We start from the raw sequence: 42,431 nt of genomic DNA, 5'->3' as shown, positions 1-42,431 counted from the left end.
GGGGAGCGGCGCAGCCGGCCCGCCCCTCCCGGCTTGACCCGGCCATCGCGGCCCGGCTGCGCCGCTCCCCGGACGGCCTGGTGGCCGCGGTGGTCCGCGCGCACGACTCGGGTGAGGTGCTGATGGTCGCCTGGATGGACGACGAGGCGCTGCACCGCACCCTGACCACCGGCCGCGCCACCTACTGGTCGCGCAGCCGCCAGGAGTACTGGGTCAAGGGCGCCACCTCCGGCCACCACCAGTACGTCCGCTCGGTCGCCCTGGACTGCGACGGCGACGCGCTGCTGGTCAGCGTCGAGCAGGTCGGGGCGGCCTGCCACACCGGGCACCGCACCTGCTTCTTCACCGAGCTCCCGGTCAGCGCCCCGGAGGCCACCTCATGACCGACGGCACGGTCAGTCCGGACCAGGCCGCCTTCGCCGGCCTGGCGGCCCGCTGGCGGGTCGTGCCGGTCACCCGGCGGTTGCTCGCCGACGCGGAGACCCCGGTCGGCGTCTACCGCAAGCTGGCCGGCGGCCCCGGCACGTTCCTGCTGGAGTCCGCCGAGCAGGGCGTCGGCTCGGCCGGCATGGCCTGGTCGCGCTACTCCTTCATCGGGGTGCGCAGCAGCGCCACGCTGACCGAGCGGGACGGTGCGGCGGTCTGGGCCGGCGAGCCACCCGCCGGGGTGCCGGCCACCGGCGACCCGGTGGCCGCGCTCCGGGAGACCGTCGCCGCGCTGGCCGGCCCGGCCTGGGACCCGTCCAGCGGCATGCCGCCGCTCACCGGCGGCATGGTCGGCTATCTCGGGTACGACCTGGTCCGCCGCTTCGAGCGGCTGCCCGAGCTGACCGAGGACGAACTCGACGTGCCCGAGCTGGGCATGATGCTCGCCACCGACCTCGTGGTGCTCGACCACTACGACGGCTCGGCGATCCTGGTCGCCAACGCGGTGCTGCCCCCGCTCGACGCGCCGGACCGGGAGTCGCTGGTCGCCGCCGCGTACCACCACGCGGTGGGCCGGCTGGACGCCATGACCACCGCGCTGTCCCGACCGATCCCGCCCATGATCTCGACGGTCGCCCGACCCGGTGTCGGCGAGGTGGTCAGCCGCACCCCGGAGGGCGGCTACCCGAAGGCGGTGGAGGCGGCCAAGGAGGCGATCCGGGCCGGCGAGTGCTTCCAGATCGTGCTCAGCCAGCGCTTCGAGCGCCCCACCCACGCCGACCCGCTCGACGTCTACCGGGTGCTGCGCACCACGAACCCCAGCCCGTACATGTACCTGCTGCGCTTCGACGGCTTCGACATCGTCGGCTCCTCGCCGGAGGCCCATCTCAAGGTGAGCACCGGCGCGGACGGGGAGCGCCGGGCGCTGCTGCACCCGATCGCCGGCACCCGGCCGCGCGGCGGCTCACCCGAGGCGGACGCCCGGCTCGCCGCCGAGCTGCTCGCCGACCCGAAGGAGCGGGCCGAGCACGTCATGCTCGTCGACCTGGGCCGCAACGACCTGGGCCGGGTCTGCCGGCCGGGCACGGTCGAGGTGCCGGAGTTCGCCACCATCGAGCGGTACAGCCACGTCATGCACATCGTCTCCACGGTCGTCGGTGAGCTGCGCGACGACCGCACCGCCTTCGACGCGCTCGCCGCGACCTTCCCGGCCGGCACCCTCTCCGGCGCGCCCAAGGTCCGGGCCATGGAGATCATCGAGGAGCTGGAGCCGGTCCGGCGCGGCCTCTACGGCGGCACGGTCGGCTACTTCGGCTTCGGCGGCGACCTGGACATGGCCATCGCCATCCGCACCGCGCTGATCCGCGAGGGCCGCGCCTACGTGCAGGCGGGGGCGGGTGTCGTGGCGGATTCCGATCCCGCCGCCGAGGACCAGGAGACCCGCAGCAAGGCCGCGGCCGTGCTCGCCGCGATCGCCGCCGCCGAGACGCTGCGGCCCGCCCGATGAGCGGGTCGACGGGCGCGCCCGCCGCGCGGGGCCGGCGCGAGCTGACGTACGCCGTGCTGCTCTGCCTGGCCGGCGCGGGCCTGGCGTTCTGGGCGGTGACCCGGACCTGGTCGGTCGAGCTGACCGCCCGCGGCTCGCTGCCGCCCAGCCGGCATGCCCGCACCGGCGCGGAGCTGCTGCCCTGGGTGTCGGCGCTGGCCCTCGTCGGGCTGGCTGGCGGCGGCGCGGTGCTGGCCACCCGGGGGCGGGTCCGGCGGCTGCTGGGCGGCCTGCTGGCCCTGCTGGGGCTGGGTGTGGCTGCCGGTGGCGGCTACGGGCTGACCGAGTCCGGGGTGAGCCGGCAGTGGCCGGCGCTGGTGCTGGTGGGCGGGCTGGTCCTGCTGGCCGGCGGGCTGCTCACGGCGCTGCGCGGCGGCGACTGGCCCGCGATGGGCGCCCGCTACGAGCGGCGGCCGGGGCGGCCGGCGGAACCCGCGGGTGAGGACCGGCCGGCGGTCGAGCGTGGCACCCGGGACGCCTGGGAGGCGCTGGACCGGGGCGAGGACCCAACGGTCCGCTGACCGTCCGGCGCCCGTCCCGGCGCCGCCGCTCACCGGCTGCGGGTCGCGGCGCCCGCCGGGTCAGCTCACCGGCTGGGCGTCGCGCGCGTCCCGGCGCTCGCGGGCCGCGGCGCGGGCGGCGGCCAGCTCGGCCACCAGGCGGTCCAGCTCGCGGCGCTGCGCGGCGCGCGCCCGGTCGGCGCAGACCGCCTCCCAGGCGTTGCCCCGGGCGGTGCGCATCCGGCCGTCGCCGGCCATGGCGCGTTCCAGCGTGTGCACCACGCCGACGGCGAGCGACGCGACGCTCCGGGAGATGGTGGTGAAATCGAGGCTCTGGTTCGGCCCGTTGGCGCTCATGGTCACCCCGCACGAGATCGTTGGCGACGGTCGGCAGCCGCCTCATCGAGTCTGCCCGAGGAAGATGCTGCCGGGCTCACGTTTCGCCGCCGTGAAACGCCTGTCAACTCTGCGGCAACCGGCCCGACCTGGGCAGGGCCGTTCGGCCTTGAGCTTGCTCACAACATCGACAAGCCTCGCTCTCCTGCGCGGAGCGGGGCGTCGTGGTGAGATAGGTCATGGGTGGCGGTCGATATGGTGGCCGGGGGCGCGGGACGCGCCCGGGTGACGCCGGTCGATGGGCGCGATGGCGCTGCGTGACACCGCGTTCACCCGAAGTCGGCCATCATGCCACAGCCCATTTCGTGAGGAGCGCCATACCCCCGGGCACTTGCGTCCAGGTGGCGCCCCCTAGCATCGGCCCATGACACCCGGAGAGGGGAGTCCGTTGGTGACTGCTGAGCATGCGCACGCGGAGGGGGACGAGGCCGGTCCGGCGGCGTCCGTAAGCGTGCTCGACGAGATCCTGGCCGGCGTGCGCGAGGACGTGGCCCGGCGACAGGAACAGGTTCCGCTGGAGCGGATCCGCGAGCTGGCCGCCGCCGCGCCGCCGCCGCTGGACGCGTACGCGGCGCTGCGCCGGCCCGGCGTGGCGGTGATCGCCGAGGTGAAGCGCTCGTCGCCGTCCAAGGGGCGGCTGGCCGAGATCGCCGACCCCGCCGACCTGGCCGGCGACTACGCCGCCGGTGGCGCCCGCGCGATCAGCGTGCTCACCGAGGGTCGCTGGTTCGGCGGGTCGCTGGACGACCTGGCCGCGGTGCGTGCCGCGGTCAACGTGCCGGTGCTGCGCAAGGACTTCGTGGTCTCCAGCTACCAGGTGCACGAGGCCCGCGCGCACGGCGCCGACCTGGTGCTGCTGATCGTCGCCGCGCTGGAGCAGAACGTCCTGGTCGGTCTGCTGGAGCGGATCGAGTCGCTGGGCATGTGCGCGCTCGTCGAGGTGCACAACGAGGAGGAGGCCGACCGCGCCATGGAGGCCGGCGCGCAGGTGATCGGCGTCAACGCCCGTGACCTGCGTACCCTGGAGGTCGACCGCTCGGTGTTCGAGCGGATCGCCCCCGGCCTGCCGAGCAGCGTCGTCAAGATCGCCGAGTCCGGCGTGCGCGGCCCGCACGACCTCATCCGGTACGCCTCGGCGGGCGCCGACGCGGTCCTGGTCGGCGAGGGCCTGGTCACCCAGAAGAGCCCTCGCGAGGCGGTCGCCGAGCTGGTCAACGCCGGCAACCACCCGGCCACGCCCCGCCCGGTGCGCTGACCCCACCGGGCCCCGAGACGCAGCGAGAGGACTCCCGCGATGAGCACTGACGCCGCGGCCCCGGCCGGCCAGCTTCCCGACGCCGCCGGTCACTTCGGCCGGTTCGGTGGCCGCTTCGTCCCCGAGGCGCTGGTCGCGGCGCTCGACGAGCTGGACGCGGCGTACCGGAAGGCGATGACCGACGAGAGCTTCCTCGCCGAGTTCGACGCCCTGCTGCGCGACTACGCCGGCGCCCCCTCGCTGCTCTACGAGGCCCGGCGGCTCTCCGCCCAGATCGGCGCCCGGGTCCTGCTCAAGCGGGAGGACCTCAACCACACCGGCGCGCACAAGGTCCGCAACGTGCTCGGCCAGGCGCTGCTCACGAAGCGGATGGGCAAGCAGCGGGTGATCGCGGAGACCGGCGCCGGCCAGCACGGCGTCGCCACCGCCACCGCCGCCGCCCTGTTCGACCTCGAATGCGTGGTCTACATGGGCGAGGTGGACACCGAGCGGCAGGCGCTCAACGTCGCCCGGATGCGGATGCTCGGCGCCACCGTCGTCCCGGTCACCACGGGCTCGCGCACGCTCAAGGACGCGATGAACGAGGCGATGCGGGACTGGGTCGCCAATGTCGACAGCACCCACTACCTGATCGGCACCGCCGCGGGCCCGCACCCGTTCCCCGAGATGGTTCGGGACTTCGTCCGCGGCATCGGCGTCGAGGCCCGCCAGCAGTGCCTCGACCTCACCGGCGGGCTGCCGGACGCGGTCGCGGCCTGCGTGGGCGGCGGCTCCAACGCGCTCGGCATCTTCCACGCCTTCGTGCCCGACACCGGCGTGCGCCTCTACGGCTTCGAGGCCGGCGGCGAGGGCGTGGCGACCGGCCGGCACGCGGCCAGCATCACCGGCGGCTCGGCGGGCGTGCTGCACGGCACCCGGACGTACGTGCTGCAGAACTCCGACGGCCAGACGATCGAGTCGCACTCGATCTCGGCCGGCCTGGACTACCCGGGCGTCGGGCCGGAGCACGCCTGGCTGCACGACAGCGGGCGGGCCACCTACCTGCCCGTCGACGACGACGAGGCGATGGCCGCCTTCGAGCTGCTCTGCCGCACCGAGGGCATCATCCCGGCGATCGAGAGCTCGCACGCGCTCGCCGGCGCCCGGACGATCGCCCCGCAGCTGGCCGCCGAGCTGGGCCGGGAGCCGGTCATCGTGGTCAACCTCTCCGGCCGGGGGGACAAGGACGTGCACACCGCCGGCGCATACTTCGGCATCCTCGACAAGGAGTGAGAGCGTGAGCCGGATCGGGGTCGCCTTCGACAAGGCCCGGGCCGACGGGCGGGCCGTGCTGGTCGGCTGCATGCCGGCGGGCTTCCCGACCGTCGAGGGCAGCATCGCCGCGATGACCGCCATGGTCGAGGCCGGCGTCGACGTCATCGAGGTGGAGATCCCCTACTCCGACCCGGTGATGGACGGCCCGGTCATCCAGAAGGCCAGCGACATCGCCCTGGCCGGCGGCGTCCGCACCGCGGACACGCTGCGCATCATCGAGGCGGTGGCCGCGACCGGCGCGCCGGTGGTCACCATGACCTACTGGAACCCGATCGAGCAGTACGGCGTCGACGCGTTCGCCCGCGACCTGGCCGCCGCCGGGGGCACCGGCCTGATCACGCCGGACCTGATCCCCGACGAGGCCGGCGAGTGGCTGGCCGCCTCCGAGGCGCACGGCCTGGACCGGACGTTCCTGGTCTCCCCGTCCTCCACCGACGCGCGGCTGACGATGACCGTTGGGCACTGCCGCGGCTTCGTCTACGCCACGGCCATCATGGGCGTGACCGGCGCGCGGTCGCAGACCTCCGAGGCGGCCCCGGTCCTGGTGTCGCGGCTGCGCGAGGTCTCCGACCTGCCTGTCGGCGTCGGGCTGGGCGTGGGCACGGGCGCCCAGGCCGCCACCGTGGCCGGGTACGCCGACGCGGTGATCGTCGGCAGCGCGCTGGTCCGCTGCGTGCTCGACGCCCCCGACCAGGCGGCCGGCCTGACCGCCCTGCGCGCCCTGAGCGCCGAACTCGCCGAAGGCGTCCGCAACCCGGCCCGCTGACGGCCGCTGTTCCCTCGCTCCACGCCAGCTCGCCGACGTGGTGGCGTCCGGCGCTCGCCGATGCCGCCATCCCGCCGTTCTTGTGCGGAGCCATCGGTCCGGCCCGTGCGGGCGCCGTGCCTCGGTGATGGTGTGGGACTGCCTGTCGAGTTGAGTCGTTGGCGACAGCGCACCTCACCTCCGCCGCCCGGCCGCCGGGCAACGCGGGCTTGAGTCGTTTGCGTCATCAGCTCGACAGGCGCTCGCGGATCTACCCGGGGGTCGGCCTGCCCGGGACGTCCGCGATTCGTGCGGCGCGGTGGTCGCGGCCGGCGCCCCCGGCGCGCGTCGTTGTCCTGCACGACGGCTCCTCGCCTCCGCTCACGGGGAGCGTCAGCGCCGGGTGGTGCCCAGCTCGCCGCCGGACCGCTGTTCGGGCGGGGGCGCCGCCGCGCCGGCCGGCCCGGTGTCCTGGGTCGGGTCGCGGAGGACGCCGGAGCGACCGGCCAGGGCGTCGGCGACGGCGGCGCGGGTGGTCGGGGTGAGCGCCTCGGGCAGCGCGTCCGGCGCATGCCAGTCGAGGTGGCAGCCGCCCGCCGGGGTGCCGGCGGGCGTCGCGGCGAGTGTCCGGGCCCGGAACACGTGCACCAGCACGTCGGGCAGGGCGCCGCAGTGGCCGGCGGCGGGCGGGGACGCGGCGGGGTCGCCGAGCCGGTAGAGGCCGACCAGGTCGACCAGTTCGACCTCCCAGCCGGTCTCGGCGCGGATCTCGCGTCGCGCGGCGGCGGGCGGGCTCTCGTCGCGGCGCAGCCGCCCACCGGGCAGCGCCCAGCGACGCCCGCCGCCGGACTGCCGGCAGAGCAGCACCCGGCCGGAGGGGTCGGTGACGACCGCGGCGACCGCCCAGGTGAGCGCGCTCATGGACAAAGAGCCTACGGCCGCGCAAACCAGAAGTCATCCGACCCGCGAACCCGGGCGACCGGGGTGCCGCGAGCACGGTCCGCACCGGTACCGTGTGCACCCGTGACCCTCGCCCCGATGACCCCCCTGGCGGCCCTGCCCAGCCCCAGCACCGCCGTCTGGCAGCTCGGTCCGGTTCCGATCCGGGCGTACGCGCTCTGCATCATCGTCGGCATCGTGGTGGCCTGCGTGGTCACCGAGTACCGGCTGCGCCGCCGCGGCGTCGCTCCGGGCGCGGTGCTCGACATCGCCGTCTGGGCGGTGCCCGCGGGCATCATCGGCGCCCGGATCTACCACGTGATCACGTCGCCGGAGAAATACTTCGGCGCCGACGGCCAGCCGCTCAAGGCGTTCGCCATCTGGGAGGGCGGCCTCGGCATCTGGGGCGCGGTGGCCGGCGGCGCGGTCGGCGCGTGGTTCGCCGCCCGGCAGCTGGGCATCCCGTTCGCCGTGGTGGCCGACGCGCTGGCGCCGGGGCTGCCGCTGGCCCAGGCGATCGGCCGGTTCGGCAACTGGTTCAACAACGAGCTCTACGGCGGGCGCACCAGCGTGCCCTGGGGCCTCGAGGTCCACGTCATGGACCCGGACAATCCGGGGCACGCGCTCCGCGACGACGCCGGCAACCCGGTCCTCCAGCCGGGGCTCTACCACCCGGCCTTCCTCTACGAGGCGCTGTGGAACATCGGTGTCGCCGCGCTGGTCGTGGTCCTCGACCGCAAGCTGCGGCTGGGCCGCGGCCGTGCCTTCGCCCTCTACGTGATGGGCTACACGGCGGGCCGGTTCTGGATCGAGTTGATGCGCACCGACGAGGCCAACCACATCCTCGGCCTGCGGCTCAACGTGTGGACCGCGGCGCTGGTCTTCCTCGGCGCGCTGGTGTACTTCCTGCGGGTGCGCGGCCCGCGCGAATACCTGATCCCGGTCGGCGCGCCCGCCACCCCGGTCCCGCCCGCGGGTGGCGACGTGTCCCAGGTCGACCTCTCCGCCCGGGAGGCCGGGGCGCAGCCGGTCGCGCCCGAGGGCTACCGGGTGGTGTCCGAGGAGCAGTTCCGCACGTACCGGGAGACCGGCGAGGTCCCGGCCGAGGAGCCGCCGGCGACCGACGAGGCCGACCCCGACGCGACCGACCGCGACGTGACCGACGCGACCGATCGCGACGAGACCGACGCGACCGACGAGACGGACCGGACTGCGAGCGGCGCGGCCGAGCGGGCCGCGACCGACGCCCAGAGCGCGGAGCGCGAGCCGGCCGGCGAGGCGCGGCCGGACGAGGACCGGGCCGGCGCCGGCGGCGCCCGCCCCGCCGACCGGGACAGCTGAGCGGGGGAGTCATGCGGAGCGCGGTGGTGGTCGGCGCCGGCCTCGGCGGGTTGGCGACGGCCGGGGCGCTGGCCCGGTCCGGTTGGCGGGTCACCCTCCTCGAACGGGCCGACCGGGTCCGTCCGGAGACGACCGCCGTGGTGCTCTGGCCCAACGGGGTACGCGCGCTGCGCGCCCTCGGCCTCGGCGCCGGCCTGGACGCGATCGCCACCCCGCTGCCCGACGGCGGCGTGCGCCGCCCCGACGGGCACTGGCTGGTGCAACCCCGCCCCACGCCGGCGGAGCGGATGCCGGTGGTGGTCCACCGGGAGGACCTGCACGACGCGCTCATCGCCGGGCTGGGCGACCAGGTGGAGCTGCGCACCGGGGTGAGCGTGCGGACGGTGCGGGCGGCTCCCGGCGAACGTCCCGCGGTCGGCGACGGCCGGCACACCGTCGAGGCGGACCTGGTGGTCGCGGCCGACGGCACCGACAGCGAGATCCGCCGGCAGCTCGCCCCGGAGACGGCCGTGGTCAGCTCCGGCTGCGCCGCGTGGCGGGCCGTGATCCCCTGGTACCGGGCCCCGCAGCTCCCCGACGACCAGCCGGTGCACGGCGAGACGCTGGGCGCCGGCTACCGCTTCGTGGCCGCCTCCCTCGGTGACCGGGGCACCGCGGGCGCCTCCCGCCGGGGCGGCATCTACTGGGTGGCCACCGCCGCCGGCGCGCCCCGACCCGAGCCGCCGGAGACCCAGCTGGCCCTGCTCAAGCGCTGGTACGCGGGCTGGCCCGCGCCGATCGCCACGCTGCTCGACGCGACCGACCCGGCGGACCTGGTGCAGCAGGAGATCCGGGAGCTGCGCCCGCTGCCCCGGGCGTACGGGTTCCCGGCCGGGCCGGGCGGCGTGGTGCTGCTCGGCGACGCGGCACACGCCATGCCGCCGCACCTCGGGCAGGGCGCCTGCCTCGCCTTCGAGGACGCGGCCACCCTGTCGGCGCTGCTGCGCGAGTCCCGGCTCCCGGACGCGGTGGCCGGTTACGACCGGCTGCGGCGGCCCCGCGCGGCCACCATGGTGCGGCAGACCCGCCGGATGTCGGCGGTGCTCCAGACCCGGGGCCGGCTGGCGTTGCGCGCCCGGGACGCCGCGCTCGGGACGATCAGCCCGCGGCTGCGCAACACGGCGGCCACGGCCGCCGCCTCCTGGCAGCCGCCGGCCTGACCACGCCGCGCGGGTGCGGCACGGCGCCGTCCCCGACCGACGGTGTGACGGGCGGCCGTCAGCCGATCACGGCGGTGGGCTCGGCGATGCAGGCGGTGCCCACGCGGCGGAAGCCGACCCGCAGGTAGACCCGGGCGATCTCCTCGCTGCCGGCGGAGAGGAAGACCAGGTCGGTGCCGGCGGCGAGCAGCCGGTGGGCCAGGGTGGCGGTCACGGCCGCGCCCAGGCCGCGCCGGCGGGCCGCCGGCAGGGTGGCCACCCCGGCGATCTCCGCGACGTCGCCGACCCGCATGGCCATCCCGCTGGCCAGCGCCCCTTCGTCCGCCGTGCCGGCGAGCACCGAGACGCGCCGGCCGTCGACGATGCGGACCGCCTCCTCGTCGAGGGCGGCCACGTCCAGGCGGGAGACCGCGGCGTCCCGCTCGGCCGGGCCGGCCTCGCCGCGGGCGGTGCCGCCGTGCGAGAAGCCCACCGCGGCGACGGCCCGGCGCAGCGCCACGTCCGCCGCGAAGCCGGGGTCGCGGGGGTCGAGCACCCGCACCGGTACGTCGCTGAACGTCGCCGGGTCGGGCAGGCGGTCGGACTCCAGCACCATGAGCGGCGCCTCCAGCACGTGCAGCCCCGCCGAGCGGGCCACCGCCAGCAGGTCGGGGGTGACCTCGTGCACCCACTCGAACGCCTCCGGCAGGCCCAGTTCCCGCTGCCGGGCCCGGACGGCGGTCACGTCGGCCAGTGCGGGTGCCTCGGTGGCGTCCAGCCGGGGGCGGGCGTAGAACGGCCAACCGGCGCCCTCGCGGACGAACAGCACGAGGGGGCCGTGTTCCTCCGTCCGCGCCCCGTCGCGGGGCACGGCGTCGTAGAAACGCTCCAACCGGTCGAGCACGTCAGTGCGTACGACATCCACCGCGCGAGACTACATGTCCCAGATGCTGGAAGTGTGATCAATCTGAACTGGCCTTGCGCCGGACGCCCTAACGTAGACTCAATAAAACCCCCGAGGGCCGACGTCGTCCCCACCATGTTCCAACCTGAGTGACGACAGGAGGCCCGGTGGCCTTTCCGTACCCTCTCAGCCCCCAGCCGGCCCCGCGGACCACGGGGCTCTACGACCCCGCCCACGAGCACGACGCCTGCGGCGTGGCCTTCGTGGCCGACCTGCACGGGCGGCGCTCGCACGAGGTCGTCGCGAACGGTCTCGGGGCGCTCTGCCGGCTGGACCACCGGGGCGCCCGGGGCGCGGAGCACAACACCGGTGACGGCGCGGGCATCATGATCCAGGTGCCGGACGCGTTCCTGCGCGCGGTCGTCGACTTCCCGTTGCCGCCCGCCGGCCAGTACGCCACCGGCCTGGTCTTCCTGCCCGACGACGACGCGGCCGAGGCCCGGGCCCGCCGGGTGGTGGAGAAGTACGCGCTGGTCGAGGGCGCCGACATCCTCGGCTGGCGGGAGGTGCCGACCGATCCGGCCGGCCTCGGCGAGACCGCCCTCGCGGCGATGCCCCGGGTCCGGCAGCTGTTCCTGGCCGCGCACCGGCTCACCGACGCGCCCGCCGGTGCGGCCGGCTCCCCGCTGACCGGGCTGGACCTGGACCGGGTGGCGTTCTGCCTGCGCAAGCAGGTCGAGCGGGAGACCACCGAGCGGGGCGTGCCGGCCTACTTCCCGTCGCTGTCCGGCCGGACCATGGTGTGGAAGGGGATGCTCACCCCGGACCAGCTCCCGGCGTTCTACCCGGAGCTGACCGACGAGCGGGTGGTCAGCGCGATCGCGCTGGTGCACTCGCGGTTCTCCACCAACACGTTCCCGTCCTGGCCGCTGGCCCACCCGTACCGGTTCATCGCGCACAACGGCGAGATCAACACGATCCGCGGCAACCGGAACTGGATGCAGGCGCGCGAGGCGCTGCTGCGCAGCCCGGACCTGCCGGGCAACATCCGCCGGATCTTCCCGGTGTGCACCCCGGCGGCCTCCGACTCGGCCAACTTCGACGAGGTCCTCGAACTGCTGCACCTGGCCGGGCGGAGCCTGCCGCACGCGGTGCTCATGATGATCCCCGAGGCCTGGGAGAACGACCCGGACATGCGCGCCGACAAGCGCGCCTTCTACCGGTTCCACGCCAGCCTCATGGAGCCGTGGGACGGCCCGGCCTCGGTCGCCTTCACCGACGGCGAGATCGTGGGCGCGGTGCTGGACCGCAACGGGCTGCGCCCGGGCCGCTGGTGGCGGACCGCCGACGGCCTGGTGGTGCTGGGCAGCGAGGCGGGCGTGCTCGACCTCGACCCGGCCACCGTGGTCGCGAAGGGCCGGCTCCAGCCGGGCCGGATGTTCCTGGTCGACACGGTCAACGGCCGGATCGTGCAGGACGACGAGATCAAGACCGAGCTGGCCGCCGCCCGCCCGTACGGGGAGTGGTTGCACGCCGGCATCATCGAGCTGGACGACCTGCCGCCGCGCGAGCACATCGTCTACACCCACGACTCGGTACGCCGCCGGCAGCAGACCTTCGGCTACACCGAGGAGGAGCTGAAGATCCTGCTCGCCCCGATGGCCCGCAACGGCGCGGAGCCGATCGGCTCGATGGGCACGGACACCCCGATCGCGCCGCTGTCCACCCGGCCGCGGCTGCTCTACGACTACTTCCACCAGCTCTTCGCCCAGGTCACCAACCCGCCGCTGGATGCCATCCGCGAGGAGCTGGTGACCAGCCTGGCGTCCACCATCGGCCCGGAGGGCAACCTGCTCGACCCGGGCCCGGCGAGCTGCCGGCAGATCGTGCTGCCGTACCCGGTGATCGACAACGACGAGCTGGCCAAGATCCTCTCCATCGACGAGGACGGCGACCTGCCCGGCTTCAAGGCGGTCCGGGTCTCCGGGCTCTACCGGGTCCGCGACGGCGGCGCCGGCATCAAGGCCCGGCTCACCGAGATCTGCCGGCACGTCTCCGAGGCCATCGAGGACGGCGTACGCATCCTGGTGCTCTCCGACCGGGACTCCAACGCCGACCTGGCCCCGATCCCGTCGCTGCTGCTCACCGCCGCGGTGCACCAGCACCTCGTGCGGGAGCAGACCCGCACCCAGGTGGCGCTCATCGTCGAGTCGGGCGACTGCCGGGAGGTGCACCACGCGGCCGTGCTGATCGGGTACGGCGCGGCGGCGGTCAACCCGTACCTGGCCTTCGAGTCGGTCGAGGACATGATCGCCACGGGCGGGCTGGTCGGCATGGAGCCGGGCACGGCCATCCGCAACTACGTCAAGGCGCTCGGCAAGGGCGTCCTGAAGATCATGTCCAAGATGGGCATCTCGACGGTCTCGTCGTACTGCGGTGCGCAGGTCTTCGAGGCGGTCGGCCTGGACACCCGGCTGGTGCAGCGCTACTTCCGGGGCACCCCGAGCACGATCAGCGGCATCGGGCTCGCCGAGATCCACGCCGAGGTGGCCGCCCGGCACGCGCTGGCCTGGCCGCCCGCGGGCGCCCGGGCGAGCGACCGGCTGGACGTCGGCGGCGAGTACCAGTGGCGCCGCGAGGGCGAGCTGCACCTGTTCAACCCGGAGACGGTCTTCCTGCTCCAGCACGCCACCCGCAGCCGCCAGTACGACGTGTTCCGGCAGTACACCGCCAAGGTCGACGAGCTGGCCGCCCGGGCGGGCTCGCTGCGCGGGCTGTTCACCCTGCGCACCGGGCTGCGCCCGCCCGTCCCGCTGGACGAGGTGGAGCCGGCCAGCGAGATCGTCAAGCGGTTCGCCACCGGCGCCATGTCGTACGGGTCGATCTCGGCCGAGGCGCACGAGACCCTGGCCGTCGCCATGAACCGCCTCGGCGGCAAGTCCAACACGGGCGAGGGCGGCGAGGACGTCGAGCGGCTGCACGACCCGCGGCGCCGCTCGGCGGTCAAGCAGATCGCCAGCGGCCGGTTCGGCGTCACGAGCGAATACCTCGTCAACGCCGACGACCTCCAGATCAAGATGGCCCAGGGCGCGAAGCCCGGCGAGGGTGGCCAGCTGCCCGGCAACAAGGTCTGGCCGTGGATCGCGCGTACCCGGCACGCCACCCCGGGCGTCGGCCTGATCTCCCCGCCCCCGCACCACGACATCTACTCCATCGAGGACCTGGCCCAGCTCGTCCACGACCTGAAGTGCGTCAACCCGGCCGCCCGGGTGCACGTGAAGCTGGTCAGCGAGGTCGGGGTGGGCACCGTGGCGGCCGGCGTGGCGAAGCTCAAGGCCGACGTCATCCTGATCTCCGGGCACGACGGCGGCACCGGCGCCTCCCCGCTCAACTCGCTCAAGCACGCCGGCACCCCCTGGGAGCTGGGCCTGGCCGAGGCGCAGCAGACGCTGCTGCTCAACAAGCTCCGCGACCGGGTCACCGTGCAGGTCGACGGCCAGCTCAAGACCGGCCGGGACGTGCTGGTCGCGGCGCTGCTGGGCGCCGAGGAGTTCGGCTTCGCCACCGCCCCGCTGATCGTCGAGGGCTGCGTGATGATGCGGGTCTGCCACCTCGACACCTGCCCGGTGGGGATCGCCACCCAGAACCCGGTGCTGCGCGAGCGCTTCACCGGCAAGCCGGAGTTCGTGGAGAACTTCTTCCTCTTCCTGGCCGAGGAGATCCGCGGCTACCTGGCCGAGCTGGGCTTCCGCAGCATCGCCGAGGCCATCGGGCACACCGAGCTGCTCGACGTCGCCGGCGCCATCGACCACTGGAAGGGCCACGGGCTCGACCTCAGCCGGGTGCTGCACCTGCCCGAACTGCCCGAGGGCGCGGCCCGGCGCGGCATCCGGGCCCAGGACCACGGCCTGGAGCTGGCGCTGGACAACCAGCTCATCGCACTGGCCGAGCCGGCGCTGCGCGACGGCACCCCGGTCCGGGTCGAGGTGGCGGTGCGCAACGAGCACCGCAGCGTCGGCGCGATGCTCGGCGGCGAGGTGACCCGCCGGTTCGGCGGCGCCGGGCTGCCCGACGACACGGTCGAGTTCCTGCTGCGGGGCACCGCCGGCCAGTCGTTCGGCGCGTTCCTGCCGCGCGGGGTCACCCTGCGCCTGCACGGCGACGCCAACGACTACGTGGGCAAGGGCCTCTCCGGTGGGCGGCTCGTCGTCCGCCCGGACGCCGCCGCGCCGTTCGCCGGCGCGGACGCCGACGCCGGCGGGCGCGCCGAGGACCAGATCATCGCGGGCAACACCATCCTGTACGGCGCCACCGGCGGCGAGGTCTTCCTGCGCGGCCGGGTCGGCGAGCGGTTCGCCGTGCGCAACTCCGGCGCGCTGGCCGTCGTCGAGGGCGTCGGCGACCACGGCTGCGAGTACATGACCGGCGGCACGGTGGTGGTGCTCGGTCCGACCGGGCGCAACTTCGCTGCCGGCATGTCCGGCGGCACGGCGTTCGTGCACCGGCTGGACCGCCGGCTGGTCAACGCCGAGCTGGTCGACCTGTCGCCGCTGGGCGAACAGGAGCGGGAGCGGCTGCACGAGCTGGTCCAGCGGCACTTCGCCGAGACCGACTCGGCGGTCGCCGAGGAGCTGCTCAAGCGCTGGCCGGAGGCGGTAGAGGAGTTCACCGCCGTGGTGCCCCGGGACTACCGCCGGGTGCTGGAGATCATGCGGGCCGCCGAAGCCGCCGGCCACGACGTCGACGACGCGGTGATGAGCGCATTGGCGGCGACAGCCGCCGCCGGGGCTCCGCCGGCGGCCTCCGCCGCGTCCGTGCCGCCCGCCCCGCGGGCGGTCGCCCAGGAGGTGGCTCGTGCCTGACCCGAACGGTTTCCTGCGCTACGACCGGCGGCTGCCCGCCCGCCGCCCGGTCCCGGTGCGGATCATGGACTGGCGGGAGGTCTACCCGCCGGCCGGCGAGGAGCTGATCCGCGAGCAGGCCACCCGCTGCATGGACTGCGGCATCCCGTTCTGCCACGACGGCTGCCCGCTCGGCAACCGCATCCCGGACTGGAACGACCTGGTCCGCACCGGCGGCTGGGACGCCGCCGTGGAGTCGCTGCACGCCACCAACAACTTCCCCGAGTTCACCGGCCGGCTCTGCCCGGCGCCCTGCGAGGCGGCCTGCGTGCTCGGCCTGGGCGGCCAGCAGCCGGTCACCATCAAGCAGGTTGAGGTGGAGATCGCCGACGCCGCGGTGACCCGGGGCGGCCTGCGCCCGCAGCCGGTGCCGGCCCCGACCGGGAGGTCGGTCGCCGTGGTCGGCTCCGGTCCCGCAGGGCTCGCCGCCGCGCAGCAACTCGCCCGCGCCGGTCACGCCGTCACCGTGTACGAGCGGGACGACGCCCTCGGCGGCCTGCTCCGCTACGGCATCCCCGACTTCAAGCTGGAGAAGCGGCACATCGACCAGCGGCTGGCCCAGCTCGCCGCCGAGGGGGTGCGCTTCCGCACCGGGGTGAACGTCGGCGTGGACGTCACCGCCGAGCAGCTCCGCGCCGAACACGACGCCGTGCTGCTCGCCTGCGGCGCGCTCCAGGGCCGGGACACCCCCGAGACGCCGGGGCGGGCGCTGCGCGGCGTACACCAGGCCATGGCGCACCTGGTGGCCGCGAACCGCGTCGTCGCGGCGGCGGGTGCGGGGCGGCCGGCCCCGGCCACGCTCCCGGACGGCACGCCGATCGACGCGGCCGGCAGGCACGTGGTGATCATCGGTGGTGGCGACACCGCCGCCGACTGCCTGGGCGTGGCCCACCGCCAGGGCGCGGCCGGCGTGCACCAGCTCGACCTCTACCCGGAGCCCCCGGCCGACCGGGACGCCGAGCGCGACCCGTGGCCCACGTGGCCGTGGGTGCTGCGCAGCTACCCGGCGCACGAGGAGGGCGGCGAGCGGGTCTTCGCCGTGGCGGTGCAGGAGTTCGTCGACGACGGCACCGGCCAGGTCCGCGCGGTCCGGATCGCCGAGGTGACCGTCGAGAAGGTGGACGGCCGGCGGATCGTCACGGCGCTGCCCGGCTCGGAGCGGGAGATCCCGGCCGACCTGGTGCTGCTCGCCATCGGGTTCGAGGGCACCGAGGAGCAGCCCCTGCTGGGCCAGCTCGGGGTGACCCGCAACGGCCGGGGCGCGGTCGACGCCCGCCCCGACTGGCAGACCAGCGGCGACGGCGTGTTCGTCGCCGGGGACATGCACCGGGGCGCGTCGCTGATCGTCTGGGCCATCGCCGAGGGCCGGGCCGCCGCCGCGGCCATCCACGCGTACCTGGGTGGGGCCGGAACGCTGCCCGCGCCGGTCGACCCGGCACAGCAGCCGCTCGCCGCCCGCTGACCCGGCGCGTCACCGGCACCCCGGTCCCTCCCGGACCGGGGTGTCGTGGCGTCCGGGTCCGGTTCGTGCCCGGGGTGCCCCGGCCGCCCGACCCGGTTCGTGAACCCTCTCACCAACTGTCGTCGGCAGGTTTGACCACGGCCAGACTTGTGCGCTGGCCGGACCCGCGGGGGTCCGGCTTCGTCGTGTCACCGTCTGGACGGGGAAACACTCATGGCCCTCGGCGCCACGTTCGCCGCGCTGCGCCACCGCAACTACCGGATCTGGGCCGCCGCCGGATTCGTGTCGGTCATCGGGACCTGGATGCAGGTCCTGGGCGTCAACTGGTACGTGCTGGCCGAAACCGGGTCGGCCACCTCGATGGGGCTCACCGTCCTGCTCCAGGCGCTGCCCACCCTGGTGCTGAGCGTCTGGGGTGGCGCGTTGGCCGACCGGCTGCCCGCCAAGCCGCTGCTGATCGGCGCCCAGGCCGCCCACGCGCTGCTCGCCGCCGGGCTCGCCGTGGTGGCCCTCACCGGCACCGGCGGTCTCCCGGCGATCTTCGCGATCTCGCTGGCCACCGGCGCGGTGTCGGCGATCGAGGGGCCGGTGATGGGCCGCTGGGCCTCCACGCTGGTGGACCGGGAGAGCCTCGGCAACGCCCTGGCGCTCGGCTCGCTCACCAACTCCGCCGGGCGGATCCTCGGCATGAGCCTCGGCGCCGTCGTGGTCGCCGTGGTCGGCCCCGCGCTGCTCTTCGCCGCGAACTCGGTCAGCTTCGTCGCGGTCGTCGTGGCGCTGTTCGCCGTACGCGAGGGGGAGCGGCACGCCGGCGGGCCGGCGGCGGCCGACCCGGCCTCGGTCGACGGCGGCATCCGGGCCGGTTTCCGCTACCTGAGCCGCCAGCCGGTGGTGCTGGTGGCCCTCGCCCTCTCCTTCGTGCTCGGCAGCCTGGGCCGCAATTACCAGGTCACCATGGCCGCCATGAGCGACGGGCCGCTGCACGGCGGCGTGTCCGGCTACGGCCTGCTCTCCACCGTCTTCGCCGTCGGCACGGTGCTGGGCGCCCTGTTCGCGGCGCGCCGCGCGGACCTCGGCTACGCGGTGCTGGTCGGCGCCGGCCTGCTCGCCAGCGGGTTGCAGATCGTCGCCGGGCTGGCCCCGGGCACGCTGAGCTTCGCCGCGGTGATCCTGCCGGTGGCCGCCGCGGCGGTGGTCATCGACACCACGGTCGGCGCCCGCGCCCAGCTCGACACCGACTACGCCATGCGGGGCCGGGTGCTGGCCGCCCTGGCCGTCACCGGCTCGGTCTCCGCGGCCGTGGGCGCCCCGCTGCTCGGCTGGCTCGCCGAGCACGCCGGCCCCCGCCAGACCCTGGTGCTGGCCGGCACGGTCACGGCGGTCGCCACCGCGGCCGCCGGGGTGGCCCTGGACCGGCTGCGCGAGCGCCGGCTGGCGCACCAGCTCACCCGGGTGCTGGCCGGCGTGTCCCCGGTGGCGCTTCCCGGCGCCGCGGCCGGCGCGCGCCCGGGCACCGGCCGGCTCCGGTCCAGCCGGGCCGCCCGCCCGGCGCAGGACTGCGCGGCCTGCGCGCCCCACCGGGGCCGGCGCCGCTCCCGCTGGACCGACCTGCGGTCGCCGTTCGCGCACCGCGACGGCTGCCCCGCCGCCTGACCCCGGGCCGGGGCCCGGGTCCCGTGAGCGAGGTCATCTCGCACGGGACCCGGCGCCGCGAAGATCGTCACTACGCTGCGGGTATGGACGTCGAGGTGCGCCTGCGGCGAATTCGCCGGTGGCTCTTGGTCGTGGCGGTGGGTCTGTTCCTCAGCGGCGTGACAGCGTTCCCGCTGGAGCTGGAGGTGCGCTGGCTGCTGCAGGCGCTGGACCCCCTCGCCGGGCAGTTCCCGGCGCTGCTGGCCTGGATCGAGCGGGTCCACACGGGACTCGTCGAGACCGGCGAGCGCTACCCGTTCCTGCTCTACGGCACCGACTGGCTCGCGTTCGCGCACCTGGTCCCGTGCCGGCCTGACCCGGCCGGGGCCCGCTCCTGGGCAATGGAGCAGGCCCCGACCGGTGCCGGTCAGTGCTTGAGCAGCCGGTGGGCCTCCTGGATCTTCGTCCAGGACTTCGGCTGGGCCGGGGCGAGCGCCCGGCGCGCGGCGGTGGCCAGCTCGGGGCGCCCGGCGGTGAACAGCCAGGTCGTGAAGACCGCGTCGAGGTCCCGGCCGGAGATCCGCTCGGCGAGTGCCTGGAACTGGGCGATCGTGCCGTTGCCGTAGCGGTGTGCGGCGGTCCAGGCCGGCAGGATCCGGAAGAACGCCTCGTCGCCGACGGCCAGGCGGAGCTGGTGCAGCGCCATGGCGCCCCGGTCGTAGACGGCGTCGTCGAAGATGCTGCCGGCCCCCGGGTCACCGGGAAGCACCTGCCAGAACTCCGAGTCGGCCGGGTAGCTGGCGTAGGTGAAGTCGAACAGCTCCTGGGCGGTGCCCTCGCCCTGCTCCTCCGACCAGAGCCACTCGGCGTACGAGGCGAAGCCCTCGTTCAGCCAGATGTTGCGCCAGTCGGCGACCGAGACCGAGTCGCCGAACCACTGGTGGGCGTTCTCGTGCACCACCACGGACGTGTTGGCGCCGCGCCGCCAGAAGCTGGGGCCGTAGACGGGACGGGTCTGCGTCTCCAGGGCGAAGCCGATGCCGTCGATGGGGCCGGCCACGCCGCCCTGCGCCTCAAACGGGTAGGGCCCGAACACGCCGCTCTCCCAGTCGACGATCTCGGCGGTGCGTTCGATGCTGGCCCGGGCGGCCGGCCCGAGGTCGCCCAGCGTGGTGCTGTACGCATTGGACACCGGCTGCCCGTTCGGCGCGGTGTCGGTGACGATGTCGTACTGCCCGATGGCGAGGAACGCCTGGTAGGTGGCGCCCGGCTTCACGCTGCGCCAGCTCCACCGGGTGCGGTTGCCGGCCTCGGGCAGCGGGGCGCGCGGCTGCACGCCGTTGCTGACCACCTCGAGGCCGGTGGGCACCGAGACGGAGATGTCCCAGGTGGCCTTGTCCTTCGGGTGGTCGTTGCTCGGGAACCACCACCAGGCCGATTCGGGCTCGTTGACGGCGAGGGCGCCGTCGGCGACCCGGGTCCAGCCCGTGTAGCCCTGGACCAGCGTCTCGGACGGGATGCCGGCGTATTTCACCACGACGGTGAGCTGCTGTCCCTTGAGGATCGGCCGGGGCGCGGTGACCGCCAGCTCGTGGACGCCCTCCCGGGCGAAGGCTGCCGACCAGCCGTTGACCCGGACCGACTCGACGCCGAGGAGGAAGTCGAGGTTGAACCGGGACAGGTCCTGGGTGGCGGTGGCCAGGATCGTCGTGGTGCCGCTGAGCCGGTCGGTGGCCGGTTCGTAGCGCAGCCGGATGTCGTAGTGGCCGACGTCGTAGCCGCCGTTGCCGTAGTCGGGGAAGTAGCTGTCGCCCAGCCCGGGGCTGCCCGGGGTCGGGGCGGCCGTCGCGGGCTTCGGCCGGCCCCAGCCCGGTAGGGCGGCCTGGCCGGGGGTGCCGGTCACGACGGTGCCGGCGGTGGTGACGGTCAGGGCGGCGATGGCCGCCGTGAGAGCGCGTCGCACGAGGTGGGCTCCCTCCATCGGGGTGTACGCACCCCAAACCTAATCGACGGCGATGAACGCGTCTGCCCCGGAAGGCGGGCGAACGCTATTCAATTTATGGCAATGTTTCGATACCATTACCGACTAGTAACAAGCACCGACTCCCCTGGCCACGCGCGCGGTCAACGGGCTCCACCACTCCTGTCCCGTGGAGGTCCTGTCATGTCCCGTCGCGTCCGCACCGCCCTGGCCGCACTTCTCGCGGCCGTCCTCGGTGCCGTGCTCGTTCCCGGCGTCGCCCGGGCGGCCACCGTCAACTACGTCGCCCTCGGCGACTCCTACTCCTCCGGCGTCGGGGCCGGCCCGTACGACCTCTCGACCTGCCTGCGCAGCCAGAAGTCGTACGCCCCGCTGTGGGCCGCCGCGCACGGGGTCACCAGCTTCCGGTTCCCGGCCTGCGGCGGCGCGGTCACGGCCGACGTGATCGGCAGCCAGGTGAACTCGCTGAGCACCGGCACCACCCTGGTCACCGTGACCATCGGGGGCAACGACGCCGGCTTCGCCGACGTCATCACGAGCTGCCGCTTCGGCAGCACGTCGAGCTGCGAGAACGCCGTCAACGAGAGCCGGGCCTTCGCCACCACCACGCTGCCCGGGCGGCTCGACAACACCTACGCCGCCATCCGGAACCGGGCGCCCAACGCCCGGCTCGTGGTGCTCGGCTACCCACGGCTGTTCGAGACCGGCTGGTGCGGCCTGCTGGCCATGAGCACCTACAAGCGGACCATCCTCAACAACGCCGCCGACCTGCTCGCCACGGTGATCGCCGACCGGGCCCGGGCGGCCGGGGCCACCTTCGTCGACGCCCGGCCGTTCTTCGCCGGCCACGGCGTGTGCGGCGCCGACCCGTGGATCAACGACGTCAGCGGGCTCATCGAGGCGTACCACCCGGACGCCGACGGCTACCGGTACGGCTACCTGGCGGCGCTGACCGCCGCCATCGGCTGACCCGACGCGACGGCGGCCGGCGGCCCGTACCCGGACCGCCGGCCGCCCCGCCGGAGCCGGGGACGCGGTGGTCCCGGGCTCCGGCCCGATCAGCGCGCCGGCACCAGTTCGCCGGTCAGCTCCGGCTCGGTGCTCCGCGCCGGCGGCCGGCCGTGCCGTGCCCGCGCCGCCCGGCGGCCGGAGGGGACCGCCAGGGCGGCCAGCGCGGCGGCGAGGGAGATGCCGGTCAGCAGCAGGAAGCCCATGGTGAAGCCGGCCTCCCGCGGCAGCCCGCTCGCCTGCGGGTGGGCGGTGATGACGCTGCTGGCCACCGCGGCGCCGATCGCGCCGCCGATGGTGCGGATGTTGGCGTTCATGCCGGTCGCCACGCCGGTCTGGCGGGCCGGCACGCTGGCCACGATGAGGTTGGCCATCGAGGCGAAGGCCAGGCCGATGCCGAGCCCCACCAGGCCGCCGGCCACGCCGATCTCCCAGCGGGTGTCGTGCGCGACCGTCAGCATCGCCGCGGCGAGCACGTTGAACACGGCGCCCGTGGTCAGCTGCGCCTTGGCGGTGAACCGGGCCGCCAGCCGGCCGGCGACGAGGCCGGCCACGAACATGCCGACCAGCATGGGCAGCATGAGCAGCCCGGCCTGGGTGATGCTCGCGCCGAAGCCGTACCCGGCGCTGCGGGGGATCTGCACGAACTGCGGCAGGAAGGCGTAGACGGCGAACATCGAGGCGCCGTAGAGCAGGGCGACCAGGTTGGTCGTCCAGACCGCGGGCAGGCGCATCATCCGCATGTCGATGAGCGGGTTCGCCGAGCGGGTCTCGACCGCCAGCCAGCCGACCAGGAGCACACCGGCGAGCGCCAGCAGGCCGATGACCCGGCCGGACGTCCAGCCCCAGGCGGCGCCCTTGCTCACCGGGAGCAGCAGCGCGACGAGCCAGCCGGAGAGGAGGATCGTGCCCGGCCAGCTGACCCGGCCGGGGGTGCGCACCGGCGACTCGGGCACGAACCGGTGCGCCGCGAGCGCGGTGAGGCCGACGACCACCATGGGGATCCAGAAGAGCCAGCGGTAGCCCAGGGTGGCGACGATGGGCCCGGCCAGCACGACGCCGAGGCCGCCGCCGGCGGCGACGATCGCCGAGATCGCCGCGACGGCCGAGCTGACCCGGGCGGCGGGGAACTCGTCACGGATGATCCCGAAGGAGAGCGGGAAGACCGCGCCACCGATGCCCTGGACGACCCGGGCGAGGATGAGCATGCCGATGTTCGGGGCGACGGCCGCCAGCAGGCAGCCCAGCGCGAGCGCGGCGAGGGAGACGACCAGGGTCCGCTCCTTGCCGACCATGTCGCCGACCCGGCCGAGGACCGGGGTGAAGATCGACGCGGACAGCAGGTAGGCGGTCAGCACCCAGGTCACGGTGTTCTGCGAGGTGTGCAGGTCGTGCTGGATGGTGGGCAGCACCGGGGTGATCAGCGACTGGAGCATCGCGAAGAAGCCGGCGCCGGCGGCGAGGACGAGGAAGGTCAACCGGCGCGAGTCACGCCGGACGGTGTCGATCACGGAAAAGGGCTCCCGTTCGCAGGACGTGGGAAGGGTGTTCCGAGGGCCGCTCGCGCGAGGTGGCGACGGTGGCGGGCCCACGAGGTTTCTCAGCGGATTGCGGGCATGGTGGGACCTCCCGGGTCCGATGTCTGGTTCGCCGACCGCGTGGTGGGTGGGATCGGCGGGGAAAGCCGGAGTACGCTATCCGGAGGCAAGGCTCCGGTCAGTTCCGGAGGGGTGCCTCCACTAACGTAGCGGAGGGGTGCCTCCGTTTGCAAGGGGAGAGGGGTGACGCCCGTCATGGCCAGCGCTGACCAGCTGGGCGAGGTCTTCGCCCGGCGCCCGAAGCGGGCCGACGCCCGCCGCAACTACGACGCGCTGATCGCCGCCGCCCAGGAGGTGTTCGGGGAGTCCGGCGCCGGCGCGTCCCTGGAGGAGATCGCCCGGCGGGCCGGGGTCGGCATCGGCACGCTCTACCGGAACTTCCCGAAGCGACTCGACCTGTTCGAGGCCGTCTACGTCGAGGAGGTGCGCGCCCTCAGCGCCTCCGCCGCCGACCTGGCGGACCGCCCCCCGTGGGACGCGCTGGTCGCCTGGCTGCACCGGTTCGTCGCCTACGTCGGCACCAAGCGGGCCCTCGCCGAGGAGCTGGTGCACGACTCCGCGGTCTTCCGCAGCTGCCGCACCGAGATCTACGCCGCCGGTGAGCCGCTGCTGCGCCGCGCCCAGGAGGCCGGGGTGGCCCGGCCGGACGCCACCTTCGACGACGTGGTGCGGCTGGTCAGCGGGATCATGGCGTACCAGTTCCCCGAGCCCGCCCAGCGCGACCGCGTGCTCGCCATCGCCCTGGACGGCCTGCGCCACCTCGCCGCCCCTCGCTGACCCGGACGATCCACGAGGGACGCACGGGTTCCCCCGCGTTGCGCCGGGTGTCGACAATGGTGCGACACCCGTCGTGGCTCGGAGGTGACGATGCGCGAACCGGCGACCCGGCCCCGGCCCGCCCGGGAGAAACTCCCCGCGGGCGGCCTCGAACTGCTCTCCCTGCTGGCGCGGCTGCTCCGGCGACCCCGCCGCGGCGACCGCCGGCTGCCCCTGCTCTGGCTGGTCCGCCCCGCGGGGGACGGCGTCGTAGGCGCCCTGCTGCGCCGCTTCGTCGGCCAGGGCAACCGGCGCCGCGTGCCGCACGCCGTGCTGGACCTGGCCGCCCGACCGGGGCCCGACGACGTCGCGGGAGTGCTGCGTGAGCTGCACCGGCAGCTCTCCGTGGAGGCGTTCGGGGCGGCCCGGCTCCGGTTCCGGCACTACCCGCTGGCCGACTGGCTCATGCACCAGACCCTGGCCGTCGGCGTGGACGCCGCGGACAGCGGCCGGGCCGCGCTGGTCCACCGCCTGCGCGACTGGCGGGGCCGGCGGGCCGGCGACGACCCGCAGGTGGGCGGCGGTTCGGCCGTCGGCACCGCGCTCCAGGTGCTGCTCTGGCTGTTGCGCCGGGCGATGCCCAGCGTGCTCTTCCGGATCGCCGTCTCCGGCCGGGTGCCGGTGTTCGGACGGCAGTACCGCTGGTTCATGCGGCAGCAGTATCTGGCGCCCCGGCAGTCCGTGACGTTCCTCGGCTTCGCCGAGCGGCTCACCGCCGGCTGGCGCGACGGCGAGCACCCGGCCCAGGTGGAGAAGCTGCTGCTGCACGCCTTCCTGGAGGACCTGCGGCAGGCGTACCGGAGGCGGTTCTGGCGGCCGGGGGACTGGCGGCGGACGGCCTACCCGGTCCTGCTGCTCGACGGGGTGAGCCCGGACAACGTCGGGCACACCCTGGTCCGGCTTTTCGACGAGGTGCGCAACGAGACCGGCCGCAACGACCCGTTGCTGGTGGTGGCGGTCGCCGCCGGCCCGCCCCCGGAGCGGGCCGCGACCCGGCCGGTGGTCCAGGCCGAGGAGGCGTACGAGGAGTGGGCCGAGGCGCTGCCGGAGATCCGGCGGCTGCGCCGCGCCGGCGCCTGGCTCGTGGTGCTGCGGATCGACGGCGAGGACGTCGGCGGCCCGGTGGGCGTGGCCCCGCCCGGGTTGGTCGCGCCGGAACCGCCCTGGTGGTCACGGCGGTTCCTGCCGGCCGCCGTGGTCCTGGTGCTGCTGGCCGGGGTGGCCGTGTGGGCCAACGGTCGGTGGGCGCCGGACTGCCGCCCCTGGCCGACCGACCGGGTGAGCGTGCGGCTGGTCGGCGGCGAGTGCGTCGGCTACAGCGACACCGCCGGCCAGGTCTTCAACAGCGAGCCCGGGCAGGACCGGCTCCGCGCGGTGCAGCGGCGGATCTTCGCGCAGAACCGGGCCGCCGAGGAGGTGTGGCGGCGCAGCGACCACCGCCGGCCCTACCTGACCCTGGTCTACCTGGGCAGCCTCACCGGCAACCGGACCCGGGCCGACGAGGAGTCCTACGTCTCCGAGCGCGAGGAGCTGGAGGGCATGGCGACCGCCCAGTACGCGCTGCTCAAGGAGTCGGCGGCGGCCGACGACGCGGCGCTGCTGCACATCGTGGTGGCCAACGCCGGCCGGCAGATGCGGCACGCCGGCGACGCGGTCCGGCTGCTGGAGGGGCTGGCCCGCGACGACCCGACGGTCCTCGGCGTGGTCGGGCTCGTGGACAGCCGCACCAGCACGGCGTCGGCCCTGCGGGAACTCAACCGGGTCGGCCTGCCGGTGCTCGCGCCCACCCTGTCGGCCGACAAGATGGACGCCAACTCCAGCCTCTACCTGGCCATGTCGGCGCCCAACCGGGAGCAGGCCCGGATGGTCGAGACGTACGCCCGGCAGGTGCTGCGGGTCGGTGAGGCGCACGTCTACTGGACCACCGGCGAGGGCAGCTCGCTGGACGAGGACCTCTACGTCGCCACCCTCGTCGACGGGCTGCGGGAGCGGTTCGGCACTCGGCTCACCCGGCTGGACGAGTGGCGCAGCGGGCGGCGGATGACCCAGGAGTGCGGCTACCAGGGGATGCTCTTCTTCGCCGGGCGCTGGTCGGAGTTCGACGGGTTCCTGCGGGCGCTCAAGGAGTGCGGGGCCGACCCGCCCCGCCACCTGGTCGCCGACGACTCGGTGAACCGCTACATGGCCAACCCGGGGCTGCGGGCCAGCGCCCCGGGCAACCTGCCGGTCACGTACGTGTCGAAGGCCGCCCTGGCCACCTGTGCCGCGCTGCGGGCCGCGCAGGCCCGGCGCGACGACGCCCGGGGCAGCTTCCTCACCTGGATCGGCGCGGAGGACCTGCTCGACCCGCCGCGCTGCCGCGACGGCGCCAACGCGCCCGTCGGCGAGCGGGTCAGCCTCGCCTACGACGCCTCCATGATGGTGGTGCGCGCGCTGGAGAGCCTCGCGGCCCGGCTGCGGCACGCCGACACCGGCCGGCGCTGGGACCCCCGGGCGGTCAACCCGGTGGGGGTGCACGCCGAGGTGCTGCGGCAGAACGCCGCCGGCGGCTACCTGGGGGTGGGCGGCCTCATCCGGTACGCCCCGGACTCCGGCGAGCCGGTCGCCAGGCGGCTGGCGCTGCTCACCGTGGCCCGGGTGCCCGACGTGGCCGCCCCGCCGGTCGAGGTGTTCGCCTGTGGGGTTGCCGACGGCGGCCCCGACCCGGGCTGCCGCCCCGCCTGACGCCGGGACGGCCGGCGGCCCCGTCGAGGAGCGCGCCGGCCGTCACCGTCGGAGTCAGTGCCCGGCGTGGTCCGCGTTGCTCGGCCGGCCCCACGGGCCGGTGATGGCGAAGACGTAGCCGGGGGACTGGATGTTGGCGAACAGGATCTTCCCGTCCGGGCTGAACGTCGGGCCGGTGAACTCGCTGTCGTTGAGCTCGTTGCGCGCCAGCGGGTACGCCTTGCCCTGCTCGGTCACCCCGACCAGGTGGGACACGCCCTCGCCGTCCTCGGCCAGGATCACCCCGCCGTACGGGGAGACGGTGATGTTGTCCGGCCCGTCGAAGTTGCCGTGGTCCGCCTCCGGGTCGGTGTTCACCCCGAAGATGGTCTTCAGCGTCACCGTCTCGGAGCGCGGGTCGTAGAACCAGACCTGGCCGTCGTGCTCGTTGACGCTGCCGTCGTCGTGCCGGGCGAAGCTGGCCACGAAGTACGCGCCGCCGTCGGCCCACCAGGCGCCCTCCAGCTTGCGGCTGCGGGTCACCTCGGCGTCGGTGAACTGCTTGCGCACCGAGACGGTCCGGGCGTCCCGGTCCGGCACGTCCACCCACCGCACCTTGTAGCGGGTGCCCGGCGTGGTGGCCTCCGACAGGTCGGCCACGTGCTGGCTGCCCCGCGAGCAGCTCATCGCCTGGAGGCGGCCGGCGGTGTCCCCGTCCGGGCGCTGGGCGAGCGCCCGCAGCGCGCCCTTGCCGGCCCGGAAGCCGGCCGGCGGGGTCCAGCGGAAGTAGAGGCCGTTGGGGCCTCCCGCGTCCTCGGTCAGGTAGATGGCGTGGGTGTACGGGTCCACCGCCACGGCCTCGTGCGAGTAGCGACCGAGGAACTTCAGCGCCACCGGGTTCTGGTTGGCGGCCCGGTCGTGCGGGTCGACCTCGAACACGTACCCGTGGTCCTTCAGGTACTGCCCGCCAGCCCGCTGCTCGGTCTCCTCGCAGGTCAGCCAGGTACCCCACGGGGTGATGCCGCCGGCGCAGTTGTTGTGGGTGCCGGCCACGCTGACGTACTCGCGCAGCCGCCGGCCGTGCTTGTCCACCTCGATGGTGGTGGTGCCGCCGCGGGCGCCCGGGTCGTAGGTCAGCCCGGCCAGCGCCGGCACCGGGTAGGGCTCGTCGCCGCCGATCTCGTGGTTGTTCACCAGCACCGAGCCCTTCGGCCCGCGGAAGCAGCCGGTGCCGTCCGCGTCGCTCGGGGTGGCCTGCCCGGACTCCAGCAGGGTCGCCCCCGCCTGGGCGACGATGGTGTACGAGAAGCCCGGGGGCAGGGCCAGCAGGCCGGCCGGGTCCGGCACGAGGTCGCCGTAGCCGGTCGCCGGGCGGCACGCGGCCCGGGCCGCCGCCGGGCCGGCGATGGCGTCCAGGCTGCCGGCCACCACGATGCCGAGACCGGCGGCCGCGCCACCGTGCAGCACGGCCCGGCGGGAGATGGGGGAGGAGGTCACGTCGTCGCCTTCCTGTTCACAGCGTTGCTTCGGGACAGAGGCAAGTCGGGCCGGTGGAACGGCGTCCGGCGGGAACGGCCACCGGGGGGTGAACACTGGCCCAACGTCGGGTGCGCGCCGCGTACTGTGCCGGCCCGCCGCGCGTCCGTTAGGGTTCCCTTCGATCGGTACGACGGCGTCGGAGGGCGGACGGTGGGCAGGCTCGCGACGGCGTACCGGCAGGCGGTCGCCCTGCACCGGCAGGCCCTGCGCCGCTGGGAAGCCGCCCGGCGGGCGCTGGCCGCCGCCGGCCCGGCGCCCGTCGGCAGCCCCGAGCTGGTCGCCCGGCTGGCCCGGCTCGGCGGTGAGCTGGCCGGCCCCGTGCCCGGCACCGCCCGCGCCGCCACCCACCCCGTTCCGGTACGCCTCGGCGAGGCGACCACCGTGGACGGCGGCTTCCCCGTGCTGGTGCCGCTGGGCGCGGGCGCCCACCTCGCGATCGACACCGACGCCCGCGACCCCCGGGTGGGCGAGCTGCTGCGGGCCCTGGTGGTGCGGCTGCTCACCGCCGCGCCCGCCGGCACGGTCCGGGTGGCCGGCATCGACCCGGCCGCGTTCGGCGCCGCCTTCCTGCCGCTGCGCCCGCTGCTCGACGCCGGCGCGCTCGGCCCGGCCGCCACCACCGCGGCGGAGACGACCGCCCTGCTCGACGCGGCGGAACGGCACGCCCGGACCGCCCAGCGGGCCGCGCTCGAGGACCGGGACCTGCTGCTGGTCGTCGCCGCGTCCGCCCCGCCGCCGCGCGAGCTGGCCCGGCTCGCCGCGCTCACCCACGCCGGGCCCGCCGCGGCGGTATGCGTGCTGCTGGCCGGCCACCCGCCGGCCGGGCCGGGCGAGACCCCGCCGCTCGGCGCCACCACCCACCTCCGGCTCAACGAGCGGTACGCCCTGGTCGGCGACCCGCCCGGCCGGCCGTTCAGCGCCGACGGCAGCGGCCTGGCCGCCCCGGTCCTGCTCGACGGGGACCCGTCCCACGCGACCGTGACCGCGCTGGCCCGGCGGCTCGGCGAGGCCGTCCGGCGGGCCACCACGGTCACCTTCGCCGACCTGCTGCCGGCCCGGCGCTGGGCCGAGTCGTCCGCCACCGGGCTGCGCACCGTGCTCGGCCGCGCCCGCGAGCCGGTCACCGTGGCCTTCGACGACGCCACCCCGCACTGGCTGGTGGGCGGGCGCACCGGCGCCGGCAAGACGGTGTTCCTGCTCGACGTGCTCTACGGGCTGGCCGCCCGCTACTCCCCGGCCGAACTCCAGCTCTTCCTGCTCGACTTCAAGGAGGGCGTCAGCTTCACCGAGTTCGTGCCCACCGAGCGGGACCCGTCCTGGCTGCCGCACGCCCGCGCGGTCGGCATCGAGTCCGACCGCGAGTACGGCGTGGCCGTGCTGCGCGAGCTGCGCGCCGAGCTGACCCGCCGGGCCGACCTGCTCAAGCGGCACGGCGTCAGCAAGCTCGCCGACCTCCCGCCGAACGCCCGGCCGCCCCGGATCGTCACCGTGGTCGACGAGTTCCAGGTGCTGTTCGCCGGCAACGACCCGCTCGCCCGGCAGGCCGTCGACCTCATCGAGGAACTGGCCCGCAAGGGCCGCTCGTACGGCCTGCACCTGGTGCTGGCCAGCCAGAGCACCACCGGCATCGAGGCCCTCTACGGTCGGGCCGAGGCCATCTTCGGCCAGTTCCCGCTGCGGGTGGCGCTGCCCGGCGGGGGCGGCGTGCTCGACCCGCTCAACGACGCCGCGAAGACACTCACCCTGGGCACGGCCGTGGTCAACACCGCCGGCGGCACGGCCGGCGCGGACACCGACGTCCACTTCCCCGACGCGCACGCCGCCGCGGCCGACCTCAGCGCCCTGCGCCACGAGCTGTTCGCGGCCCGGCCCGCCGGCGCCCGCCGACCCGCCGTCTTCCGCGGCTACGAGACCCCCCGGCTCGCCGACGACCCCACCTGGGCCGGCCTGGCCCCCGGTGCCGAGCCGCCGCTCGCCCTCGTCGGCCGCACCGTCGACGTGGCCGGCAGCCCGGCCGGGTTCCGTCTCGACGCCAGCCCCGGCCGGCACCTGGCCGTGGTGGGCACGGCCACGACCGGCACGGACGTGCTCCGGTCGGCCGCCCTCAGCCTCGCCCGCCAGCACGCCCCCGGCACGGCCCGCTTCCTGTTCGTCCCCCTGGCGCCCGGGACGACCGGCGCCGCCGACGACCTGGCCATGACCCTGGCCGCCGCCGGCCACCCGGTCCGCCGCCTCGACGCGGCCCAGTTGCGCACTCACCTCGCCGAGCTGGCCGGCCCGCCCGTCGTGCCTGCCGCGCCCGCCGTGCCGGCTGTGCCCGCCGTGCCGGGTGTGCCCGCCGTGCCGGGTGTGCCCGCCGTGCCGGCTGTGCCCGCCGTGCCTGCCGTGCCGGCTGTGCCTGCCGGTCCGGGAGGCGCCGGCCCGGGGACTGGACCGGCCGGGCAGCCGGCGTCCGGGCCGGCCACGAACGTCGCCCGGACCTACCTGGTGGTGTTCGGGATGGACGCCGCCGCCGGTGCGCTCGCCGCGGCCGACCCGGAGACGTTCCGCTCCGGCCACGACGACCTGCGGGCGGTGCTGCGCCAAGGCCCCGCACACGGGGTGCACCTGCTCGGCTGGTGGCGCGGCCTGCGCCGGCTCGCCGAGGACCTCGGCGGCAGCCAGAACCGCGACGACGTCGCCTGCCTCGTCGCGTTGAACGTGCCCGCCGCCGACCTCGGGCTGCACCTGGGCGTGCACGACCTCGGCTACGCCCCGCGCGACGGGCGCGCCCTGCTCGTCGACCGGCACGAGCACCGCACCGCCCTGGTCGTGCCCTTCGTCGCCGACGGGGACGAGTCGTGACCGGGTTCGACGAGTACGCGGCCCTGCTCCGCGAGCTCTCCACCCGCCAGCGGGGCGGCGAGCGGGCGATCGCCGCCGAGGCCGAACGCCGGCGTGCCCTCCAGTCCACCGTCGACCAGCTCGGCCGCCGGCTCGCCGCCCAGGGCCAGCGCCTCGACCAGCTCGGCCAGGCCATCAACCTGCCGATGCGGTCGGTCCCGGCCGAAGCCCCGGAGGCGGCGGCCGTCCCGGTCGGCGCCCCACCTGGGGCGGGACCCGTCGGGCCCTCCGCGGGACCGGCCGGTCCCGCTGCGGGATCGGGCGCCCCCGGGTCGGGGTCGGTTGGGCCGGTGGCGGGATCGACCGCGCCTGGCTCGGGATCCGCTTGGCCTGCGGCGGGATCGGGCGCCTCTGGGTCGGGCTCGGTTGGGCCGGTGGCGGGATCGACCGCGCCTGGCTCGGGACCGGCTGCCCCTGGCTCGGGACCGGCCGGGCCCGGGGCGGGATCGGGCGCGCCTGGGGCTGGGTCGCCGGTGCCGGCCGGCGCGGAGGCGCCCGGAACCGGGGACGGGGTGACCGGCGGCGCTGCCGCCGCGCCGGGGCCGCCGGGGGTCGGGGCGTATCCCGAGGGAACGCTGCCCGGTCCGCGCGCGGGTGACCCGGCGACGGAGCTGGCCGCGGCCGGGCAACTGGCCGACGAGGCCGACCGGCACGGGCAGCAGGCCGAGGCCCTCGCGCGGCGGCCCGTGCTGCTGCCCACCTGGTCGGCGCCGGCCCGGGCGGTCGCCGTCTACGCGGCCTGCGCGCTGGTCGGCTCCCTGCTCATGCTGGTGGCGCTGATCGGCTCGCCGCTGCCGGCCACCGGGCTCGACCTGGTGGCCGCCGTCTCGTGCGCCGGCGTCCCGCTGCTGTCCTTCCTGGCCGGACACCTGGTGCTCGGGCGCTGGGGCCGCCCGGTGATCGGCGGCGACACCCCGCCGGGCCGGTACGTGCCGGTCGGCTTCGTGATCTGCGCGCTGGTCGCCCCGTCGCTGTTCTGCCTCTACCTCGTGGTGTTCCGGCTGTTGAGCTGATCAGGAGGCGGCGCGGACGCTCGCGTGGCGGACCAGTTGGGCGAAGCGCACCTCCGGGCACGGGTACTCCTCGCCGCAGCCGCAGAGCCAGCGGGTCACCTTCCGGGGCGGATGCGCGAAGAGCACGTCGTCGGCGTCCTCCAGATCCTGCCGCGACACGAAGGACTGCCGGCCGTCGCGGCCCGCCGGGCCGGTCGGTGGAACACCATGGAGGTCACCCGGGTCGTGTGACCTCCATGGCGCTCCACCGAGCACCGGCGGATCGTCGGCGTGGGGGACGTCGTCCATGGTGGTCTCCTTGCCGGGTCGGGGAGGGGCAGGCTGGCGGGTGCCTGCCGGGGGACGCCAACGGCACGCCCGGCCGTCCAGGGGGGACCGGCCGACCGGGCGCTCTGCGCGGTGGGACGACCAGCTCGGGTTTGCAGACCTGGGAGCCGGTCGATTCGAACTTTACACAACTAGTCACTTAAAGCAAGCGCGACATCACGTTACTTGTCATGAGAAGTGGCCCGTGATCGAATGGCGGTGCAGACCTGGGAGTACAGATGCCCGTCAAACCCAAGTGGGAACAGCTCGCGGACCACATCCGGAGCCAGATCGAGTCCGGCGACCTCGCGCCCGGCGATCAGTTGCCGTCTACGGCGCAGCTCAAGGCGCAGCACGGCGTGTCGGCGACGGTCGTGCGCCAGGCGATCCTGGTTCTGCAGACCCAGGGATGGGTGCAGGGCGTCCACGGTCTTGGTGTCTTCGTGGCGCAGCGCTGACGGCCGGGGTCCGACCGCCGATCTTGGACAGTTGCCGTTCGGTGCGAACGGTTTCTTGCCAAGATCTGCCGGCGACCGCCGCGGTCGCGGCGGATGCCACCCCGTCTCGTAGGCTGCGCGGTGGTCGGGTGGGGTGGCGCGGTCGATCGGTCGGGGCGACATCGGGGAGGGCGCGTGAGCGCGGCGGACATCATCGCGAGGCTGGCGGCGGCGGCCCAGAAGCTCGACGAGGCGAAGGCCAGGACGGCCGCCGCGGCCCAGGACGCGGCCGAGGCCAGGGCGCTGGTGGCGGGCGCCCTGGAGGGCGTGGCAGCCGGGCCGTTGCTCAACATGATCGACGCCTACCGGCAGGCGCTCACCCAGGCGGCGCAGGGCGGTGAGCCGGCCCGCCAGCACGTCCAGGAGACGATCGCCAAGGTCCAGGCGCTGGGGAGCTGACCCCGGCTCGCGGATCGGGCCGATGGCGGGCCGGCGCCGGTTCGTCACGGGTCGGTGAGGACGAGCCACTCGTCGTCGCGGGAGCCGACGGTGGTGTCCGGCGGCCAGATGTGGGTCATCGACGCCGACGCGCGGGCCTGGTCGACCAGCGGTTGGCGGGCGAACACCGCTCCCTCGAAGCGGGCCCGGCCGCGGAACACGGCCCGGCCGAAGTTGGCGGCCCCGTCGAAGCGAGCCCCCTCGAACCACGCCTCCGCGCCGAACTCGGTCCAGCGGAAGAGCGCCATGTCGGCGAACCGCGCCCGGCGGAAGCCCGCGTACGCCGCGAAGGTGGCGTGTTCCATGGACAGTCCACTCAGGAACACCGCCTCCCGCAAGGTGACGCTGCCGGCGAACGTGGCCCGGTCGAAGCTGCTCGGCTGCCGCAGCGTGGCGCCGCGGAAGGAGACCGGGCCGAAGCTCGTCGCCCGGCAGGACAGCTCCCCGCCGAGGTCGGCCCCGTCGAAGCTCACCCGGCCCGTGAAGCGGGCGTCGTCCAGCACCAGCTCCCCGTCGCCGGTGAGGTCGTCGAACTTGGCGTCGGCGAACTCGGCGGTCAGCCGCAGCCGGCCGCGCACCACCGCACCGGCGAAGCTGGTGGTGCCGGTGCAGACCGCGCCGGTGAGGTCGAGGTCCACCAGGGTGCAGCCGGCGGCGTCGAAGTCGTGCAGCCGGGCGCCGGTCAGGTCCAGCGCGATGCCGGGCCACCAGTCGTCGCCCTCGGCGCGCAGATGCCGGGTGAGCATCCGCTGCGCGGTGCGGCGCACCTCGCTCTCGCGCGGGTCGTCGGGCGCCGGCATCCGGAGGTACGCGCAGAGCACCGCCACGATCGTCGGCCGCTGCACCGGGTTGTCCTGACCGAGCCGGTCGAGGGCGTGCAGGCCACCGAGGCGTACCGCGGGGTTGTCGCTGCCGACCAGCTCGATGGCCCGGACGTACAGCTCGGTGAGCCGCCGCTCGGCGGCGTCGTGCTCGACGGCGGCGGCCTGCCGTTCCTGGTGCCGCTGCCCGGCGTCGGCGACGGTCTCGGCGTGCGCCTGCACCCGGTCGCGGTGCGCCTGGTCGCGGGCGGCCACGGCCTCCTGGTGCCGCTGCCCGCGCTCACTGATCCACTGTCGACGGGCGGCGAGCAGCAGCGCCAGCCCGCCGCCGGTGCCGGCGACCACGGTGAGGCCGGTGCGGATGGCGTCGACGCGCAGCGTGGCCCGGGTGTCGGGCTGGGCGGCCCGGTCGGCCTCGGCGAGCAGCCGGTCCAGCACGAGCCAGCCGAGTCCGACGGCGAGCAGCAGCCCGAGCAGCGCCAACCACCAGGGCATCACCCGGAGCGGCTTCTCCGGAGTCGGCGGGACGGACACGGCGCCCAGCATGCCATCCGTGGCGGCGGGCCGGGGGGCCCGCCGGACGCCGGATAGGCCGGTTTGTGCCCCCTGCGGAACAACGGGTTACCAGCGCGTAACTTTCCATTGACGTGTGTGAAATCGGACACGCATCATCGTTTTCACGATCGATCGGATCCCCCCACCCGTCCTCCCGGAACATCGGGGCCTCCCCACCGGAGGTGCAGCCCATGCTGCTCCGAACGATCCTGGCCGCCACCGCTGCCGCCACCGCCGCCGCCCTGCTCGTCCCCGCCACCGCCGCCCACGCCGAACCCACCACGACCACCGCGACCGCGACCAGCGCCGCGGAAGCCGGCCCGGCCGACGCCACCCAGGCCCTCGCGGCCGCCAACGCCGATCCGGTCGTCGTGGTCGGCGGCCTGATCGGAATCTCCATCGCCTACGAGCCGATCGCCGCCCGGCTGCGCGCCGACGGCTACCGGGTCTCCATCTACCAGTTGCCGAACCTCGGCTTCGGTGACATCCGCGAGTCCGCCCGGGCTCTGTCGTCCTATGTCGACCAGGTCCGCACGGCCACCGGGGCGGCCAAGGTGGACCTGGTCACCCACTCCGAGGGCGGCCTGGTCTCCCGCTGGTACGTCAAGTTCCTCGGCGGCGCCGCCAAGGTCGACCAGTACGTCAGCCTGGGCAGCCCGCAGCAGGGCACCTACGTCGCCAACATCATCAACTTCCTGGGGCTGGGCAGCTGCGCGGGCATCGTCGCCTGCCAGCAGATGTCCATCGGGTCCAGCTTCCTGGCCGACCTCAACGGCGGTGACGACACTCCGGGCGCGGTCCGCTGGACCACGGTCCGCACCTGGCAGGACGAGCTGGTGCGCCCCGTCGACAACGCCGCACTCGCCGACGGCGCCACCAACGTCCTCGTGCAGGCGTGGTGCCCGCTGCGGATCGTCGGCCACCTGGGCCTGATCCTCGACGGCACCACGTACAGCGTCGTGCGGCAGGTGCTCGCCGGGGCCGCCATCCGCCCCAACTGTTTCGCGCTCTGAGATCGGTTCCGGGCTCGACGGTCGCCGTGCCGGCGGCCGTCGGGCCTCGATCACCCGGTGGTCCGGCCGAGGATGAGGTCGGCCGCCCGCCAGGCCAGCGCGGTCACCGGGGCGCTGGTCCAGCCGGACACCATCACGGGCAGCACCGACGCGTCGACCACCCGCAGCCCGGTCACCCCGCGCACCCGGAGCTGGGGATCGACCACGTGGTCCTCGTCGGTGCCCATGGCGCAGGTGCCGATGGCGTGGTAGCCGCAGTAGCCGTGCGCCCGGCCCGCCTCGATGATCTCCTCGTCGGTCTGGGTCGCCGGTCCGGGCAGGGTCTCCGCCGCGATCCGCTTGGCGATCGGCCCGGTGGCGAACAGGTCCCGCACGAGGCGCACCGCGTCGACGGCGACCCGGCGGTCGTGCGCCGTGGCGAAGTAGTTCGCCACGATCGCGGGCGGCGTGCGGGGGTCGGGGTCGGTGATGGCGAGACTGCCCTCGCTGTCCGGGCGGGTCACCGTGCCCAGGCACAGCAGGCCCGGCTCCCGCTCCAGCTCCAGCGCCCGGCCGGGGCGCGGTGGCGCCGCCGAGAAGGGCGCCATCAGCAGGTGCACGTCCGGGCGGTCCAGCTCCGGACGGGACCGGACGTGGGCCGCGACGTCCATCACCGGCAGGGCGAGCGGGCCACCCCGGGTGACCAGCCAGCGCAGGGCGGCCCGGGCCTGGCCCAGCGGGCTGCCCAGCCGGGCGTTGTAGCCGCCGGGCTCGGCGAGCCGGAACTGCAGGGGGATCGGCCGGTGCTCCCGCAGGGCCGCCCCCACCCGGGGCCGGTCGAGCAGCACCGGGACGCCGGCGGCGCGCAGGGTGTCGGCCGGCCCGATGCCGGAGACCTGCAGCAGTTGCGGGGTGGCGAGGGCGCCCGCGGCGAGGATCACCTCGGCGGCCGCCCGGTGCTCGACCTCCCGGCCCCGGTGCGCGACCCGGACGCCGACCGCCCGGCCGCCCTCCACCAGCACCCGCAGCGCGACGGTGTCGACCGCGACGGTCAGGTTCGGCCGCTGCCGCACCGGGTGCAGGAAGGCGTCGGCCGCGGTGACCCGGCGACCGCCGTGGATGGTGGCCGTGACGTAGCCGATCCGCTCGCCGTCGCCGGCGTCGAGGTCGTCGACCCGGCGCCAGCCCAGCTCCGCCCCGGTCTCCAGCATCTCCTCGCAGAGCGGGTCGGTGCCGGTGGCGACGGACAGGCGCACCGGGCCGCCGGTGCGGTTCTCCAGTCGCCCGAAGATGGGGCGCATGGTCGACGAGCCCCAGCCGAGGGGCGCCAGCGCGTCCCAGTCCGCCGCCGCGCCGCGGCTCCAGATCATGCCGTTGATCGCCGTCGAGCCGCCGACCATCCGCCCGCGCTGCCAGGTCTCCCGCCGGCCCGGCGCGACGGTCGCCGGGTAGTGCCAGGCGGTGCGCGGGTCGTCCATGAGCCGGGCGAACGCCTTGGGTACGCGCACGAAGGGGCTGCGGTCCCAGCCGCCCGCCTCGACGAGCAGCACCCGGGTGCCCGGGTCCTCGCTGAGCCGGTTGGCCAGCACGCACCCGGCCGCCCCGGCACCGACGATCACGTAGTCGAAGCCGTCCACTCCGGACCCCCGCTCGTCCCGGGCGTGAGAATCCTTCTGACGGTAGCGGCTCGATCACGCTTCGGAAAGGGGCCGGTCAGGCGGCCTTGGCGAGCGCCTCGAACTCCTCGTCGCTGAGCCGCACCTCGGCCGCGGCGACGTTCTCCTCCAGGTGCGCCACGGAGGACGTACCCGGAATGGGGAGCACGACCGGCGACCGGCGCAACAGCCAGGCGAGGGCGAGCTGCGCGGGCGTCGCGCCGTGGTCGGTGGAGATCGCGTCCAGCGGGCCGCCCGGCCGGGCCAGGTTGCCGGTGGCGATCGGGAACCAGGGGATGAACGCCAGGTCGTTGCGCTCGCAGTGGTCCAGCACGTCCTCGGCGCTGCGGTCGGCCAGGTTGTAGAGGTTCTGCACCGACACCACCGGGGTGATCTTCGCGGCCGCCTCGATCTGCGCGACGGTCACCTCGGACAGGCCGATGTGCCGCACCTTCCCCTCCTGCTGGAGCAGCGCCAGCTCGCCGAGCTGGTCCTCCAGCGGCACCTTCGCGTCGATCCGGTGCAGCTGGTAGAGCGGGATGCAGTCCAGGCCCAGGTGGCGCAGGCTCAGCTCGCACTGCTGGCGCAGGTATTCCGGGCGGCCCACCGGCCGCCAGTCGCCCGGGCCGGAACGGGTCAGCCCGGCCTTGGTCGCGATGACCAGGTCCTCGGCGTACGGGTGCAGCGCCTCCCGGATCAGCAGCTCGCTCACGAAGGGGCCGTAGGAGTCGGCCGTGTCGATGAAGGTGACGCCCAGCTCGTACGCGCGGCGCAGCACCCGCACCGCCTCGGCCGGGTCCTTCGGGTCGCCCCACACCCCGGGGCCGGTGAGCTGCATGGCCCCGTAGCCGAGCCGGTCGACCTGGAGGTCGCCGCCGATCCGGTAGGTGCCCGAGGCCTTCGCGGGCCCGGTGCTGGTCGCCATGGCGGTCCTCCTGCGCGTCGTCGTCGGCGGCGGTCGCCGCCCCGACCGGAAGTCTTTCCCGCGAATCGCCGACGTCAACGCCCCCGGGCCGGGGTGTTTCCGCCGACGGGCAGTTTGCCGTGAGCGACCCCCGGGCGGCGACCGCCGTGCGACGCTGGGCGGGACGGTGGTCTGGAGGTGCGCATGGCCGCGACGCCACGGCTCGACTTCGCGCTCGACACGTACGAGTGCATCGTGCTCTACCCGGGACCGTCGGGCCGGGCGCTGCCGGAGGAGACCGTGCAACGCCTCCAGGCCGAGCACATCCAGCACATCCGGGCGCTGCAGCGGCGGGGCATCGTCCTGGTCGACGGCTCGGTCGACGGCCCGGCCCGCGAGCCGGACCCGCCGATCGGCTTCGGCCTGGCCCGCACCGGCTCGGTCGACGACGTCCGCAGCGTGATGGAGGCCGACCCGGCGGTGCAGGCCGGGCTCTACCGCGTCGAGGTGCTCACGTTTCTCTGCCCGGCCGGCTCGCTGGAGTTCCCGCTCGCCAAGACGCAGAGCTGACTGTCGTCCGGGCGACCGCGGGGTCACCCGCCGCGGTGTTACGGTCCCGCGCAGTGAGGACCCCGGCGCGGCCGGCGCCGCCGGCCCGAGGGCCGACCGAGGAGTCGCCATGACCTCCGCCCCCGACCTGCCGCGCGCCACCGACCTGCTCCGCGAGGCCCTCGGCGACCGTCTGCTCACCCCGGCCGACGCCGGGTTCCCCGCCGCGATCCGGTTGTGGAACGGCGCCCCCGCCGGCACGCCCGCGCTGGTCGCCCGGGTCCGGGACGCCGGCGAGGTCGCCCTGGCGGTCCGGGTCGCCGGGCGCTGCGGGCTCCCGCTGTCGGTCCGGGCCGGCGGCCACGACTGGGCCGGCCGGGCGCTGCGCGCGGGCGGGCTGGTCGTCGACCTCACCGCCCTGCGCCAGGTCGACCTCGACCCCGGCACGGGGGTGGTCACCGTGGGCGGCGGGGCGACGGCCGCCGACGTGCTGGCCGCCCTGCGACCGTACGACCGGGTGGTCGCCACCGGCGTGGTGCGCGCGGTCGGGCTGGCCGGGCTGACCCTGGCCGGCGGGTACGGCCCGCTCTGCGGCCGGCACGGGCTGGCGCTGGACAACCTGCTCGGCGCGGAGGTGGTGCTCGCCGACGGGCGGCGGGTCACGGCCGACGCGGCGCACGAGCCCGAGCTGTACTGGGCGCTGCGCGGCGGCGGCGGCAACTTCGGGGTGGTCACCGCGTTGCGCTACCGCACCCACCCGCTGCCCGCCGCGCTCGCCGGCATGCTGCTGTTCCCGCTCGACCAGGCGGCGGCCGTGCTGCGCGGCCACGGCGCGGCGGTGCGCGACGCGCCGGACGAGCTGACCGTGATGGCCGGCTTCCTGCCCGGCCCGGCGGGGGAGCCGGTGGCCTTCCTCGCCCCGGTCTTCAGCGGCGACGACCCGGCCGCCGGCCGGGCCGCCGTGGACCGGCTGCGGGCGCTCGGCACCCCGCTGGTCGACCAGGTCGCCCCGCTGCCGTACGAGGACGTGCTGCGGATGTTCGACGGCGGGATGGCCGACGGCAACCACTACCTGCTGCGCACCCGCTGGCTCCCCGAGGTGTCCGAGGCGGTGGTGGCCGAGCTGGTGGCGGCGGCCCGGGCGGTCACGTCGCCGTACTCGGCGATCGCCCTGCACCACTTCCACGGCGCGGCGACCCGGGTCGGGATCGGGGAGACCGCCTTCGGCCTCCGCGACCCCCACCTGCTCGCCGAGATCATCGCGGTCTGGGCGCCCGGCGACGACCCCGCGCCGCACCGGGCGTGGGCCGAGCGGACCTCCGCCGCGCTCGCCCCGCACGCGCTGCCCGGCGGCTACCCCAACCTGCTGGCCCCCGAGGAGACCGACCGGGTGCGCCTCGCGTACGGGCCGAACTGGGAGCGGCTGCGCCGGGCCAAGCGCCGCTACGACCCGCGCGGGACGTTCTCGGCGGTGCCGACCCTGCCCCCGGCCGCGCCGCCCGCCCCCCGGGCCGGTGCGGCGGACGCCGGGGCGCCCGTCGATCTCCGGGAGCACCCGGTCGAGACATGAACGCGAGCGGTACGATTTCCGCCGCGCGGTCGCCGATGCCCGCCACACACGACGTCCCGGTGCGGTGCCACACCGCCCGCCGGCGCGGGTATCGCGCGTCGTTGGACAACTGTTCCGCAGTCCGAAAGGGGCCGGCCGGCAGGTCGACCCGGAGGAGAGACTAGCCTGATGGGCGTGACACGCCGCGCGAAAATCGTCTGCACACTCGGCCCCGCCACCTCGTCCCCCGAGCGCATCCGGGGCCTGGTCGAGGCGGGCATGAACGTGGCGAGGCTGAACTTCAGCCACGGCAGTCACGACGACCATGAATCCGTCTACCGGCTGGTCCGCGAGGCGGCCGAGGCGTCCGGGCAGCCGGTGGCCGTGCTCGCCGACCTCCAGGGTCCCAAGATCCGCCTGGGCAGGTTCGCGGACGGCCCGCACGAGTGGCGCACCGGCGACTCGGTGGTCATCACCAGCGACGACATCGTCGGCACCAAGGAGCGGGTCTCCTGCACCTACCGCAAGCTGCCGCAGGAGGTGAAGCCGGGCGACCGGCTGCTGATCGACGATGGCCGGGTCGCCGTCGAGGTCAGCGACGTCACGGGCAACGACATCCGCGTCCTGGTCACCGAGGGCGGCCCGGTCTCCAACAACAAGGGCGTCTCCCTGCCGAACGTGGCGGTCAGCGTCCCGGCCATGTCGGAGAAGGACGCCGACGACCTGCGCTTCGCCCTGGGCCTGGGCGTCGACCTGATCGCGCTCTCGTTCGTCCGCTCGCCCGAGGACATCAAGCTCGTCCACTCGATCATGGCCGAGGAGGGCGTCCAACGCCCGGTGCTGGCCAAGGTCGAGAAGCCCGAGGCGGTCGACCACCTGGAGGCGATCGTGCTCGCCTTCGACGGCGTCATGGTGGCCCGCGGCGACCTCGGCGTCGAGCTGCCGCTGGACCAGGTGCCGCTGGTGCAGAAGCGCGCCGTGCAGCTCTGCCGGGAGAACGCCAAGCCGGTCATCGTGGCCACCCAGATGCTCGACTCCATGATCGAGAATTCGCGCCCGACCCGCGCCGAGGCCTCCGACGTGGCCAACGCGGTGCTCGACGGCGCGGACGCCGTGATGCTCTCCGGCGAGACCAGCGTCGGCAAGTACCCGGTGCTCACCGTCAGCACCATGGCGAAGATCGTCACCACCACCGAGGCCGGCTCGATCGGCGTCCCGCGGCTGCAGCACGACCCGCGTACGCACGGCGGCGCGCTCACCGTGGCCGCCTCCTCGATCGCCCGGGCCATCGGCGCCAAGGCCATGGTCGCCTTCTCGCAGACCGGCGACACCGTCAAGCGGCTCGCCCGGCTGCACTGTGACCTGCCGCTGCTGGCCTTCACCCCGGTGCCCGAGGTGCGCAACCAGCTCGCGCTCTCCTGGGGCGTGGAGACGTTCCTCATGCCGTTCGTCGAGCACACCGACGACATGTTCCGCCAGGTCGACCAGGCGCTGCTCGGGCTCAACCGGGCCAACCCCGGCGACTACGTGGTGATCGTGGCGGGCAGCCCGCCCGGCACGCCCGGCTCCACCAACACCCTGCGGGTGCACCAGCTCGGCTCGCTGGTCGACGCCGCCTCGGCCCGGGCTCTTCAGTGAGCGCGAGGAGTGAGCCGGGTTTGCGAGCCCCGCAGTCGCGAACGGAGACGGCTCAGTGAGCGAGGCTCCGGTGGCGACCGGTCAGGCCGCGGTCGACCAGCTCCTGGAGGTGCTGGACCTCGACCAGACCGGCGGGATGACCTTCCGCGGGATCAGCCCGCCGGTGGGCCCGCAGCGGGTCTACGGCGGCCAGGTCGCCGGCCAGGCCCTGGTCGCCGCCGGACGCACCGTCGACTCGGAGCGCTTCGTGCACTCCCTGCACGGCTACTTCGTCCGCCCCGGCGATCCCGCCGAGCCGATCGAATACCAGGTGGAGAACGTCCGGGACGGGCGCTCCTTCTCGGTGCGCCGCTCGGTGGCGTTGCAGCACGACAAGCCGATCTTCTTCATGTCGGCCTCGTTCCAGCGGCAGGAGGAGGGGCTGGACCACCACGCGCCGGTCCCGCC

At 75.1% G+C, this 42,431-nt stretch carries 33 protein-coding genes and 2 pseudogenes; 24 read left to right on the top strand and 11 right to left on the bottom strand.

The annotated features are described in order from the left end of the window. The 3 genes from hisI to F8274_RS12210 form a co-directional block, all read left to right on the top strand. Positions 1–383: phosphoribosyl-AMP cyclohydrolase (hisI, locus tag F8274_RS12220; protein WP_151462415.1), on the top strand; the 383-nt coding region annotated here is incomplete at its 5' end. Next, entirely contained in the window at positions 380–1,933 is a 1,554-nt protein-coding gene (locus F8274_RS12215) for an anthranilate synthase component I (protein ID WP_151462414.1), read from the top strand. The genes hisI and F8274_RS12215, both read left to right, overlap by 4 nt. Then, positions 1,930–2,493 (top strand): Trp biosynthesis-associated membrane protein, encoded by a 564-nt coding sequence (locus F8274_RS12210; RefSeq protein ID WP_151462413.1) that lies wholly within the window; start codon positions 1,930–1,932, stop codon positions 2,491–2,493. The genes F8274_RS12215 and F8274_RS12210 overlap by 4 nt, the downstream gene beginning before the upstream one ends. A gap of 60 nt (positions 2,494–2,553) precedes the next feature. Here F8274_RS12210 and F8274_RS12205 read toward each other — a convergent pair whose 3' ends face one another. Further along, a complete protein-coding gene (locus F8274_RS12205) occupies positions 2,554–2,829 on the bottom strand; it encodes a hypothetical protein (protein WP_151462412.1) in 276 nt (91 codons plus the stop codon). A gap of 490 nt (positions 2,830–3,319) precedes the next feature. On the opposite strand from F8274_RS12205, the gene trpC reads away from it, so the two are divergent. From trpC to trpA, 3 genes are read left to right on the top strand one after another with little or no spacing between them, the layout of a single operon-like run. Next, positions 3,320–4,123, top strand: a complete 804-nt coding sequence (trpC, locus tag F8274_RS12200; protein WP_192579804.1) for an indole-3-glycerol phosphate synthase TrpC — start codon at positions 3,320–3,322, stop codon at positions 4,121–4,123. A 39-nt stretch (positions 4,124–4,162) separates the two neighbouring features. Then, positions 4,163–5,395, top strand: coding sequence for a tryptophan synthase subunit beta (trpB, locus tag F8274_RS12195; RefSeq protein WP_151462410.1), 1,233 nt, complete (start codon positions 4,163–4,165; stop codon positions 5,393–5,395). A 4-nt stretch (positions 5,396–5,399) separates the two neighbouring features. Further along, the gene (gene trpA, locus F8274_RS12190) at positions 5,400–6,203 is read left to right on the top strand and encodes a tryptophan synthase subunit alpha (protein ID WP_151462409.1); all 804 of its coding nucleotides are present in this window, start codon (positions 5,400–5,402) and stop codon (positions 6,201–6,203) included. Positions 6,204–6,575: 372 nt separating this feature from the next. On the opposite strand, the gene F8274_RS12185 is transcribed toward trpA, so the two are convergent. After that, positions 6,576–7,103: an NUDIX hydrolase gene (locus tag F8274_RS12185; protein WP_151462408.1), complete on the bottom strand. Its 528-nt coding sequence runs from the start codon at positions 7,101–7,103 to the stop codon at positions 6,576–6,578. A gap of 102 nt (positions 7,104–7,205) precedes the next feature. Here F8274_RS12185 and lgt point away from each other — a divergent pair, with 102 nt between their 5' ends. Then, entirely contained in the window at positions 7,206–8,462 is a 1,257-nt protein-coding gene (lgt, locus tag F8274_RS12180; RefSeq protein ID WP_151462407.1) for a prolipoprotein diacylglyceryl transferase, read from the top strand. Positions 8,463–8,473: 11 nt separating this feature from the next. Next, positions 8,474–9,661, top strand: coding sequence for an NAD(P)/FAD-dependent oxidoreductase (locus F8274_RS12175; protein WP_151462406.1), 1,188 nt, complete (start codon positions 8,474–8,476; stop codon positions 9,659–9,661). Positions 9,662–9,719: 58 nt separating this feature from the next. Here F8274_RS12175 and F8274_RS12170 read toward each other — a convergent pair whose 3' ends face one another. Continuing rightward, the gene (locus tag F8274_RS12170; protein ID WP_151462405.1) at positions 9,720–10,565 is read right to left on the bottom strand and encodes a GNAT family N-acetyltransferase; all 846 of its coding nucleotides are present in this window, start codon (positions 10,563–10,565) and stop codon (positions 9,720–9,722) included. Positions 10,566–10,711: 146 nt separating this feature from the next. On the opposite strand from F8274_RS12170, the gene gltB reads away from it, so the two are divergent. The 4 genes and pseudogenes from gltB to F8274_RS31940 form a co-directional block, all read left to right on the top strand. Further along, on the top strand, positions 10,712–15,406 hold the full coding sequence (gltB, locus tag F8274_RS12165) for a glutamate synthase large subunit (protein WP_151462404.1): 4,695 nt from the start codon (positions 10,712–10,714) through the stop codon (positions 15,404–15,406). Next, a complete protein-coding gene (locus F8274_RS12160; RefSeq protein ID WP_151462403.1) occupies positions 15,399–16,907 on the top strand; it encodes a glutamate synthase subunit beta in 1,509 nt (502 codons plus the stop codon). Before gltB ends, F8274_RS12160 begins: the two co-directional genes overlap by 8 nt. Before the next feature lie 213 nt (positions 16,908–17,120). Continuing rightward, on the top strand, positions 17,121–18,560 hold the full coding sequence (locus F8274_RS12155; protein WP_225853746.1) for an MFS transporter: 1,440 nt from the start codon (positions 17,121–17,123) through the stop codon (positions 18,558–18,560). 35 nt (positions 18,561–18,595) lie between these two features. Next, positions 18,596–18,901: pseudogene (locus F8274_RS31940) on the top strand (hypothetical protein); the annotation flags it as partial. Between the two features lie 65 nt (positions 18,902–18,966). On the opposite strand, the gene F8274_RS12145 reads toward F8274_RS31940, so the two are convergent. Then, the gene (locus tag F8274_RS12145; RefSeq protein WP_151462402.1) at positions 18,967–20,502 is read right to left on the bottom strand and encodes a M1 family metallopeptidase; all 1,536 of its coding nucleotides are present in this window, start codon (positions 20,500–20,502) and stop codon (positions 18,967–18,969) included. 201 nt (positions 20,503–20,703) lie between these two features. On the opposite strand from F8274_RS12145, the gene F8274_RS12140 reads away from it, so the two are divergent. Then, positions 20,704–21,489, top strand: coding sequence for an SGNH/GDSL hydrolase family protein (locus F8274_RS12140; protein ID WP_151462401.1), 786 nt, complete (start codon positions 20,704–20,706; stop codon positions 21,487–21,489). An 89-nt stretch (positions 21,490–21,578) separates the two neighbouring features. Here F8274_RS12140 and F8274_RS12135 read toward each other — a convergent pair whose 3' ends face one another. Then, positions 21,579–23,039 carry an MFS transporter gene (locus F8274_RS12135; protein ID WP_151462400.1) on the bottom strand — a complete coding sequence of 487 codons (1,461 nt, stop codon included), beginning with the start codon at positions 23,037–23,039 and terminating at the stop codon, positions 21,579–21,581. Positions 23,040–23,321: 282 nt separating this feature from the next. Between F8274_RS12135 and F8274_RS12130 the strand changes: the two genes are divergently transcribed. Beyond that, positions 23,322–23,903: a TetR/AcrR family transcriptional regulator gene (locus F8274_RS12130; protein ID WP_192579802.1), complete on the top strand. Its 582-nt coding sequence runs from the start codon at positions 23,322–23,324 to the stop codon at positions 23,901–23,903. Between the two features lie 90 nt (positions 23,904–23,993). Next, positions 23,994–26,666: a hypothetical protein gene (locus F8274_RS12125; protein ID WP_151462398.1), complete on the top strand. Its 2,673-nt coding sequence runs from the start codon at positions 23,994–23,996 to the stop codon at positions 26,664–26,666. 54 nt (positions 26,667–26,720) lie between these two features. On the opposite strand, the gene F8274_RS12120 is transcribed toward F8274_RS12125, so the two are convergent. After that, positions 26,721–28,142 carry an alkaline phosphatase PhoX gene (locus tag F8274_RS12120; protein ID WP_151462397.1) on the bottom strand — a complete coding sequence of 474 codons (1,422 nt, stop codon included), beginning with the start codon at positions 28,140–28,142 and terminating at the stop codon, positions 26,721–26,723. A gap of 192 nt (positions 28,143–28,334) precedes the next feature. Between F8274_RS12120 and F8274_RS12115 the strand changes: the two genes are divergently transcribed. Further along, positions 28,335–31,028 carry an FtsK/SpoIIIE domain-containing protein gene (locus tag F8274_RS12115; RefSeq protein WP_151462396.1) on the top strand — a complete coding sequence of 898 codons (2,694 nt, stop codon included), beginning with the start codon at positions 28,335–28,337 and terminating at the stop codon, positions 31,026–31,028. Positions 31,029–31,579: 551 nt separating this feature from the next. Then, positions 31,580–32,080 (top strand): hypothetical protein, encoded by a 501-nt coding sequence (locus F8274_RS12105; RefSeq protein ID WP_225853745.1) that lies wholly within the window; start codon positions 31,580–31,582, stop codon positions 32,078–32,080. Here F8274_RS12105 and F8274_RS12100 read toward each other — a convergent pair whose 3' ends face one another. Continuing rightward, a complete protein-coding gene (locus F8274_RS12100; RefSeq protein WP_151462395.1) occupies positions 32,081–32,368 on the bottom strand; it encodes a hypothetical protein in 288 nt (95 codons plus the stop codon). It abuts the gene before it with no gap. A gap of 257 nt (positions 32,369–32,625) precedes the next feature. Between F8274_RS12100 and F8274_RS12095 the strand changes: the two genes are divergently transcribed. Both F8274_RS12095 and F8274_RS12090 read left to right on the top strand, forming a co-directional pair. Continuing rightward, positions 32,626–32,844, top strand: coding sequence for a winged helix-turn-helix domain-containing protein (locus F8274_RS12095; RefSeq protein WP_151462394.1), 219 nt, complete (start codon positions 32,626–32,628; stop codon positions 32,842–32,844). Positions 32,845–33,018: 174 nt separating this feature from the next. Next, positions 33,019–33,282: a DUF6244 family protein gene (locus F8274_RS12090; RefSeq protein ID WP_091267883.1), complete on the top strand. Its 264-nt coding sequence runs from the start codon at positions 33,019–33,021 to the stop codon at positions 33,280–33,282. 44 nt (positions 33,283–33,326) lie between these two features. On the opposite strand, the gene F8274_RS32615 is transcribed toward F8274_RS12090, so the two are convergent. Together F8274_RS32615 and F8274_RS32610 are read right to left on the bottom strand one after the other, a co-directional pair. Then, positions 33,327–34,067, bottom strand: coding sequence for a pentapeptide repeat-containing protein (locus F8274_RS32615; protein ID WP_370518224.1), 741 nt, complete (start codon positions 34,065–34,067; stop codon positions 33,327–33,329). A 126-nt stretch (positions 34,068–34,193) separates the two neighbouring features. After that, a pseudogene (locus F8274_RS32610) lies at positions 34,194–34,313 on the bottom strand (pentapeptide repeat-containing protein); the annotation flags it as partial. A gap of 575 nt (positions 34,314–34,888) precedes the next feature. Here F8274_RS32610 and F8274_RS12080 point away from each other — a divergent pair. Then, positions 34,889–35,710 (top strand): triacylglycerol lipase, encoded by an 822-nt coding sequence (locus F8274_RS12080; RefSeq protein WP_151462392.1) that lies wholly within the window; start codon positions 34,889–34,891, stop codon positions 35,708–35,710. A 50-nt stretch (positions 35,711–35,760) separates the two neighbouring features. Here the strand turns inward: F8274_RS12080 and F8274_RS12075 are convergent, their stop codons facing one another. Next, a complete protein-coding gene (locus tag F8274_RS12075; protein WP_151462391.1) occupies positions 35,761–37,326 on the bottom strand; it encodes a GMC family oxidoreductase in 1,566 nt (521 codons plus the stop codon). A gap of 76 nt (positions 37,327–37,402) precedes the next feature. Beyond that, positions 37,403–38,269 (bottom strand): aldo/keto reductase, encoded by an 867-nt coding sequence (locus tag F8274_RS12070; RefSeq protein WP_151462390.1) that lies wholly within the window; start codon positions 38,267–38,269, stop codon positions 37,403–37,405. A 183-nt stretch (positions 38,270–38,452) separates the two neighbouring features. Between F8274_RS12070 and F8274_RS12065 the strand changes: the two genes are divergently transcribed. From F8274_RS12065 to F8274_RS12050, 4 genes are all read left to right on the top strand, one after another. After that, positions 38,453–38,818 (top strand): YciI family protein, encoded by a 366-nt coding sequence (locus F8274_RS12065; protein ID WP_151462389.1) that lies wholly within the window; start codon positions 38,453–38,455, stop codon positions 38,816–38,818. A 109-nt stretch (positions 38,819–38,927) separates the two neighbouring features. Continuing rightward, positions 38,928–40,367, top strand: a complete 1,440-nt coding sequence (locus tag F8274_RS32460; RefSeq protein WP_151462388.1) for an FAD-binding oxidoreductase — start codon at positions 38,928–38,930, stop codon at positions 40,365–40,367. Between the two features lie 168 nt (positions 40,368–40,535). Next, positions 40,536–41,984 (top strand): pyruvate kinase, encoded by a 1,449-nt coding sequence (gene pyk, locus F8274_RS12055; RefSeq protein WP_151462387.1) that lies wholly within the window; start codon positions 40,536–40,538, stop codon positions 41,982–41,984. Positions 41,985–42,054: 70 nt separating this feature from the next. After that, a partial coding sequence (locus F8274_RS12050) for an acyl-CoA thioesterase (protein ID WP_370518223.1) occupies positions 42,055–42,431 on the top strand: 377 nt, incomplete at its 3' end.

The organism is Micromonospora sp. AMSO31t (assembly GCF_008868175.1).
GTDB lineage: Bacteria > Actinomycetota > Actinomycetes > Mycobacteriales > Micromonosporaceae > Micromonospora.
Note: the sequence above shows the minus strand (reverse complement) of the source record. Positions and strands in the feature narration are given on the sequence as shown.

Excerpts from the sequence above, each read along its gene's own strand:
- F8274_RS12215 (WP_151462414.1), top strand. The coding sequence starts at position 380 with ATGACCGACGGCACGGTCAGTCCGGACCAGGCCGCCTTCGCCGGCCTG.
- F8274_RS12210 (WP_151462413.1), top strand. The coding sequence starts at position 1,930 with ATGAGCGGGTCGACGGGCGCGCCCGCCGCGCGGGGCCGGCGCGAGCTG.
- F8274_RS12205 (WP_151462412.1), bottom strand. The coding sequence starts at position 2,829 with ATGAGCGCCAACGGGCCGAACCAGAGCCTCGATTTCACCACCATCTCC.
- trpB (WP_151462410.1), top strand. The coding sequence starts at position 4,163 with ATGAGCACTGACGCCGCGGCCCCGGCCGGCCAGCTTCCCGACGCCGCC.
- F8274_RS12185 (WP_151462408.1), bottom strand. The coding sequence starts at position 7,103 with ATGAGCGCGCTCACCTGGGCGGTCGCCGCGGTCGTCACCGACCCCTCC.
- F8274_RS12175 (WP_151462406.1), top strand. The coding sequence starts at position 8,474 with ATGCGGAGCGCGGTGGTGGTCGGCGCCGGCCTCGGCGGGTTGGCGACG.
- F8274_RS12155 (WP_225853746.1), top strand. The coding sequence starts at position 17,121 with ATGGCCCTCGGCGCCACGTTCGCCGCGCTGCGCCACCGCAACTACCGG.
- F8274_RS12140 (WP_151462401.1), top strand. The coding sequence starts at position 20,704 with ATGTCCCGTCGCGTCCGCACCGCCCTGGCCGCACTTCTCGCGGCCGTC.
- F8274_RS12130 (WP_192579802.1), top strand. The coding sequence starts at position 23,322 with ATGGCCAGCGCTGACCAGCTGGGCGAGGTCTTCGCCCGGCGCCCGAAG.
- F8274_RS12125 (WP_151462398.1), top strand. The coding sequence starts at position 23,994 with ATGCGCGAACCGGCGACCCGGCCCCGGCCCGCCCGGGAGAAACTCCCC.
- F8274_RS12100 (WP_151462395.1), bottom strand. The coding sequence starts at position 32,368 with ATGGACGACGTCCCCCACGCCGACGATCCGCCGGTGCTCGGTGGAGCG.
- F8274_RS12095 (WP_151462394.1), top strand. The coding sequence starts at position 32,626 with ATGCCCGTCAAACCCAAGTGGGAACAGCTCGCGGACCACATCCGGAGC.
- F8274_RS32615 (WP_370518224.1), bottom strand. The coding sequence starts at position 34,067 with ATGCTCACCCGGCATCTGCGCGCCGAGGGCGACGACTGGTGGCCCGGC.
- F8274_RS12080 (WP_151462392.1), top strand. The coding sequence starts at position 34,889 with ATGCTGCTCCGAACGATCCTGGCCGCCACCGCTGCCGCCACCGCCGCC.
- F8274_RS12070 (WP_151462390.1), bottom strand. The coding sequence starts at position 38,269 with ATGGCGACCAGCACCGGGCCCGCGAAGGCCTCGGGCACCTACCGGATC.
- F8274_RS12065 (WP_151462389.1), top strand. The coding sequence starts at position 38,453 with ATGGCCGCGACGCCACGGCTCGACTTCGCGCTCGACACGTACGAGTGC.
- F8274_RS32460 (WP_151462388.1), top strand. The coding sequence starts at position 38,928 with ATGACCTCCGCCCCCGACCTGCCGCGCGCCACCGACCTGCTCCGCGAG.
- pyk (WP_151462387.1), top strand. The coding sequence starts at position 40,536 with ATGGGCGTGACACGCCGCGCGAAAATCGTCTGCACACTCGGCCCCGCC.